This window comes from Ignavibacteriota bacterium, assembly GCA_019637995.1.
Taxonomy (GTDB): Bacteria; Bacteroidota; Ignavibacteria; order Kapaibacteriales; family UBA2268; genus JANJTB01.
Window position 1 is genome coordinate 1 of sequence record JAHBUQ010000006.1, and the last position, 57,671, is coordinate 57,671.

Consider the following 57,671-nt stretch of genomic DNA (forward strand, 5'->3'; position numbering starts at 1 on the left):
CGAAATCAAAGGCGGTTATGTAGATATTCAGTTTGTAGGTGATTATCATAGTGTCGGAAAGTATATAATTAGTTAACAGAATTAAATAAACTTTTTTTTTATTTTTTATAGAGGTAGAATATGTCGTCAACAATTAATAAAGTCATTCTGCATGGAGCACCATTCGCGTGGGTACATAGAATATCAGCTGGTGTAATTACAGAATTATGGAAATTTGACAATCTTCAGGATTGCTCATATAGCTTGCCGAAGGTAGGAGCGGATTCAGGCGGAGAGAACTTGGATATACCAAGAAATGACGGTCTGATTTGGAGATTCACAAAAGAAAGTAGAATTCTTGAAGGTATTAGCGGAGATGATATAACCCCAGCAGATGCTTCCAGTGATGCAACAGGTAAAGGTTCAATAACACTTGTAATCAATGAAGCACCAATCGAAATGAATTCTATGTCAGCATTCAGAGAAGATTTAAAAGCCAAGCAGAGCGATTTATTCCTTGTAACAATTGCTACAGGTGTATCTTATACTGCTAAGATGACAAACAAGAAGCCGGAAGGATATATTCACATGGTTGGTAAAATCAATAATGATTTATCTGAAACATTTAACGCCAATCATAATACAGTTACACTTGAATTTGTATCTTATACTAATTCTGGACTTGAGGAAGATGATTTGTCAACAGCGGTTGATTTATTCACAGGCATAGTTTGGAAACTTGGTGGTGTCGGAAAAGACATTGCTAATATTAAACCACCAAATATAACATCTCAGAAAGAAGCTGAAATCTTAGCCGGTGAATTGGCAATGGTAACTGATATTACTTATAGCTAATGCGTTACTTTCAGAAATATAGCTACAGAGAGCATAATCACGGTACACAAACCGTGATTTTTGCCGTTTCTGATAGTTACGAAGAACTGTTTCAAAATATCGGAATAGAAACTGATATATTTATTCTTGAATCAGTAAGAAAAGATTTAAATACTGAAGAGGGTAGTTTTGCTATTGATGAGCTACCCTTTTCAATAAATCAGTTAGCTTGTCAAAGTGATGAAGACCACAATGCACTTTTCTTTTGTTTGAATGCAACAGATTTAAAATTCAATAGATATTGTGCATTGTTTTTCGGTTCATTACCAATTCTTGAAAATCTTGACTTCATAGGAAAAATTGATTCTAAAGTTTCCGGCGATGACAAAATATGGCAAAGTGGCAATTACGGATTTGAAATAAATCCACTTCGAGAATATAATTTTACTGCATATAGTTTTGATATTCGAGTTCTTGAAGAAGCAAAAATTACTTCAAATATTTATAAGACTGTTGATAATGACAACATCCAAATATCAAATATAATTGATAGATGGCGAGATAATAATTATCAAACATTCTCAGAATTATTCAATCATGAAATTTTCTTCTGGAGAAATACAGCTTCATTGCAATACTGCTATTTTTCACCATTAGGTAATTTGTATAAAATCATTCAAAAGTATTTAGACTTTACGGCTGAAATACTTCAAGAAAAGTTAGGCATAAGTTTAAATTTGCAACTACTTGAATCTGATTTAGGAATTGGAGTACAACTGGCTGTATATAAATTTATTCAAACTTTAATTAATGGTTTTCCTGTATCACGTTGGGAAGTTGAATCCGGAGAAGAAATTAGAGGGCTTAGATTAAGAGATAATTGGGTCCCAGATTCTACAACAAGTGCTGCACATATTTGTATAAAGATGATAGATCCTTATTATTCAGCAGATTCTGAAGAAGATGAAACTATAGCAAGTAATGAAAAAGAATTTTCTTTCTTAATGTTAGATAATACTGCTGAATTACTATTTAGTATTGCAAGGTCACTTGCATGTTATATCTTACCAAGTTATGTTGCAGGAAATCAAATTAATTTTGAGTTTAAGTCCAGAAAAGGTATTGTTGAAAATGATTATACTTATATAATCGGATCTCAGGAAGCAGGCTTTGATACATCATCAATATTGACAAGTAATAAAAACTCATATTATTCAAATGCCAATAACAATGCAAATGATGGATTTGATAGTTATGTTCAAGGTGATAGTTCAAAAGATTTTACGACTAAGAATAACGAAAGAAAATTAACCGAGCAACGTAAAAACATTAAATATGATAGGCTTCTTTTCTCAAGTTCTCCTACTATGATAGGATTAAAAAACGAACAAGGAATTGTAAGGAATTATCAACCTTTGAATGCCGTATACAGAAATTCATATTTAAGGACTTATGACGAATCTAATTATGATTATGGAATCAAGTACAAAGGAGAAAAGTCATCTTATCTTCATACTTCAATTTATATCCATACAGTACCTGCACCAGAAAGTGAAGTTGCAACAAATCTCGGAAGCATTATCCCTGTAGCCAGACCTGTTGCAGGTGTTGTAGCAAAAGTCAATAATGAGAATATGCATTTCAATACCCTGACGGACTATGTTAATTACATCATGTCACGTGATGTTCAGTATTACGAAACAGAGTATAATCTAACTGTGCCATACTGGAATGGCTTTTCAAAGAATACTGATGGCTCTAATCCATCTTGGAAAAATATCAAGCTTGGAAGTAAAATTAAACTATATGAAAGTATCAAAAGATATGAAGATGAAGAATGGATTGATGTAGATGTTCAAAGGGAGTATGTTGTTGTTGGTATAGAACGTAATCTTCAAAAACCTGAAACAACATTGAAATTACATTCATTGGACCGCTTTGCATTTGGTACATGGGATTCTCCGGTATCTCCACCAGTATTTATATTTCAACCCGGTACTCAAAGTAATTTGTATGATGAAAGTATGGATGTTGAAAGTTTTGAAAGTGATACTGAAATTGAAAGTGGCGATGTGGTAATGATAAAACCAAATCAAAAGATTATGAAAGCAGAAAATAAATCAATATACTATCATTATCCGATAGGAATTGCTTTATCTTCCGGAGGTGTTGGAGATACTATAGTAGTTCAACTTTCAGGTTTAGTCAAAAGTAGCAGATATGATTTTCTCCAAGCTGGAAAAATGATACAACTTCGGTATAATCCGGCAGACTTGAATCTTTCAACTTCCTTGCTCGAAGATAAGACCGCCGATGAAGATATGATTGTGAACCTTGGTTTATCAGTTTCTCCGGATAGTTTATTTATGAATATTCAAAGAATGGAGCTTCCATGAAAAGAATAACACTCAGATTCAGTAATGAAAAATTATCTACATTAGTATATGATAGTGAAGCTGTGAATCAATTATCTTTTGAAACTATAAGACTAACAGATCCAATGCCTGTTGGCATTAATGAGGAAGGTATTTTGCTAAACGGTAGAAAATATAGTCATAAATTATATGCACATAATGAAATAGAATTTACAATCACAACCGATGAGCTATCTACTAATGCTATAGAGTTTCTGAAATCATATTATTTATCAAATTATCAATATATATCTCTTTACAGTTCATCATGGGGCAACTATATAAAAGTGATAACTGAAGGTGGGAAATTTCCATTGGATTACCAGAATGATATTAAATATTTACCTGAAATTAAAATGAAATTAATCTATGAGGACTCGCTATGACAGAAGTAATTTTTAAGGAATTTTTGGGCAATGTAAAATTATTACCCTTTACAGGAATAGCATTTTATAAAAGAGAAGAATGGGGCGATAATGCCGACGCTAATGTAGTATTTCATCAGTTAGAAGGAGAATCAAGCTGGTCAATTAAAGGAATAATGAAAGATACTTTTTGGGGTGGAAAGAAGAAAATAGGTTATAATGTTGATGTGAATGTATATTTACCTTTTAATTCTGATTATGAAAGTATAAAGTTGACCATGGATGTTGTTTTAAAAGGCAGATTTTCTTATTCATTATTATTAGGAAGTGCCAAAGCCTCAAATATAGATTATGTTCCACCGGCAGTAATTAACAGCACAGGAGCATGTTGGATTGATATATCTCCAGCAGATGTAAATCATTCAATAGAAATTGAGCAAGTAGAACTCAGACCAAGAACAATTATTAGAATACAACATTTTATAAAATCATTAAGTGATGTTACAATTACAAATACATAAAAGGAGTTAAAATTATGGACGAGAATTATTCAGAACCAATTGTTATCGAGTATGAGGGTAGAAAATTTATTTACAAATATAAAAATTTATCTATTCTTCAGGCAGAGCTTGCCCGCGAGGCGGGAGAGTTCAAACGTGACCAACTTGAAGCACAGCCGGAGAGTTTTAAGCAGGTACTCAAATCACGTGGAGCACATTGGTTACCGCAAATATGCTCATATTTATTTAGAGAGTTCAAAGATGAATCTCTACTCAAATTCAATTTAGATAAAGTAGAAACCGATATTGAGCAATATTTTCAGAATCTACCAAATGAAGAACGTCCAAAGCTTGAGGAAAGCATAAAGGATTTTTTTACAAATATCGGCTTTCCACAGACAGCGTTGCTCTTACTGCAAAGAGAAAGGAAGCCGAACTTAACGAAAACATTGTTACCGCTCTTGCAGACAGTCTTGCAGAAGAACGTAGAAAACAACAATTCATAGACCGACAATACAGAGTACAGAATATTTATAATATTAATGAATTTCGAAGAAGAATTGAAGAAGCAGAAACAAATATTTGGTATATTCCGGTACTTGCACAAAATGACATTACAAAGTTTGAAGAGATAAAAAATTCAAATTTCATTGATGGAATGAAAACTCTCGAAATACTAATTAATGCAATACCAAGCCGGAAATGACAGTACGGCTTTTTTTATACAGGTGAAAAAATGAAAAGTTCAAAAGTGACTGATTTTGGAATAGGAACTGCTGAAAGAACCTTAGCAGAATACTTAGAGCATTGGCATAATAAGAACTGGGCAGGAATGACTAAAAATTCTCAATTGACATGGTTGAAGAATGAAGAAAATCCACTCAAATGGATTGAAGATTGGCATATTCATAAACATCTTAAAAACTACAAAGTAATTAAATCTCAGAAAAATTCTGAAGTATTTGTAACTGTTGTAGTTAAATGTGAAATTGAAAATAATAACAAAAAATTGTTAGCCAATATTCAGTTCAATTTAATTCGGGAAAAAGCACCTTACAAACCTGATATTGAAGGAGTATGGGGTGTAAATCCAATTTCAGGATTGAAAGTAACAGCGAGGTCATGATGTCAAAGAATCTTGAAATGGTGCTTGACTTTATGGTCGATCTCAAAACTGATAAGTCAAAAGTCAAACGGCTTGCCGATGAAACTGAAAAACTACTAAGTTCAATTCATCCGGAGATTGATACAAGCAGTCTTAAAAAAGGTGTTCAGGAGATAATGAATTATCTCCAAAGTACTGGGGGAAGTGTTGAAAATCTCAAGCAAGCTATGTCCACGATGGAAATAAATCTTGACGCAGAAGACTTAGTAAGTACCTTTAATGAAATTGAAAATGCATTACTTGAAATAGAAAAAATTGATGTTAGTGAAGCTCTTAAAAAAATTGACCTAAGTGAAGTAGAAAAAACACTTGAAAACCTTGAAATATCATTGAGTGGATTAAGTGAGGAAGACTTTTTTAAAGAGATAGAAAAGTTAGCAGATAGTTTTGTAAAGTCCGAAATGGAATCAAAAAAGTTGCTTGAAACTCAGAAACAAGCATTACAGGCTTTGAAAGCATCTGGCAAAGAAGGTTCTGAAGCTTATAAGAAACTTGAAAAGGATATTGCTGAGGCAGAAAAACGGCTTGGTTCACTTTCCGGAACTGCTGAAAAAACTACTAAGACATTTTCAGAAAGAATGGCAACATTTGGGCTTGCCACTCAGGGTGTACAGCAAGTCACTGCTGCTTTTAATCAGTTTTTAGGACCATATCAGGAATTTGACAAACAGCTCAAAAATATCGGAACTCTGGGCGTAAAGAATTTTGAGGAGTTTAGAAATTCTGCTATTAACCTGGCGAGTGATGTCCCCGATACAGTAGCAGGAGTTACAGAAGCAATATACAATGCTATATCAGCCGAAGCGATAAACGTAGTAGATGGACAGGCAGATATAGCACAAGGAATGAAATTTATTGAGCAATCAAGCAAGCTCGCTGTTGCTGGTCTTTCAACAACTAATGATGCAGTAAAAGCATTGTCATCAGTTACAAATGCTTACGGAACAGATGTATTGGACGCAGGTAAAGCCGCAGATATACTTTTTGCAACAGTAAAAAACGGTGTTACAACTGTGCCCGAATTAAATGCTTCTTTATCTCAGGTTGTACCTATTGCAGCTGCCGCAGGGGTTAGTTTTGAAGAAGTTGGTGCAGCAATAGCAACTTTAACAAAGCAAGGTGTCCCCACAGCACAAGCAACTACTCAGATTCGGTCTGCTATAGCTGAACTTATGAAGCCCGGAAAAGATTTAAAGGAAGTAATGGAAGCCGCAGGTGTAAGCATAGAATCACTTCAAAAAGACGGCTTTCAAGTTACTATGCAGAAGTTAGGGGAAGGTATGGCAAAAACCGGCAGAGATGCAGCCAACACATTTTCAAGCATAGAATCTATTGGTTTTGCATTAGCAAGTACTGGTGATAACGCAGAAAAATTTGCTAATGATTTAGCATCAATACAAGACGGAGCCGGAAGTGTTGATGAAGCTTTTGCTATAGCAAATGAGGGTATAGCAGTCAAAGTCCAGGGCGTTTTGAATAAAATTGAAGCAGGATTCTTTAAGTTCTTTGGTGCTGTTGGTGACGGTTTTATAGGATTGCTAACATTATCAAATCAATTAGCACCAATGATAGCATCATTTTCCGGCATAGCAAACCTATTACCTATTGATAAATTTAAGCAGTTAGGAACTGTAGTACTTGGTTTAATTCCAGGGTTTACTTCAGTTGGAGCTGTTGGTACTGCTACTGGAACGGCTGTATCAGCGGCGTGGATTTCAATTATAGCACCTATAGCTGCAATAGTAGCTGCTCTTGCCGGACTTTATTTATTTTTCACTAAAACAGAAAAAGGCACTTCGATAATCAAAAAACTTGGTGATGGATTTAAGCAATTATGGGATATGGCTCAACCGGCATTTGATGGTTTTATGACTTTTGGTGAATCTGTAGTCAATGCACTTACAACAATTGGTGAAGCCGTTTGGGAATACTTAATAACACCCTTTGAATTAGGTGCTGAAATAATTGATATGATTCTCGGTGTTATTGGTGACCTGATAGGAGAAACCCTGGACTTAAATAAAGTATTTGAAATCATGGGACAAGTATATAATGAGGCAGCTAAGAAAGTTGATGCAGTTGCTCAGGTATTTGCTAATATTGTCAAATGGATTAAACAAACAAAAGATAACATCACTGCATTCATCAGAAACGCACCGGAATTATTTGGAATTTTATTTGACTATGCAAAATATTATCTTAATCCGGTAAATTGGATATCCGGAGATGATGAGTTTGAAAAACAACTTTCTCTGAGGATGCAAAATGCTGTAAAGAAAGTTCGTGAAACTGCTCAGGATATAAATGCTCAAAGAGATACAAAGAAAACTGAAGAAGCCTTAGAAAAAGTTAATCAAAAGCAGAAAGAACTAAATAAAACCAACAAGGAAGCTAAAGATGTAAACGAAAGCAAAAACAGAAGCACTAAAACGGCTCTTGAAATTGCTAAGGAAGAAGCAGGTTTTAAAAGTAAACTGTTAGATCTTGAATATCAGAAAACTGAGTATCTGACAAAACAAAATCAACTTAACGAAAATCGTAATGCAACTACAGAAGAAGAGCTATATTTACTTAAAGAACAAATCAGTTCAATTGATAAGCAACGCCTTGCATGGATTGAAGCTCTAAAAGCAAAAAAATTAGTTAAAGAGATTACACCAGAAGGTGATATAATTTTTCAACCTAAAGTCAAAGAAGCTGATAAAGCAGAAATTGAATCTATAATCAGAAACTTTGATAAAGAAATTCAAAATAATCAATCGAAAGTACAAGGTATAAAACTAAAAATTGATACTGATAACAAAGAATTGGATAAACAGATTAAGGAGCTTCAGCAACAAAAGATAGAATGGGAAGTATCTGTTGGAATCAAAGATGAAGGAGCATTGGAGATATTTGCACAAGAATATCAAACTGAACTCGCATTGATAATAAATCAAATAGAAGATTACGAATCCGGAAGAGTAAAATTATCAAAAGAGAAATATGCAGAGCTCCTTAAATCAGAATTAGACTTTTCACAAAAACTTAGTGATATTCAAGGAAGAATAAATAACCGGAAACAAGAACAAATAGAGAAGAATTATGAAAAGGAATTAAATCTACTTGAACAAAAGTATGCAAAGGAAGAAAGTTTTTTGAAGAAGGTATCAGATAAAGTTCTGATAAGTAATTACAGCCAAATTGAAAATGACAGAATTTCTTCAATTGATAGAATTAAGCAGAAAGAAGCCGACAAATTAAAAGAGCTCGAACGTATGCGTGAAAATGATTCGATAAGTGAAATCAATTATGAAAGAAGGAAAACTGATATTCAAAATCAATTTGCAAAAGAAAGAGAGCAGGTAGAATCAGAAAATAGGCGGTTAAAACTTCAATCAGAGCAATTGCTCAACGGTGCACTAATCGAACAACAACGCAGAAAAGATGAAGAAATACTCAATCTTGAAAAGAATAAGATTACAAAAGAACTTACACTTCTTGAAGAAAGAGCTTTGCTATATGATGAGCTTGGTAAACCAATATTTGAAACCGACAAAGATAGAGAAGCTTATGAAAATCTAAAAACCAAATTAGATGAAACCGAAAATTTGCTTAAAACAAAAGCTGATTCTATGGGATTAATATTAATAGGTTTACAAGAAACCGTTTCTGATACAATGCTTAATTTGTTTTCCGGCAACTTAGATGCCGTTGTAGACTCATGGCGAGATTACTTTAATCAGTTAGCTGGTATGCTCCAAGCAAAAGTATCAGCATTTGTACTTGATATGATTCTTACACCAGGAACAATTCAATATCTATCGGCACTTCCATTTCCATTAAATATTGGTGCACTTCCGGCAATAACTCAAGCGGTGAGTGTAGCAGTAAAGAAATTCTCCGATCCTTTCATTAAGCAAATATTATCATTTCCAACAGGAGGTAAATTTGATTCACCAACCCTTGCTATAGTTGGTGATGGTGCAAAGCTTGGAATGCCGAACCGTGAGTGGCTGTTGAATGATCCGCAATTAATATCAATTGTTCAAATGGCAAGTCTTGCAAGTAATTCTATGATTGTATCAAAACTGGACAATTTAGATAAAACTATGTCAAGTATGAAATTATCTACGAAGTTGCGAGGTAAAGACATTGAAGTATCCTACCGACGAACCCACCAATACACAATAGCAAGAGCCAGGTAAAATGGTCCAACATTTAAACTCCTGATATAGCACTCTGAAAAGGGTGCTTTTTTTTGAAATATTTTTCAGCTATGATTTTTCCTTGAATATGATAAACCATATTGCGACAGATATTCAGTTATTTTTTTGCTGTCGGTCGTGTTCAGGGGGGAATTGCTTAAGAGCTTTTTCCCGAGTCCCTGTCGTGTCATACCGATTGCCTCTGAAATTTTAGTAGAAGGTATCAATTTTACTAATAATTTCAAGTCTTCTGTTTCAATCATGTTATAATTCCTTAGTAGTTAAATTAAAAGTTTTGATTGCTTTAGTGCTTAGCAATGCCGCTATATAGTCATAGCAGTCAGTATTTAAAGCCATAATGCCAAAAGTTGCATATTTGTCATTTGCACCATAAAGGCAAAACCCAGCCTCATTAGAGCCATGAATAATATTTTGCGTTGCTTTTTTGTCAGCAACTTCGACATCGAAAGTAATAATCATTGACTTTCTCATATTATACCTCTATATACCATCTTTTAGCTGATGAATCCCACTCAGCTCCGACGGCAAGAAAATCGTTATCATAATTCAGATTATAATAATAATCAACGACGTTGCCGTTACTATCTACAAAAGCATCTTTAGCGATGTCATTACTGACTAAGCCGTCTGCAGTAAAAACCTCTTGAACCACGTGATAAGCTCTCATTTCTAATCTCCAAAAATTATTTAACAAAAAATATATGTATATCATCAACACTTTCAATCAATTCAACTTCGTCAGCACTAAAACAAACACCGTCACCAGCGAAGTAAGCACTTTCAATTTCAACTCTTGCATCATCTAAATTGTCAGAACTAAGCTCTACAAAAGACAAACCATGACCTGCGTTCACATTATCAACTAAAACATAATAACCTTCATAAAGTTCACGAATATCCGCACTTCTTAACTCGTCGCCCCACAACTCCATACCTGAAATATACAAAGGCATATCATTTTCTAAACAATTCTGGATACCTGCTTCAAGTTCGTCCGCTGTACAAAACAAACCTTCTTGACCAAAATTCCAGCTTGACCAATTCCGTGCTAAGTCATTTTGTATGTGTCCGCTTTTTCTTGCTAACAGTTTCATTTCATTCTCCAAAAGTTATAAAAAAATTAAATTGTAAATTAATTACAATACAAAAGTAAATAAAAGTTTGCATATATGCAAATTATTTTTTACTTTTTTCACTTTTTTTTAAAATATTTTTAAAATTATTTTATTTCTATTGAATGTGAAGTAAGGTATTTTTGTAATATGTTTTTTAATCATTATCGGAGAACTAAAATGAATTATGAAGATTTAAGAATTTTGACCGGAATAATTCCTATTGACAATATGGAAAAATTATTTGATATCAGGAAAGAAGAAATTGAAACTAACACAGGAGAATTATCGTCAAAAGAAAAAGTTGAGAGTACTTTGAAATCATTTGGGCTATTTTTTAATCGGACAGGATACGAAGATTATCATCTCGAAAAAAAGTATAAATTTGGGAAAAAATAAAACTTTTTGCTTACATTTTGCTTAAATTGAAAACCGGTCATTTCTATAAAAAACACAAGCCCTTGATTTCTCAAGGGCTTGTTAAGGGTTTATGTTGGAGTTTCAGTGATCTCGGCGGGGCTCGAACCCACGACCCTTTGATTAAAAGTCAAATGCTCTACCAACTGAGCTACGAGATCATCACATTGTTTGTAAAAGCAAAGAATACAAAAGTAATACTTTCTTTCTAAATAAACAAAATTTATTTTGTTTAAGTTGATTTTTGTTTAAAATTTAATGCTTCAATGATTTTATTTTTTAATCCTGCGACATCAATTCCAAGCTCTGCATGAAGTTGTTCTTGAGTTCCGTGATGAATGAATTTATCAGGAATTCCAAGCAAATGGAAGTTTGTTTTATGATGAAAAATTTCAGCCGCATACTCTACTACAGCAGAACCAAATCCGCCCTGAATCTGTCCATCTTCAATAGTAATAATATGCTCGAATCTTGCAAACAAATCTTTTAGTAATTCAGTATCAAGCGGTTTTATAAAGCGTGGATTTACAACCTCGACTGAAATATTCTGACTTTGAAGCTGGTTGGCGGCTTCTAAAGCATAAGAAGTCATTGTTCCGAGAGCAATTACTGCGATGTCTTTACCATTTTTCAATATTTCACCTTTACCAAGCGGCACTGAGGTCATAGGCTTCAAAGGTACACCAAATCCATTTCCACGGGGGAATCTAATCGCAACAGGTCCCGAAGTATATGAAAATACTGCAGAATAAAGCATATCACGAAGTTCCTGTTCGTCCTTTGGCGCCATAAAAACTATTTGCTGTACAGACCTTAAATATGCGACGTCAAGCACACCATGGTGTGTGGCTCCATCAGCTCCAACAAGTCCTGCTCTATCCAAAGCAAATATCACATGTAAACCCTGAATAGCACAATCATGCACCAGATGGTCAAATGCTCTTTGTAAGAATGATGAATAAATCGCGCACACCGGTATTATCCCTTCACAGGCAAGACCGGCAGCAAAAGTCACGGCATGCCCTTCTGCAATTCCGACATCAAAAAGTCTGTCAGGGAAATGTTTTTCCATTTTAATAAGACCGGTACCATCTGCCATTGCGGCTGTTATGCCAACGACCTTACTGTTCATTTTGCATATTTCGACCATTGCATCGCCAAAAAATGCTGAGTAAGTGGGCACAGCAGGCTTATCGGGAACTTTTGCAAGGGATTTGCCTGTTACCTTATCTACTTTGCCGATTGCATGCAGATTCATAGCATCTTTTTCAGCAGGAGCATATCCTTTGCCCTTTTGGGTTATTATATGCAAAAATATCGGACCTTTTATATCTTTAATCAGGCTTAGTAGTCTGACTAATTTTTGAACATTATTGCCATTTATCGGACCGAAATATTGAAAACCTAAAGTTTCAAAAAGAGCTCCCGGAGTAATGATAGCCTTTACACCATCCTCAAGTCTTGAAGCAAATTTTCTTAATCTGTCTCCAAGTGAATCCATTTTCCCTGCCATATCCCAAATACCTCTTCTTAGAGAATTTACGGCTGAAGATGCGAAAAACTCATTGAAATAATTTGAAAAAGCAGACACATTTGGCTCAATTGAGATATTATTATCATTTAAAATTACAATCATATCCCGTTTCTGGACGCCAATATTATTCATTGCTTCGTATGCAAGACCACCTGTCATAGCACCATCGCCTATAACAGATACAACTTTAAAATCTTTATTTTGAAGGTCTCTGGCTGTTGCCATACCCAGACCTGCAGAAATACTCGTGCTGGCGTGGCCTGCTCCAAATGCATCATAAGGACTTTCAGTTCTTTTAAGAAATCCGGAAATTCCGCCATACTGCCTGATTGTTTGGAGTAATTCACGTCTGCCGGTCAATATTTTATGGGGATAACCCTGATGTCCGGTATCAAAAATTATTTTATCTGTTGGTGTATTAAATACATAATGCAATGCAACCGTTAACTCTACGACACCTAATCCTGCCCCGAAATGTCCGCCAACACGTGTAATTGTGTCTATCATAAATTCACGTACTTCATCACATACCACCGGAAGTGTATCCTTTGGTAATTTGCGTAAATCTTTTGGACTGTCAATATCTAATAAGTACTTGTATTCGTAATCTGATGTCATTATCTATATTTTTACTCGTCAAAAAATGTACTGACGTATATGTTCGTTAATATTTAGAATTTTGGTGAAAATACGGAAATTGTTCGGAAGAAAAATTTTGCAAGCAAGAATATTAATATTATCTTCTTTCGTTAGAGTTCAATATAGATGGCTCATACGAACCGTCCTTCATTCTGGAAGCCATCATTTCCTGAGCTTCATCTTTGTATATTTTCGGAATAATAATAGTTTTTTGTTCAGAAAGGGGTAAAGCTGAAACAAGTTTGGCATGAATTACAAGCGGTATTTCACCTTTTTGCATTGATTTAATGCCGTTTATAATAATATTCAGGACTTTCATCTCCTCATCGTGCAGAAAACGTAACTTATCAGCGACAGGCAGCCAAACTATATTAGCCATAAAAATACCCCAAAGGGTAGCTATAAATGCTGAAGCAATATTGGCAATCAGAACTTCCGGTTCAGAACCAACTGATGCAAGAGTGGCTATAAGACCCATAACCGTACCAATGATACCCATAGTAGGTGAATATCCGCCTAATTTATTGAAGAAGCCAATATAAACAAGATGTCGTTCTGTCATTGCGTGGAGTTCGTTATCAACAAGCTGGTCTAAAGCCTCAGGATCAGCACCGTCAATTACATTCTCAAGTAATTTTCCCAAGTACGGGTGTTTTACATTCTTAAGTTGATTTTCGAGTGAAAGGAGACCTTCACGCCTTGCCATAGCAGCAAGATTCACAATTTGCAGAATAATTCCTTTGATGTCATATTCAGGTGGTTTCATTGTGATTTTTATGAGTAGCGGAATTTTTCTGAAGACCTCAAAAGAGTGTCCTGCCAATCCGGCGGCAAGGGTACCCACAATAACAATTACCATTGGCGGCAATAAAAACAGATATGCTGTTTTCCCGCCCTCCCAGAGGAAAGACCCAAGGATTGCAATCGTTCCAATAATAATTCCGGTTAATGTGCTGCCTTTCATAATAGCAATATAACTCTTTTATCTGAGAAAATCAAATAATGAATTCTGCATTATCCTAGCACCTACCTGAAGGCTGTACAGCAGCGAGGTTTCCTCCATCTTAAGTGCAATTGTAGTACGGGCAATATCAGCATCAGCTTTGAGAGATTTAATTTCGCTCATCCTAATATTTTCGTTAGTTAATTGTTGGAACATTGAGTCAACCCGATTATATCTTGAGCCAAAAAGTGCAATTGTATTAGTCATTTTTTGGTCATGGTCAAGTAATGTTTTTTGAAGAGAATCTATTGTATTTCTGTCAGTAGAAGTCATTTCATCTGTATCGCTGCGTAAAGTGCCATCGGCATTATATCTGACTGTATTATAAATATTTATGATATCGTTGAATAATTCCATATTACTGCCAAATAAATCCTGAGATTTGACATTAGTTACTTCAGTTGTAGCAGAATCTTTATTTACTATACGGTCATTATTATTTCCTTTGAAAATAACTTTTAATCCCGAAGGGTTTGCCGTAGTTGGTGGTACTTCAATTAATTCAAATGGTAATTCTGTAGATGAATAGGGAGCATCAAGCGGGTCAACAACTAAAGAGCCGGGATTTGTGGCTGTACCTGAGTAAAGAGTTCTGCCGTTAAAATCTGCATTTGCCTGACCTACTAAGTCCTGAAGCATTGATTTAATCTGATTAGCGTAAGTTGAAAGGCTTGATGACGACCCGGGCTGAGTTGCATCAATAGCAGTCTGACGGATTTGCTTAACTGTTGCAGACATATATTCCATGCTTTCCATAGCTACTCGCATTTCGGATAATGTTTGCTCAATTATATCAAGGAATCCATTGTTTTTACTGATTTTGGATTGCAATATTTTTATTTCGGAAAGTCTTTCGGGCTGCTCTTCAATACCTGTAATTTGTTTACCTGTAGTAAGTCTGGTTTCTTCACGAAGCTTATTATTCTGAATATTTTCGAGATGTCCCAGGTATCTTGTATATACTGACTTATTGGTAATACGCATGTCATTTACTTCCCAAGATTAATTAATGTTGTAAGAAGTTCATTCGTTACGCTGATAATTCTTGAAGAAGCTTCAAATGCTTTTTGAAATTTTATGAGGTTTACAGCTTCTTCATCAAGATTAACACCCATCAGACTTTCTCTTTGAGTATTGAGTTGCTCGTCAATCAGCTTGCTGTTTGAATAGCCATTCACTGCCTGACGCGCTTCACTTCCTACTCGTGCAATAAAAGAAGAATAATACTCGATTGGGTTCTGGTTATTAAGAAAGCTTTTATCTTCAGACATTCTGGCTAATTGTCTTGCTATGTCGGTATTGCCGGGCTCACCTGCTACTGCTGAAAGTGGTAAGTCGTAAGGATTATTGATTAAATCCGGATTAACTTGTATAGAGAAAGCATTAATGCCGGCAGATGGAGTTGCAGATAAGGCATTGTAAGGAACAAAAAATGGTCTTTCAGGAGGGCTGAGAGGGTCCGTATCGTTCGCTCCAAAGCCATTTATAATTATTTCATTGAATTTTGTTGCAAATGTATTTACAAATTCATTAAATTGTGAAGCTATTGAGAAATTATTACTTGAATCAACGGGGTCTAACAGCTCATTATAAAGTCTCATATTAGCAAAAATTTCACCTGATTGAGGCTGCAAATTTGTTTCTGTACCGGTGTCTATATCTCTGCGGAAAAGTTCGATAGTTGATTCTGTGGTCAATGGGTCTGTTACAACCCGATAATTTACTTCTGAATAGTAAACACCTGAAACGAGATTTATACCATTCAAAAATACATTAACTGTTGTATCATCATTCTGGGAAACTTTAATATCAAAAAATTTTGATAGTTCCTGAAGTTTCAATTCTCTTTGGTCAATGAACTGCATAGAGCTGTCATCGTTTTTATGACGATTGTATGCCGACAGTTTATTCAATTCGACAAGGTCTTTGAGTAGAGTATTTACTGCTTTGGTACTGTCGTTTATGGAATTTTGTGCTTCATAACGCAACTCATTTACCGAGTTTGCAATGCGATTCATACGCTCAGCAAGCGTAACTCCTGTATCTATTATATAACTTCGAAATGACAAATTATCAGGATTAAGAGCTGCCTGGTCGAAACTTTTGTAAAATTCAGTCATCAATGTATCAAGGTCGTCATTAGTTGGTTCGCCAAGTGCTGTTTCAATTCTTTTGAGGTATTGAGTATCTACATCAAATGCGGCTTTGCGTGATGTTATAGCACGAATTTCACGGTCATAGTAATCGCTGCGAAATGATTGTATCTTTTGAACAATAACACCATTGCCCATAAAGAAGCCATTTCTGCGAATCGAAATATCTTCCGATAATACCGCTGCTCTTCTTGAATATCCCGGAGTATTAACATTGGCAATATTATTGGATGTAACTTCAAGACCAAATCTTTGGGCAAGAAGAGCTTTTTTCCCTATTTCCAGTGTGCTGAAACCTGACATAATTAGTTAAGTGTTCCACTATTTACAAGTAAAAGATTCGATAATTCATCAATACCTTTAAAAACATTATCTACATTAACCTGTGAAGTTTTGTTGGCATATTCGAGATAATCCTTGCATTCCATAAGTCTGCCGACAACAGTAACGAATGCTCTGACTCGCTCTATTTTATTACGCAAGGAGAAGCCGCCCATCACATCATTTTCAAGGTCGGTAACAGTATCGAGCATTCTTCTTCTAACCTGATACAACTCATTTTCAGGTAGTAAGGTAGCAATGTTGTTAACCTGAGATTTTATTATATTCGCCTGCATCATTGCAGAATCCGCAATTGAACGTGAAGTACTCATACTATTTTCTATTAATTAATTCATACATATATTATTATACTTTAACATTACAAACATTATTTGTGCCATTTGTTAGCACACTTATAAGCTCAGTTACTGAATGTTTGGCTCTGTTAGATAAAATTCTGTTAGAAAGATTTAAGTTAAATAATTGATTTGTCAGGGAGTTCATAGAATCCTGCATTAAAGCTAAAACGCTATAATTCTCACTATCAGAGAAGTTCAATATCTGTGTCATAGTCATTTTTGCAGCAGAAGTCCTGGTTATATTTAACCACTCCATCATAAACTTTATGCGTGCATCTTCCGCTCTCTTCAAGTTGGAGAGCAGTTCTTCCTGCCTTTGGCTAATATCATCCAGGTCACCCAAATTAAGGGTAACAAGAGCTCTTTGTTGCTCTTTTGCAATGTCCACCAGCTCTTGAAGCAATTGTTCTTCGTATCTGAGATAGATCATTAATCTTTCAATCATGCCTAAATTCCTTGATTTTCAATATTTTCCGTAAGGAACTGTTGAAGATATTTGTTTACTTTTTTAATATAACCCTGTGTTTCTTTAAATGGCGGAATTCCACCATATTTTTGCACATTACCTGGTCCAGCATTATAAGCTGCAAGTGCCAGCTCCTGATTATTTCCGAATTTATCCAACATTTGTTTTAAATATCTGGCGCCTCCGAAAATATTTTGTGCAGGGTCGAATGAGTCTGTGACCCCCAAATCCCGTGCTGTACCATCCATAAGCTGCATCAATCCTTTTGCTCCTGCTTTAGATTTAGCATAATTATGTCCTGCAGATTCAGCAGTAATTACTGCTTTAATCATTTCAGGTTTAATTCCAAATCTTTCAGATGCTGCATTGATTATATTATCGTACACTTCGATACGATTCTTAACCCTGTCAAGAAAATTTCCTTTGTTTAATTCTCTCGTAGGTGCGACTTTTTCTAAGTTCTGAGCCACTTCAGCAGTTTTTCTCTCAGGTCTTTGCTTTGGCTGAATTTCAACTACCGGCTTTGGTTGTGATATAATTCTGGCTATAGGTAAATCTTCACCTGTCAAAAACTGATAGACTTTTTCTGCTATGCCAATACCTTTTCCCTGATCTGAAATTTGTTCAGCAAAAAGCATATCTGAATATTCCTGCAGAGGGGCACTATACTCACTGTCTTTGTTTTCAAGCAATGCAGATTTCATTTCCTTTAGCATCATATTAACAAACATTGCCTCAAAGCCTCTCGATACCTCAGCAAATTTTCGTTTTTCAATATCAGAAAGATTATTAGAGTTAGTAGTTTCAGCTTTACGGTTGAGCTCCTCTGTTCGCTTAGTGAGCAGAGTGTTCATAGCATTTAGTTCAATATGGTTACCGAAATCATTCATATTTATTATTGTACTATTAATTCACCTTGAAGTGAGCCGGATTCTTTTAGTGCCTGGAAAATTGAAATCAAATCTCTTGGGCTGACTTTCAATAAATTCAGAGCATTTGCCAAATCCTGTACTGTCGGACCCTGAACAACAAGGGGTACTGACTCTCTAAGCTCTTCTCTTGCATTAACTGAAGCCACTTCTGCTTGTTGAGGAGGTGGCCTGATTGTGAATGGTGCCTGATCAGGAAATAAAACATCTCTCTGAATAGATATTTCCAATCCGCCTTGCGCTACAACCGATGGCAATAACTGAACATTGCCACCTACAACAACCGTACCTGTTCTTTCATTGATTACGATTCGTGCTACAGGATCACTTATAACATTCAGAAGTTCAATTTGAGAAATTAACTGCATTAATTGAGTTTGTGTCTGATTATCAGGCATTTTAATTTCTACTATTCCTGAATTTACAGGTACTGCTGAATTAGCTAAACCTGATACTGAATTTACTGCATCTGCTATTCTTGCCGATGTTGTAAAATCCGGGTCCCGAAGACTAATTCTTAGAATATTTTCCTGAATAAAATTTGATTCAATATTTCTTTCAAGTATGAGCCCATTCGGAACTCTCCCTGTTGTTGTAAAGTTTCTGCTGACTTGTGAACCCAGCGATGAAAAGTCATAACCACCAACAGTAAGTGGTCCTTGTGCCATTCCCATTATAGTTCCATCGGCAGTTGATAGCGGAGTCATAATCAGTACACCACCCTGAAGCGACATTGCATCACCCATTGATGATACATTTACGTCAACTTTCGTGCCTGCCCTCATAAAACTTGGTATAGTTGCTGTAACCATAACGGCAGCAACATTTCGAACTCTGGGGTTTCTGTCAGGAACTGTCAAACCAAAACGTTTAAGCATATTCATTACAGATTGTACTGTATAAGTTGTCTGCTGATTATCGCCGGTCTGATTCAAACCTGTCACCAAGCCATATCCTACAACCTGAACCCCAGAAACTCCTTCAATTACAGCAATATCTTTAATTCTTGCTGATTCTGCGGATGTCAGAAAAATCAGCGTAAGTGAAAGATAAATCAATATGTTGAGTTGTATTTTCATTAAAACAATATTCTAATAAATTTGGTTAATAATCCGGGTTCCTGAATTTTGGATACTGTTCCATCACCTTCAATAATTAATGTCAGATCTAAAATAGAATAAGAAAAAATAGAGTTGTCAGTACCAATATCAACCGGTCTAACAATTCCTTTGAGAACTATGGTCTGAGTTTCACCATTAATTTTGGTAGTACGGGTTCCTTCTATTTGCAGATTTCCATTTTCAACTACTTCCATCACTTTCACACTTAATCTTGAGCGTATTTTTTCATTTCTTGCAGTACCTCCACGACTTTGGTGTCCTGTGCCGGTATTAATACCACCACTACCACTAACTTCTGATGAACCTGCTTTGAAATTAATCCCACCATTTACATCAGATGACCTGGTTGTGTTTGTATTGGCAGAATTATCGGCTTGAGTATCCTCCAGAATGAGTACCGTGATTGCATCACCCGGCTTGAATGCCCTGACATCCGAAAATATTGAACGTGAGTTATTCTGAATGAATTGCCCCAACGCAGTTTGCGAGACTAAAAATGTTATTATGACAAGAAGATATTTCATTACTTTTTTAAATCCTTATTTAATAGACAGGTTACCTGAATATACTAAAATCATACCATCGTCTGTTACTTTTCCTGTAAGTACTGCAGGAGAATTATCACGTTTTACGCGAACCTGTTGTCCCGGAGCGCCGTCCTGAACTGCTGTACCGGCACATCTGATTCTTACACCGCCTGACTGAACAATTATCGTTACTTTGTCGCCACGTTTTATTAGGACTTCACTGGCTAACATCTCAGGAGTTATGTAATCATCCTGCATAACTGACCTTGAAAGCTCCCTTCCAATGAATTCATTCAAGTCCAATGGTGCAGGACCTGAACTAATATTTTTTAATTTTAAAATAAAGTCTTTTTCGTTCAGTTTTGTATTTGATGGAATTGACCTTGAAGCAACCCATACTTTACTCAGAAATTTTACTCTGATATTAATTTCTATATATTTCAATAATCTTCCATTATGTGAAAATTTTAGAGCAACAGTATTAAATCCCGGGTTAATTATTTCGTCAAAAATAATTTCTGCTGATATATTATCTTCAGGAAATTCTATAGTTTTAATTCTATTTAGAAATTCAATTTCAGCTTCAGCATTGATTCTTTCTTCAGCAAGAGCAATTATTGCTTTCTCAATTCTATCTGATGAAAAAGTCGAAGCAGCATAAATATATCCATGGCTAATAAGAGCCATAAAACATATTGCAATATAATGCCAAACTACATTATAATTTCTGCTTGTCGTATTTTCTTTAAAAATTTTCATATTAGATTACTAATTATCTTTTCAATTGAACAGCTGTTGCAAGAATTTCATCAGCAGTTCTAACTGATTTTGAATTAAGTTCATAGGCACGCTGCGCATTAATCATATTAACCATTTCTTCAACGATATCAACATTAGAAGACTCAAGATGCGCCTGAATGATTTCACCTGTATTAACCGCACCCGGAATTTCAAGAAGAGGAACACCGGAAGCTGGAGTTTCGGTGAATAGATTACCACCCAATGATCGCAAACCGCCGGGATTGATAAATCTTGCCAGCTCAATCTGTCCAAGTGTCTGCTCATCGGTAGAACCATCAACTACGACGCTTACAATGCCATCTCTTGACATGTTTATCTGAACTGCATCGTTAGGAATATTTATTCCCGGCTCAAGGAAATGCCCCTGAGAATTGACTACCTGACCATTTCTGTTGAGTAGGAATGAGCCGTCTCTGGTATATACAAACGAATTATCAGGACGTCTTAAAACAAAAAATCCCTCACCATTTATTGCGATATCCAGTGGATTTTCGGTGCTTTTAATATCACCCTGCATGAACAACTTTTTTGTAGCAACAAGCTCTGTACCTGAACCAATCTGTACTTCGTTCAGAGGCTCGGCACCGGAATTAGTAGAATTGCCGGCAGGCTTTAGAGTTTCATACAGCAAATCCTGAAATTCAGGACGTGATTTCTTATAACCTGTTGTATTAATATTTGACAAGTTATTAGAAATAATTTCAACATATCTCTGTTGAGCGGCTAAGCCGGTTGATGCTGTTCTTAAAGTTTTATCCATAATATCATCCTGATATATTTTTTTCTAAATAAAGACTGCTTTCGGTACTTATACTGATTTTTTACAATTACTCTTACACAGGGAGATGTCTTTACAAAGTTTTTAAGCAGAAAATCAGTTGTTTCAAAGTACTTATCAGCAGTCTATAATTTCTCCCTCATACAACAAATTAATAGAATCTACCCAGACCGATTGATTTTTCAAGAGTATTGTCGTTGGTCTGGATAATTTTGCTTCCTACATCATAGTATCTCTGAATTTCAATCATTTGTACCATTTCCTGTACAATATTGACATTCGAGCCTTCGAGCCATCCTTGTCTGATGCTTGTTAATGCGGATTCTACTTCCTGTAGCTCCACATCATCAATGGGTTTGAATAGTGAGTTCTCCATTCTTTCAAGCTTTGCCATGTCCTCGGGGATAACCACAGCAATTCTTCCTATTTCAAAATCATTTACAAAAACTTCCCCGGTTTGAGCTATCCTTATGCTCCTGGAAGTATTGTCACCGGTTACGGCATGACGGGAGAAAAATTCCCTTTGTAAGCTGATAGGACCATCGGCACCCATAAGCTTTTTACCATCCATGGATGTTATTATCCCGTCACCCGATAACCTGAAATTTCCTGCACGAGTCAGGTATTTATTATCACCCTCATCCGTAAGAGTGAAAAATCCATCGCCTTCTATTGCCAGATCAAATGGGTTTTCAGTAAAACGCATATCGCCCTGAGAAAAGTCATAATACTGAGTCGCAGGTATGTCACGCTGTTCTACATCGCCCTCAATGTTTTGAAAATTATTTCCGGCTTCAATGAGATTCCTTTCAAATACAGTTGCTCTCTTATATCCAGGGGTTGAAGCATTGGCAATATTATTTGCCGTTACCTCAAGTCTGGTCATTTGAGATTGCATTCCAAGTGCTGCCGTGAATATTTCTTTTACCATCTGTATTTCAATCTAATAATAATAATTCAAAATTTTATCAACAAGCATTATGCCATCGAAAAATTGTTTAATTAATTATGTTATTGTAGTAGAATGGTAAACAGTTGATAAAATTGGACTTAATAGTAGAATAATGTTATTAATCTATAAGATTTGTTTCTCATCAGATTCATCATAAAATAGTATATTTTTAGCCATTGGCGAATATTGACAATTTGAGTTTTATTTAGTAGTTTGTTTCAGTCAGTGTATTCTGAATTTCAATTCTATGAGGGTAAACTAAAATAAAAAGTACTGCCTTTTCCAATTTCACTCTCCACCCAAATTTTTCCACCAAGAACATCTGCAAGTCCTTTTGCTATTGCAAGACCAAGTCCGGATCCTTCATATCCACGACTAATTGATAAATCTGCCTGATAGAAACGCTCGAATATTTTTTTAATGGAAGTTTCGGGAATCCCAATTCCTGTATCTCTTACAAAAAATTCAATTTCCTTATCCTTTTGGTAAAAACCAATTTCACAATACCCTGAAGATGTAAATTTTAGAGCATTATTGACAAAAGAATTAATAATTTGATAAATAATTTTTTCATCACTTATAATTACCATTTCCTCGTATTTTTTTTCAATAACAATTCTTAGTTCAACATTTCTACCATTAAAATAGTGATAATAATAATCATATATATTATTAATTATATTCAGAGGCATACATTCATATTTAATTATTTCTGTTAATCCTGAATCAATTTTAGAAATCCTTATAATGTCATCAACAGTATTAAGTAGTCTTGTAGTACTTTGATTTAACAATTGAATGTATTCCTCCTTGCTTTCATTATTGACTTCCATTGTTATTAGTTTGGAAAGTCCTATAATCTCATTGATTGGAGTGCGGATCTCATGAGAAACATTCTGTAAGAATGCAGTTTTTAATCTGTCACTTTCTTCTGCTTTCTCTTTAGCTAATTCAAGGTCATAATTTGTTTGACGCAACACCTCATTGAGCTGCATATACTCTTCGTATTGTCTTTCTAATTGCGAATTGGTTTCAACAAGTTCTTCAACAGCTTTTTTTCTTTCAGTAATGTCATCAGTGATTGTGGCGAATCTGTTTTTACCAATTGGTACTACAGATATTCTGAAGTATTTACTCATTGCCTCATAATATGTTTCAAAACGAAGTGGATTATTTGAAAGCGCCACATCAGTAAAATCTTTCAAAAAAGGTGGCTCAGATGAGTTATAAACAACATCCGCAGTTTTATTGATTGCATCTTCCTTGGCTATTCCCGTTACTCTTGTAAATGCTTTATTGCAGTCTGTAATTACATAATTAATTGCCTCTCCTTTCTCATTGAAAACTACTTCATGCAAAACTACCATATCAGTCATTTCTTCAAATAATGCTGTTATTTTAGTTTGATGTTCTTCCAAATCTCTGCTTTTTATTTTAATTTGCTCGTCTAACAATAAATTCAAATGGCTGAGTTTTTCTGAATTAGTCTGTAAATTAATATTAAGCCAGTAATTCCTTCTGTTTATTAATTCCAAATAATAAGCACCAAACATACCAATAATATTTGCAGATATGAAAAAGAAATTATATTTTAGCATTAATTCAAAAAAATTATCCATTAAATAAAAGAAAGTAGCATTAAATATTACTAAAAGAGTAATTCCACCAATAGCAGCCATTATAAATCTGATTTTGATAAAGAAATATCCGGCAAAGAAAACAAGCATCAGCCCACCATAATATGAAATATCATCAGGCACAAAAAGAAGCATAATTATTATACCCGCACCTCCAAGCAGGAATGACATTAATATCAAATATTGCCAAATCTTTATGAAATGCTTTGTATAAGACAAAAACAAAACAAATAGTAAGAATGGAATTACTACTAAATATCTAATATATAAGAAATAGTTCAAATTCTCACCTGCTACAATCCAGTCTAAAAAACCAAATATTCCGTATAGAAAAACAAGCACAACGAATGCTATTCTGAAAATTTTAATTGAATCATTCAGAAAGTACTCCTGATATTTCTCTTCAATTTCTTTTGGAAATGATAAAGTTAATAAACTAAGTTTCATTTGTTTATAAATTTCTTTCATTTTGTATTCTCTTTAACTATCGGTAAACTAAAATAAAACGTACTGCCTTTTCCGACTTCGCTTTCCACCCAAATTTTTCCACCGTGTATTTCTACAAATTCTTTGCATAGAATGAGTCCTAAGCCGGTGCCTCTCTCACCGTAAGTTCCTACGGTACTGAAGCTGCTATCAATTTTGAAGAGCTCGCTAATTATTTCAGGAATGATTCCGATGCCTGAGTCTCGAACGTAGATTATAGGTTCTTTATCAGCGGATTGTTTTACACCTATAGCAATTTCACCTTCAAATGGGGTAAACTTGATGGCATTTGACAGTAAGTTCCTCAAAATAGTAGTGAACATATTTACATCAGCATATATAATTATTCCTGATGGAATATCATTTATCATACTGATTTTTTTTTGCTCAGCTATTGTTTTAAAAATTTCTGAAGTATAAATATAAATATCTTTTAAATCAACTTCAACAGGATTAAATGATATTGTTTTGTTTTGACTCCGGCTCCAGGAAAGCAAATCTTGGGTTAGAGCCAAAATATTTGTGGAGGTTTCTTTCAATACATTCAGATTATCGCCCAATTCAGAAACAGGGATTTTCTTATATTTTTCGCTGATTATTTCAAGTAAGTTTTTTAAACTGCCTATAGGATTTATTAAATCGTGTGCAATAATAGAGAAGAACTTATCTTTTGTACTATTTAAAAGTTTTAGTTCTTCTGCTTGTTTTATAAGCTCCTGATTAATTTCTTCAAGTTTCTTTTGTTGAGCAAAAATTGTTTCGCGGCTTAATTGCTCATCGCCATTCTTCTTCCATAGAATAGCAGAGATTATGAAGCTTATAACAAAAATACCCAGACCATTTACACGATTAGAAAGTAAAATATTCAAATCGCTTTGTGTAAACTGAATTGAAAAGAAAAATACTATATATGATATAATGAAAATTATCAGCATTGGTACCGGAGGTAGAAGCAGAGCTATTGAAACTATCAATGGAATAATTATCAAGGGATTAATTGCAGGTGTAACAATCTGATCAAAAACTGTTAAAGACACCGCCAACAGCATTGATAGGCAGACTGCAAAATAAATTAAGTACCAAACCTGCTGAATTGGCTCTAAATCCTTTTTTAGTAGCACTTTTGAATACAACCCAAAAGCAAGTGCCAGAATACCAAAAATTCCATGGCTTATTATTATTCCAAGACGCCATATATATTCATCGCCTGTTGAATATGGCAGATTTAAATAAAACAAAATTATATGTACAATATTTATTGGAAGTATGACAAAAGGCAAATATGATAATCTTTTCAGATTTTCATTTAAAAAAATATTCGTTATTTTACTATTATAGTTTGTATTTATCATAATAATTTTTACTAAAATGATAATTTAATCCAACGGTAACTTAAAATAAAATGTTGAGCCTAAATCAACTTTACTTTCAACATACACTTCTCCGCCCATAAGTTCAGCTAAGCCTTTTGCCAGCGAGAGCCCCAATCCTGAGCCTTCATAACCCCGAGAAATTGATAAATCAGTCTGATAAAAACGCTCGAACACTTTTTCAAAATGCTCTTCAGAAATTCCTATCCCTGTATCTCGCACGTAGAATGTTACAGATTTTTCAACTGCGAATACTCCTAATTCAATTTCACCCTCTTTTGTAAATTTTTCGGCATTGCTGAGATAGCAGTCAATTATTTGAATAAAACAGTACTCATCACCCGAAATTACTAAATCGCTATTTATTTTTTCAGTATTTGCAATAAATTTCAAGCCCAAACTATTAATTCTGTTTCGATACTTATTATCAAGAGTTTGAATAATGTCATGCGGTGATAGATTATTTCTATTTATTTCAATCTGATTTGAATCTAATCTTGATAAATTAATAATGTCATCAATTGTATTCAACAATCTGGTGCAGCTTTTAACCAACATATCAGCATATTCAAGTCGTTCATCTGCGGATAAATCAAATTCAGATAAAAATTTTGCAAAACCAACGATTCCATTTATCGGAGTGCGAATTTCGTGAGATATATTTTGAAGAAATGCAGCTTTCAATCTGTCACTTTCTTCTACTTTTTCTTTAGAGGTAATTAAATCTTGCTGAATTTTCCAAATATCTGTTAAATCTTGTAAATTTATCCAAACACCTGTTACTTTATCATTTTTAATTAATGGAATTATGTAATATTTGATGTAAGCTGTTTTACCCCATTTGCTTGTATAAATGTCTTCATCCGTTATAATGACTTGATTATCAATAGATTTTTGAAGATTTGGAGAAAAACCTACATTAACCAATGGTTCAAAATTTAGCAAATTGATTGTTTTGGTGTCCTCTAATGATGGCGAACCTAACATTTTTAATGCTGCAGGGTTTGCTTCAATCAAAACACCGGAGTCATTGCAATATAAAAATCCGACTAAAGAATTTTCAAACATACTTCTTACTTTTCTCTCATTTTCTTCTGCTGTATCTCTTGCACTGATGAGTTCTCTATCCAGATTTTCTCTAAGTATAATATTTACTATCATCTGAGCAAATACTTTGAGTAGTTTTTGTTCATTTTGAGTATAAATATGATGATTAATTACTGAATCAAAACCAACAAAACCTATGCAATTGTTGCCATCCATCATAGGCACTGTAATTACTGTTTTAATTCCTTGTGGCTCCAAAATCTCACGTACCGCTCCACGAGGAAGTTGGGAAACATCAGGAACATACATTGCTTCTCCTTTTTTATGAGCATCTACCCAATCAAGCATCATTCCCAAAGGTACATTTTGTAGGTTATTAATTTCAGCCGTTATACCGTTTTCACACCATTCATAAGTATTATTGCAGACGAATTTTTCCCAATCATAATCAAAAATGTAAACTCTGTCCGCTTGTGCAAATTTTCCAAGTTCCTCAAGAGATTTCTGCATAGTCATATCAACTCTGTCAAGAGAAATATTAATATATTTTGATGCAATATTCATAAGAATTGACTGCATTCTATTCAAATGTTGAAGCTCTTTTTCAGCAATTTTTCTTTCCGTAACATTGCTTGCAAAACACGAACCGCCAACAACTTCACCATTTTTTGTGATTGGGTTCATTGAAACTTCAATGTAAATGATACCAAATCCAGTATCAACAGCATCTATAAATGTAAATTGTTCGCCTTGAAGAACTCTGTCGTATCGAGGTTTCCAAATTGGTTGTAAAATATCCGGAAGTGCTTCAAGCAAGTTAGAGCCGGGAACTAACTCAACTCCAAATGCGGCATTAAATTCATCATGAAAAACTTTGTTGATGTAAATAATTTCATAATGAGCATCAAAAGCCCATATACTACTGGTGGTATTTTCAATTATTGCAGTAACATTAGCGGAATTAAGCACAGCCGCTTCTTTTGCCTGCATAAATTCTTTTTCATACTCCTTTCTTTCACTAATATTCCTGAAAATACCCATTATTGCCTTTCTACCTTGATAATTAACAGTAGAAGCCAATACCTCTACAACAGATAAAGTACCATCTGATGCAACAACATTAGTTTCAATCAGATTTGATAAATTATTAGCTTCAATATCTGCAATATGTTGAATAAAAGACTCTTTGCTTCTATTCTCCTCTTCTTTCGGGTGCAAGTCTGTTTGATGTAATCCAATTATTTCTTCAATTGGTATTTTTACTAATTTTGAAGCTGCGTTATTGGCGTCTAAAATAATCCCCGTATTTATATCTGCAATAAAAATTGCATCAGCGGCATTTTCAAAAAGACTGCGGAATTGTGCTTCACTTTCTTTTAAAGCGAGTTCAGCATTTTTTATGTCAGTAATATCATGTAAAACGCCCTCAATTTTTTCAGGATTGCCTTCCTGATCGTAAATGAGCTGCGCATTTACAGACGCAATAACAACTCTATTGTCTTTAGCTTTTAGTTCAACCTCAAAATTTGATACTGAACTATTTCTAATAAGTTCATTTACAAAATTTTTCCGGTCGTTTGGCTTTACATAAAATTCAAGAATTTGTTTACCAATCAATTCCTCTCTTTTATATCCTGAATGTCTTTCAATTGATGGGGAAATATCTATGATATTTCCGGACATATCAGTCTGATAAATAATATCCTGAATATTTTCAAATATTTTTCTATATTTTTCTTCACTTTCAATTAATAACTTTTCAAAAAACTTCCTTTCTGTGATGTTTTCTTTAATTGCAAGATAATTTGTTGTTTCCCCATTTGAATTGGTAATTGGATTAATTGAAACAAGCTCCCAGAAAAGCTCACCATTTTTTTTCTTATTATGTAATTCTCCTCGCCAAGTTTCACCTCTGCTTATAGTAGTCCATAAATCTTTATAGACCTCTTCACTTTGCAGTCCGGATTTCAAAATCCTAGGATTTTTTCCTAAAACTTCTTCAGATTTATATCCACTTGATTCTTCAAATTTTGGATTAACATATTCAATATTTCCATTTGTATCCGTAATTACAATACTCGCCGGACTTTGCTCAACAGCAAGTCTTAAAATTTCAAATCTTTCATCAAGTTTTTTTCGTTCATTTATATCTCTTGAAATTATATATGTTCGCTTTACAGTACCATCAGGATTATAAATGTATTTTGTATGGTCTTCACGCCAGTAATAATGTCCGGCTTTATGTAAAATTCTGACTTCGTACTTAATACTTTCTTTTTGCAGGGCTTGTGCTGAAAAGATTTTATCAAGAACTTCGGCAGCATCATCGGGATGTATTAAATCAACTATATCCTGAGCTGTTCTTCCTAATTCTTCTTCTTCAGTGTAGCCATTTATAGCTAAATATGATGGTGATACATAAGTTATTCTATTATCCTCAAAAACAATTATACCATCCGAAGTATTCTCCGCAATTAACCGAAATTTTTCTTCACTTTGTTTTATCTTGTTCTCTCTTTCAATTCTGTCACTTATTTCTCTTGCAGTGGCAATCAAACATACCTTACCATTATAGGTTCCACGATTTACAATAACTTCCTTTGGAAATATATCGCCATTTTGCCGGATAGCCCAAAAATCAAATCTGGTCGGCTTGCCTGTATCTAGTACTTCCAAACTAACTCTTGTAATTTCATCAAGATTGTTCATTCCGGGAGCTGCAACATCAGCAGGGGTTTTCCCAATGATATAATCTCGGTCACATCCGTAAATATTTTCGACTCCTTTATTGATGTCTATAAACACACCGTTTTCTTCCTGAATATAAATTGCTTCAGAGATGGTGTTGAAAATATTGGAATAAGTTTCTTTTGTCAGTATAAGGTCTCTTTCAATTTGCTTTCTTTTTTCAATATTTCTGGTTACACCCTTAATTCCTGTTGGATTGCCATTATTATCCCTTAAAAAGCTTATATTAATTTCAGTCCAGATTTTAGAGCCATCTTTATGATAATATTGAATTTCAATCAGCCTGCTTCTGTTCGGGTCTGAATCCGGCGACTTTTCAAGTTGCATTTCCTGCTGATAGACTTGCTTTACAAGCTTAATTGATTCGGGTGGGTGCTTTTCTTCAAGTGTAAGTAATAAGTGTTCCTCAGGAGTAAATCCGGTCAATTTGGAAATTGAAGGGCTGATAAATTGAGTAACTAAATTCATATCAGTCATCAAAATCACATCACTTACTTCTTCGGCAATTTTTTGAATATTTATTTGAGATAAATTATTCTCGCTAATTGCCTGACGCAACTCCTCATTTTGCTGCTTCAGCTTCAAGTTCTCAGTTAAAAGCTCTTCTATAGTGTAATCATTAAATTGCATAATTATCCTGAAAAAACTACTTAAATATTTGTAAATATAATTAATAACAAACAGATTTGCAAGGAATCGAAAAATAAAATGTTGAACCTTCTCCAATCCTGCTTTCAGCCCATATCTCTCCACCATGCATAGAAATAAATTCTTTGCAAAGAATTAGCCCTAATCCACTTCCTTTCTCACCGGCTGTACCGTCGGAAGAAGTGCTTCTATCAATTCTGAATATACCATCAATCACTTCTTCGATCATTCCTACACCTGAATCTTTTACATAAACAGTACAGTAATGATTTTTTGGACTATTTTCTATCAAACCAATTTCGATATTGCCACCGGAATTTGAAAATTTGACGGCATTGTTAATAAGATTTCTTAATACAGTCTCTATCATTAAAACATCAGCATTAACTACAAAATCATCAGGAACATTGATTCTTAAATTTATAGATTTTTGATCAAATATTACTTGAGCAATACCAGCTGCATTATTTGCAAGTTGTTTGAGATTTAATTCATTCGGTTCGAATAAGATGTTGCCTCTCTGGACCTTTGACCATTGCAACAGATTTTCAAGCAAATTATAAATATTCTCTGCTGCCTGACGCATACTTTCGCTCAAGTCCTGCATTTCTTTAAGTGTCAGATTAAATTGATTTTCTGCCATTATTTTTGTAAGATTCAGAAAACCATTAAACGGACTTCTCAAATCATGAGAAATAATTGAGAAAAATTTATCTTTTGAAGCATTAAGTTCTTCAAGTTCAACATTCTTCATCTGTATTTCGACTTCAATTCTTTTTCGCTCTGTAATATCATAAAAGCTTACAAGACTTGCCCAAATATTATTCTCTTTATCCTTAATCGGAGTACCAAAAACTTCCAGTAAAATTTCAGTGCCATCGGGCTTTTCAACAACCATATCCTCAATATGAGCAGATTCGCCAATCATCCCCAAAACTATCGGCATTTCATCAACTGGATAGGGACTGTCTGTATTTAATCTTTTCACCTTGTAAACCTCTGCCAGATTCTCTTTATTGGCATCGGGCATGACTCCTCTACCTAAAATATTCAGAGCTGCTTTGTTTGCTATAATTGGTTTACCTGTTGGTGCCTCAACCATGAAAATACCAACCTTAATATTTTCAAGTAAAGTTTCAAAGATTTCGTTTTGTTTGATAATTGCTTCTTCTTTTTGCCTGATAATTTGCTCAGACCTTTTCCTTTCAGTCATTTCCCACGCCAGATCAGCGATATCACGTGCAATAATTACATCTGTTTCATTATAATCAGATTCCTTATTTCCAACACCAAGAATAGATACAATTTTATCCCCTCTGAAAATAGGAACTACAAGTTCCCTAAAAACCTTTGCATGCCCTTCAGGAAGCCCTTTTCGGTTCGGCATGGACATATAATCATTGTGAATTACAGGTTTGCCTTCAACAACACATTCCACCCACACTCCAGCCTGGTCAATCGGATAATGCATTCCTGCACCTGTAGCTTTACACATGTGATTGGTCGTATTGGTTGACCACGCTTGAAGTGAAAGAGTATTCTGATCAGACTCAACAAAATGATAAAAACCCACTTTACTTTTTGTAATTAATTCTACTTCATCAAGAGTTGCAGTCAGCAATTCTGACAATGTATGATTTTCAGAGTACTTCAATAATTTTAATCTGGCTTCTTTAACCGAATCAAATATTTTTTGATCTGTAACATCAACCATAACACCGATTATACCAATTATATTATCATTTGCATCCGTAATTGAAGCTTTGTGAAAAACTACATCTCTGATCCCTTTTGCTGTTTTAACAGGCGCTTCGTATATTTGAACTTTTTTACTTTCCAAGAGTTCAAGGTCTTTTTTATGGAATTCATCTGAATATTCTTTAGGGTTTAAGTCTTTAACTGTTTTATTAAGGATTTCATTCTCAGTTTTTCCAAAAAAATCAACGAATGCTTTATTAAACTGTTTGTACTGTCCTTCATTATTTTTAAAAAAGAAAGGAATTGGCAGTGTTTGTAGAATTGATGATAAGAATTCCCTACTTTCAAGAACTTGAATTTCAAATTTCTTCTGTTCTGTAATATCCTCATACACACCTAAAACACCAATACAATTGCCATCATAGTCAATCATCGGAACTTTTGAAGTATCAATCCACTTCCGGCTTCCATCATTTGACTGAAGCTGCTCTATGATATGCATTTTGCGGGTTTTACTTTGTATAACATAATTGTCATCAGCTATATATTTTTCTCTGTCTTTCTGATTCCATGGCATATCATAATCAGTTTTGCCAATCACATCTTCTGTTTTTTTGAGACCTACTTCAATTGCAAAATTTTTGTTGCAACCCAGATATTTTCCGTCTTTACCCTTCCAAAAAATATTCTGGGGAACAATGTTTATTACATGGTCTAACATTGACCTGCTTTCAGCAAGTGCCTCTTCATAAACTTTCCAGTCCGTAACATCCATAGCCGAAAAAGTAACACCTTTAGATAAATCGCTTTGATCTATAGGAGTAGAGCTTAAAAAAACATTTATTATTTCTCCATTTTTCCGTTTCCATTTTGTAAACACAGAGCCGGTTCCGAGTTTTGATATTTGCTCATATTTTTCTTTGCCTACATACTCATAGTCGTTATCATCAATATAGAGAAATCTTGCATTTCTCTCGAGCATTTCCTCTGATAAATATCCGGTAATTGTACACAACCTGTCATTAGCAAATTTAATAACCCTGTCAATAACAACACCTATTCCTACAGGCACACTTTTAAATACACTGTTTAAAAATTGCTCTCTTATTAGAAGCTCTAATTGGATATTGTTTTGTATTGCAATGTCATTCTGAACTCTCTTTTCCATTTTGAAATATTCGCTCTTCAGCGTTTTCAGCTCTCGAATTAAATCCTCTCTTGTCATCTCGTCATAATTCATAGCTCACCTGTCATAGGATAAAATAATATAAATTGCAATTATAGTAGGTATTATTAAGGGGTAAAAGCAAGATGCTTTCAAGCAAAAATATTACTATCGTAAACATTTTCACTAATGATTCAAAATTCGTTTTATGAACATATCTTTTCTCTCTCATAGCATCTAACACTTTTATATACAAATGCCTTTTTTTAGCAAATCACATAATAACAAATATACATATAATTATTTAAATATCATCAAAATAAAGCTTATGATTATTTTTTTTTATTGTTTTTTAATTAATACTTAAAGATTATATTGCCAGGCTATTAAACTAAAAAACCCCAATGAGTTATCATCGGGGTTTGGGAACAAAAAAAAACAATCATATGATTAGTTTAACGGTTCTGCAACTTCCATTAACCAGTTAATCATAGTAGTTAAATCTTCATCGCTACCTCTGAAAGGAACCGGGTGCTTCTTATTGTTAAGATTTTCATCTTTTTTCAAGTATTTTGTCCAGAAATCAACAGTATAATCATCACCTTTGTGTATTTTGGATAAATCAGGATTTTTGTCTGATTTTTTCTTTGGAACAACACCTTGTGATTCGATGCCATGACAAGTTGTACATTTAGCATCTTCAAAAATAGTTTTACCGTCTTTACCTTCAGCATGTGACATCTGAACGAGCGATAGTCCTAAGACTCCGAGTGTTACTAAAAAAGCAACAGTTAATTTAAGTGTTTTCATTTGAAAAGCTCCTAATAATTAATTAAAAAAACTTACGCTAAAATAATGGTCAATATTTTATTGCCTGAATTATATTCGGTTTCAAATACCTGCATATCGGGTACATTGAAGCCTTTGTTGTCAATAACCTTCCCATCAGTAAATGAGAAAGTTGCCTGATGACATATACACGTCATTACTCCATCAGACGAATTAGGTAGCTCAACGTTACATGCCTGATGACGACATATTGCATCCATTACCAACCATGTACTATCAGGATTATGTTTCACGATAACAGGGTCGTCACCGTTAACCTTATCAATCTTGACAATTTTGTGACTTCCCGGTGATGAAAGTTGAGGATGAAGATTTGTATCAAAATCAACTCTTTCGCCACTTATAGGTTTTGGTGGAAGTTCGTCCTGCTCACAAGAAGTAATCATGCTTCCAAATGCACCGGCAAAAAGTCCAAAACCGGCAACCTTTCCGGTGTTTTTTAAGAATTCTCTTCTTTTATTAATATCATTCATTTCAGTTTTAACTCCTTATACTCTTAATAAAATACGTGAATTTGGAAAGCCCATTGAGAAGCATAGCCGGGCAAATGTGCCTTGTCATTTATACGATATTCAGGCAGAAATGCAATGTACGGCAACACGTATGCTTTTGCTCCAACCACATAATGACTTGTATTAAAATCAGCATTGTCCGCAAGGTAGTTTGTATTACCATTTTCATATCTTACGTATGGAATGAGTGCTTCATGAAGTTGATAATTAAGTTCCAGACTCACATTATTTACTTCAAGCTGGCCTTGCTTTACAGTTCTCATATATTCAGTCATGAGTGCGAGTTTATCAACTAAACCGATATTGAAAAACACATTGCCGATGTAGTAGTGCTCATTACCGAAATAAATCCCGTCATCGGTTTTGAGAGGAGAGTTAAAGAATAATGTTCCGCCGGCAAACATATTTACACCCGGCATCAGCTCAGGTGGAAAGAATACAAGTCTGAAAACAGAAGACATGTGATTTCCGTTTACAGGAGCTCCTGCTGCTGTAGTTCCTAATGGAATTCTTGTTTCAGCTAAGTTCTGGCTGCTGAACATACCAAAACTGACACCTAACCAGGAAATTGCTTCATAGTCTATCTGAAAACCGAGTTCTGCATAATCAGCAGGAACAACAGGTACTCCTCTGCCACCAGATGCAAACTGACGATTGAGCATTGTATGGTCTTCAAATCTTGTGCCAATAGTAGGCTGGAAATAACCAACTCTTAATGATGGTAAATCATGTGATGGCTGAATTATAACACTTCCTGCTGCAGGTTGCTGTCCGGGATAACGCATTGTTTCGTGAATATCATATCCAAAATTATATAATCCTTCGAAAGTCAGCCAGTCAGTTGGTGTGTAAACAAGATAATTTGACCACTGCATCACCATGTGTTTTCTTTCTGATACACCGGATTGAGAACCCCATCGGGCAGTTTGATAACGGAAGTCAAAGCCGTAGGTTAATTTATCTTCAATGATTTGATTGGATTCCTGGGTTAAATCAAAAAGTCCTTGAAGTCCAATGTCAGCAGGGTCAACAAGTGAGCTCATATTTCTTGACATCCAGCCACCAAAGTTTCTCACACCGGCACCCTGATTGATTGTATGACAACCGGTGCACTTTGTACCGTAGGACTGAAGAAGGGAATATTGAGCACGAGAGTAGCCCTCATAACTTGCCAACATTGATATTATTATTATCAGTACAATTTTTTTCATTTTTATCTCTTTGTTTATTTCTAAATAATTAACGAATTAATATTGAATACGTTAAATTTGAATTGAGAATATTTTACTTCAATACATAAGAGGGCTTAATAAAAAGCCCTCTAAATTTGAATCAATAACTCATCACAGATTAATCAAAAGCTGCAATGGAATTTTTCAGAACAGCAGTGATATATTTAGGATTATGAATACCATAGCTTTGGTCAAAATAAACATATCTGTAGTTATAAAGAGCAGCTGCATGCATTGATGGATAAGTGCCGGCAACAGGATAGCCACCAGCATCAACCATATTCTTTTCAAGTAGTTTTTCTTTAAGTTCAGCCATCAATGCTTTAACCTCTGTTTGGGTTCCACGGAAGTCAAACTTTGTTTCTCCGGCATGGCAACTTGTACAAACAGCTATATTGTCAGTTGTACCTTCGTTGTAAGTCATTTTCATAGTGTGACCACCTGCCTGAGCGCCAAATGCTTTACCCATGTGACAATCTACACAGGAGTTTTTAAGCAAGTTAACGTGTACCGTAGTACTTGTGTATGGTTCAGGACCATCAATTTCAACTGCGCCCATACCTATGAAAGAATTTGCTGCAGTTGCATAATGAGGACCATATCTGTTGTTTGCAACTCTGTAAGTTTCGCCGGCAAAATCTGCCATTGAAGGTACTGAGCGTGATTGGTGGCAAGTAGCACAAGTAGCACCAGTTCCAAAATCATGAATTTTGGTTGGATCTATGCGGAATTTAACTTCACCTACTTTTGTTAATTCCCAATCAGTTTCATCGCTGTTTCTGTGAACAAAGTGGCAGGTACGGCAATTTTGTCCTGTTGGGTCAAGTACTTCAGCGGCTGTGTTAAATTCGCCTGTTCCTAATACTTCATGGAAGCCGTCATTTGTATGGCATGGAGCGCAGCTTGTTCCTGATCTCTCAAAAGTAGTGCCTTTACCGTGTTGAGAATTCTCATACTGTAATTGCTTAGCAAAAAGCACGTTTGAAGAATTGTGGCAAACGCCGCACTGCTCTTGTCCGTCTTTACCGTCTTTTCCATCGGTACCGGCTAAGCCGTCTTTTCCGGCAGGTCCTTCGCAGCTGATTATAAGCAGTGAGAAACTTACCATTATTGCCAGAAACATCATTGTTAGTGATCGTGTCATTAGTAACTCCTTAAATAGTTTATAAAATTACAAAAATTTACAAAGAAAATTTATTTTCTGCATATTGCATAAGGTAAATTTAAATAATATTACTTAATTTTCAAAATTAAAAAATATTTAATATTTAGCTATACATAAAGAATTTTGTTCAATAATTTCAACTTCTCTCAAAAGTTGATTTTAAAATGATAATTCTAATTCAATAATTGACGTAAGTGACTGATAATAATAAATTAATCAGCTTATTTGAATCATTGAAAAATATATTCTTATAATTCAATTTATTGTATAATAATTTTTTAATCAAGAATCTTAACAAATGTAATCATTGTCATACTAACAAAAATAGATATTTCAATTTGATAAATTAAGTTAATAAAAATTAGTTTTATCTAAATACTTATATAGTTACATTCAATGATTTAAATATTCGCAAACTAATATTCTAACGATGAAAACTATAAATGCCCGAATAAATAATATGATATATACAAAGCCGTTAATTAAAAATTATTTATAACATTATGTTAATTTTTATAGAATATTTGTTAAATTATGGTACAAAAAGTAAATAGTAAAAGAAAGAAGAAATCTTATGTTCCTCTTTATTTTTTGCTGATAATGATATTAATAGCAGGATTATTAGTTGCTATTTACTTTAAAAACGAGTATAGTGAAATAATTGAAATTAAGTCTGATATTACAAAAGTAAATAACCTAACCGATAAAGACGAAACAATTGATACTACTTTTCTTAAGGCAATTCTACCGGATGCTGATTCAGGAGTACAGGTAATAAATATAAGCCGCTCAACAAATCTTCCGGAATTTGAATATGATGAAGACGCCGGAAAATATATCCGAAGGGTATATTCAGGCAGGCGAATTAATATTGCAGTGACCGGAGTTGATGCACGTCTGGGTGACAGATATCGCCATGCTGATGCTAATCATATAATTTCTATACTACCTGATAACGGAAAAATCGAAATTATATCAATCCCTCGGGATACACCTGCTGATGCCGGCTATGACGATACAACCGGGCAGAATAAGCTGACTATTGTTCGTGCTGCTAAAGGCAGAAGAGCATATTTTGAAGAATTATGCAGAATTGGCGAAGTGGACAAAATACATTATTTCGCTGAACTTGGTTTTTCGCAGGCAATGGGAATAATTGAATGGCTGGGTTACGAAAAACCAAGCCAAACTCTGCAAATTTTGCGTTCACGCTCTGCTCTCGGTGGAGACGATTTTCAAAGAGTTTACAATCAGGGGCAATTCATACGTCAAATGCTTTTCAGAAATTTTTCAAGGCTGGATGGTATGATGGGTGATATCTTCATTGGAAGCGGATTAATGCTTGTAGAATCTGACCTGACTTCATCAAAAATTAAGGAGATTATCCAACTTCTCAAAGCAAACGGATTTGATTCAAGTCCGGATAATATTACTGTTAAGATTAGACCTTCATTTCCTGCTAAATTCAAACTTTATGATTTCACCGATGAAGGCACAGTCAAATCCCTTTCAATTGTGGTAAAGAATTATTATACCGAAAAATCAGACAATGATGATGACGGAAATGTTGAAAGTAGCTCTGATAACTCTGAAAAAGTATTTAGCAGACTAACTAATGTTCTTAGCAAAGCCGAAACGGATTCTTCATCTTCACCTCAGAAAGTTATCAATAATCTGAGTACCTTCTTCGAGCAAAGAGCTTGGCTGCAAATTGAGGATAAGGAGAAAAGGCTGGAAGTCCGCGACCGGTTTGTTGAACTTATGACTAAAGCCTATGAGAAAAGAAAAGATACACTATCGGCAAACAAGGTAAGAGGTGTTGCCATTGCTGAGGACAATCTGTTATATCAAAAAAAAATGCAAACAAATAATAACCAATAAATTAATATGAAAACAATAATATTTGTCAGGCACGCTAAATCAAGCTGGGATAATCAGGAGTGGACTGATTTTGACAGACCTCTGAACAAAAGAGGATTTCATGATGCTCCCAAAATGGCTGATATTTTCTCAAATAAAATTGGACTTAAGCCAGTTATTTACTCAAGTACTGCCAAAAGAGCTATTACTACTGCTGAATATTTTGCCGATGCTCTCCAAATTGACAAAAATGATATAAATATGGAAGAGGCAATCTATCATCAAGGAATGAAATTTATAAACAAAACAATTAAGCATTTAGATAATAATATAATTGCCGCTATGTTTTTTGGTCATAATCCGGATATTACTTCACTCGCAACATTTTTTACAGGAAATTATTTTGAAAATGTACCGACCTGCGGTATTATTTGCATAGATTTTGAAGTAAATTCTTGGGAAGAAGTATTGAATCACAACGGTAATTTAAGATTTTTTGACTACCCAAAAAAGTACTTTACTTCTTAATTATTAAAAAAAATGGGGCATTCGAAATTATATCGGCTGCCCCATAAAATTATAATATTTCTTCGAATCAGCCTTTAAGTACTGCTATTACTTTTCCTGCGATTTCCTCGCCAACTCTGTCCTGAGCTTCCATAGTGGAGGCGCCGATATGAGGAGTAACAGACACATTTGGATGGTTTATAAGTGCTGATTGTGCTTCTGTTGGTGGCTCAACTTCGAATACATCAAGAGCTGCTTTAGCTACTTTTCCGCTATTGAGTGCTTCAAGTAAGTCTTTTTCTACAACAACTTTACCGCGGGCGCAGTCAATCAAGATTACACCATCTTTCATTTTAGCAAATTCTGCGGATGTAATTGTAGGTCCGTTTTCTTTGATAAATGGAATGTGCAATGTAATAAAATCTGATTGTGCAAGAAGTTCGTCCATAGTAACAAGTTTCACATTCATGTCAGTTTCATTCACATAAGGGTCATAAGAAACTACATCCATACATAGCCCAAGACATCTTTTAGCAACTTCTTTTCCGATATTGCCAAAACCAATGATACCGACGGTTTTACCTGTAAGTTCGATGCCTTTGCTGTACTCTTTTTTGGGCCACTTACCCTGACGCATTTCAGTATTGCTCAAATGTAAAAATCTGCTTAGTGCAAACATGTGTGCAATTGCAAGCTCAGCAACTGAAATCGAAGATGCTCCGGGTGTATTAAGTACGGGAATTCCTTTTTCCTTAGCATAAGCAACATCAATATTATCAAGCCCGACGCCTCCACGTGCAATACATTTAAGATTGCCGGCATCAATTACTTCTTTAGTAACTTTTGTTGCTGAGCGAACTATGATTGCATCATAATTTTTGATTTCCGCTAATAACTGCTCAGGAGTGAGCTTTGTTTCGATTACTTCAAAACCTGCTTCTTTGAGCATATCTGAACCAATTTTCTCGATTCCGTCTGATACTAATATTTTCATTTTGAACTCCATTTTTATTTTAGTTTACAAATTTATTTGAGAAAATTGTAACATCAAAAATCATTTTGAAATATGCAATTTCCCAAAAATAAAAATAATCAAAATTTTTGTGAAAAAAAAATAATATTTGTGAAAAGTAATTTTAAACTCAATATTAATCAAATGTTATTTCATAAGCCCCTGCATTTGTATGTCGCCATGGAAAAACATCAGATGATTTGGGAATTGAAATGTAGGGTTAGGGCTTGACCTGTCCTTATATTTTTTAGGGGCAGGGTTAATAATCAGTTAGAAACCTTATCTTTTTTTAAAACCTTAGCAGAAAATATCAAATAAAACACCTGTCCAAACTTATTACCCTATTAAATTAAATTTAATAAGGTAATTAAGGCATTTTTTTGAGAGTCCTGCAGATGTTTAGTTATTTATCATTTCTATGCAAACTCATATCTGAAATTATCAAGAACAACAGGAGGAATTTTTCCTTTACCCATATTCTCTTTTGCATCCAAAATCTCTATTCCGACAAGTATTTCACCTTTAGCAAAGTCAAGCGCAATATCTTCAGAAAGCTGAACTGTTCTAACGTGTTCAACATCTTCAATTAATTCAATATACATAGCATCAGCTTGTTTGTCATAACTTATTTTCACTTTTTTCTCCTAAAAATAAAATGTATAAACTGTAATAACTATTATTTCATTACCCTCATCAACAATAATTGGGGCAACTTGTTTTATTGGATAAGAAGTATCGAGCCAGATTTTATTATAAGGAAGATTTAACCGACACATTATTTTATTACCATTTGCTGATTCACGATTTCCAAATTCTATTGCTTCAATTACTTATTCTTTTGTGGTTCCACGTTTTGATATCCGCTCCAAAGAATGTTGTGTAAAAATTATTTTCTTTTCCATAATGGTATCCGATAATCTACAATAATTTCAATTATTTACTCAATTTTACATTTATTACATTTGAATTTCACTTAAAAAAATAGCATTTTAACATAAAATACCAGATAATCCACAAAGTTTATTGAGCTGTTCTTATCAAAATATTTCTTTAAATATTAATGTAATCGAATTATAATGCACCAAATATTTTCAAAAATCAGCAAACATTTTAATTTTCAAAAGTAAGAAATTCTCACCTTACTTCCATAATTATCTCTGAATAATTTCCAAACCTAAAGAAATTCAAACATTTTGGCAAATGCTAAACATTGATTTTCAGTAAAACTTTCGCCCCGTATGAACTATGTTATCGTTAAAATGTCTGACAATCGCCTTTTTACTAATCCACGACTGCAATGTAAAACAACAGATGTTTTAGGAATTGAAATGTAAGGTTAGGGCTTGACCTGCCCTTATATTTTTTAGGGGCAGGGTTAATAATCAGATAGAAACCTTATCTTTTTTAAAAACCTTAGCAGAAAGAGTAAAGCGACTTAATCGTAATAACCTTATTACCTTATTAAAACGAAATCAATAAGGAAAAAGGTTTGGGTGGCTTTAACTTTGATACCTTTACATTTTATCATTAGTATTTTTCAAAAATACGTTATAATAATATATACCTGCTAATTTCGTTAAAAAGTATTAGTTTGTAAGTTATTGAAAAATTAAAATGCTTGTTATTTTACGGATGTAGATTTCATGGTCGTTGATAAAAGTAGAGAAACAGAGCCGGTTGCAATGAATGTATGGGTCAAGGATAGGATGATTTACCTTAAATTGACGGATTTCAGAATCATCGCTTTTCCAGCTGACTGGTTCAAAATTTTAAGTAAAGCTAATGATGCGGAATTACAAAAAGTCGAACTTCGGCTTAATAGTATTGCCCTCCGCTGGGAAGAATTAGATGAAGATATTACTGTAAAAGGTATTTTGGAAGGCAAATTCCAACTGTGATATGCTTGATAACGATATACCCTAATAAGCAACTTTAGCAAAAAGTAATAATTTCATAGATTGATTTAATGAGGTTCTTAAAAATATCATTTCCATTGAAAAAAATTGGAGAAATTGATTCTGAATTATTTTCAAAAATCAAATTAGCTATTAACCTTTTTATCGAAGAATAATTTTTCAGTTTATTCCCATTCCGCCAGTTGTAACAACTGACGGTACAGAAATTATTATTCAAATCTAAGGTACTGAATTTTCAGGAATTGATTTTTACTGCTAATATCCTTTGCAATTAGACCACAAAATTCATCAATTGATGTGTAACCTTTTTCATCCATCCATTTGGAAATACCATTGTTAATTATGCCGATATAGTCAAAACCATTCATCATAATTGCAGATGTTACCTGAACCGCTCTTGCACCAGCAAGCAGGTATTTAATAGCACCCTCACTATCGTGAACTCCTCCCGAGCCGGCTATATCGGCTTTCAGAGAATCAGAGAGTAGAGAAATCCATCTCAGTGAAGTATTCATATCGCTTGTCGAACTTAAATTGGACTCGCCTGTTACAGAAATTGATTCAATATCAATATTTGGTGTAAAGAGTCTGTTGAATAGCACAAGACCTTCAATTCCGGTTTCATCAATCTGCTTAAGTGCAGTATTGAAATTTGTGAAGAATGGAGATAATTTAACCGATACCGGAATCGTGCAATGGTCTCTGACAGCTGAAATAATTTTTGCAATATTCAGCAAAATTTCGTCTCCGCTTGATGAGTCGGCAGGAGATACTGAAATATTTAATTCTATAGCATTGGCACCCGCTTCCTCAAAACTTGAGGCAAACTGTGGCCATTCATAATCTGAAATACAGTTAATACTTGCTAATATGGGAATATTTAAACTTGTTTTACCAAATTCAATCAACTTAAGATAATGGTCAATAAGTTGATTTTCGGAATAATTGCTTATGCCTTTAACAGCTTCAGGATACCAGGAATGCAGTTTTCTGGATGAAATATCCCTTCCCGAATCCGTGAGTATCTGCTCTTCAAAAAGTGATTTTATAACAATAGCACCGGCACCGGCATCTTCAGCTTTTTTCATATTGTCTATGCTGTTTGTTAGCGAGGAACTTCCTACAATAACAGGTCCGGGCAAATTCAAGCCCATATATTTAGTCTTAATATTCATTGCTGCCTCACTTTAGGATTTTTGATTTTCTTTCTGCTTATTTACTACATAAATCAGATTTTCCAGCTCATGAACAATATTAATGTTATTGATAGTGAGTTCTGATGTACTCTGGAATTTTATAGGAGTAAAATTAAGAATGCCACCGATTCCTGAAGCTGCAAGCAGGTCAACTGTATGCTTTGCGACCATTTGCGGCACTGTCAAAATGCAAATTCTAATTTTGTTATCCATCACATAATCAGTAAGCTTATCTATATGCAAGATAGGAACTCCGGAATCACTTCTGATTTTGTCAGGCTCAGTATCAAAACCAGCGATTATCTGAATGCCTTCTTTCAGAAATCCCTGATAATTCATAAGTGCTTCACCAACCCTTCCAACACCGACAATAATGACTTTCTGAATTTCATCTTTACCAAGAATTTCGTCAATTTTAACAATTATAGAATCAATATCATAGCCGCCTTTGCGGTTACCGGTGATACCAAAATTTCCAAAATCTTTTCGCACAAGAGATGATGATATTTCAAGTGTATCTGAAATATTATCAGAAAATACTTTCTTAAATCCTAAACTCTGTAAATGTTTTAGAAGATTCTTGTAGTTAAGTAATCTTAAAATTTGTCCCTTATTTGTCATTTAAGTAAGTCTCTTCATATATTGAACAATAGTAGTTATCATAATTATTTTAAATTAATGTTCCAATTTTCACATAAATATTTTGATTTGGTACACTTAACAAAATATAAAATAACTTATTGTTATTAAATATACAAGAAATATTTTAAAAAATACAAAATAATTGAATATTTTTTAAATATTTTATTAAATATGAGTCAAGAATGAGTGAATATTTGGATAATTTATATTAAGGATTTACTTTTGAATTAAATCAATTGTTGAAATACTAAAAAAATATTTTCCATAAAAGAATGGCACTATCATTAATTTTTCAAAATAATCAACTGTAACTTGATAAAGTCGTATTAGTAATTTTGTTATTTGAAAATAATTGCTTAATTTTGCGTTATGAATTTAGTACCTTTGAAAATAAAGCGTGAGAATGACGGATTACTGGCAGCTGAATGGGCTGACGGCTTCAAATCTGTTATAAAAATAGAAAAACTTCGTTTGGAGTGCCCTTGTGCTGATTGCCGTGAAAAAAACGAACAATCCGGGAAAACAAATAAATTTTCGATGCCTACATTTACTCCTGGAAAGAATGAATTAAAATCTCTGACACCTGTTGGCAATTATGCAATTAATCCTGTTTGGGGCGATGGACACGATACCGGAATATATCCATGGGAGTTTTTCAGAGTAATATTTGAAAATTATAAATTAAGCGAAGATGAAGTTCAGGAATATTTGGATAAATTGAAGTCAAAGCCAAAACTTCCTGATTTGAATGTAAGGAGTAATTAATAATGAGAATGGTTGAAGTTCCAAGAGGGACTGAGCTAACTTGTAAAAACTGGCAAATTGAAGCCGCTTACAGGATGATACACCATAATCTTGACCCTGAGAATGCAGAGAAGCCCTCAGAACTCATAGTTTATGGTGGACTTGGAAAAGCAGCCCGCAATTGGGAGTGCTTCGATGCTATTGTTGATACACTCAAAAATATGGATGAAGACGAGACCTTGCTTGTTCAGTCAGGTAAACCTGTTGGTGTAGCCAAAACTTATACAGCCGCACCGAGAGTCATTATTGCAAACTCAAATCTTGTTCCTAAATGGGCAACCTGGGATGAATTCAGGCGCCTTGACAGTCTGGGTCTTATGATGTATGGACAGATGACAGCAGGCAGCTGGATTTATATCGGTACTCAAGGAATAGTCCAAGGGACCTACGAAACATTTGCAGAATGTGCAAGGCAGCATTTCGGGGGTGACCTTTACGGCAGATTCTTACTCACTGCCGGAATGGGCGGAATGGGTGGAGCTCAGCCTCTTGCCGCTAAATTTACAGGTGCAGTATCAATAACAATAGAAATTGATGAGACAAGAATTGATAAGCGTATTCATGATGGTTATTGCGACATTAAAATAGATAGTCTTGATTTAGCTCTCAACGTGATGAGAGATTATTGCTCAAGAAAAGAAGCTCTTTCAATCGGATTAATAGGCAACGCTTCAGAAATTCTTCCTGAGCTTATCAGAAGAAATATTATTCCGGATGTGGTAACTGACCAAACTTCGGCTCACGACCCGCTGAACGGGTATTATCCTGCAGGTCTCAGCAAATCTGAAGCAGACACTTTGAGGAAGGAAAATCCTGAGAAGTACCTTGAAGAGTCTTATAAGTCAATAGCCTCACACGTCAGAGCAATGCTTGATTTCCAGAAAGCTGGAGCAGTAGTTTTTGATTATGGAAACAATATCAGAGGAATAGCCAGAGATTACGGCGGAGTCAAAAATGCTTTTGACTTCAATGGATTTGTACCTGACTATGTCCGTCCTTTATTCTGTGACGGCAAAGGACCATTCAGATGGGTCGCTTTGTCAGGAAATCCTGCCGATATAGCAGTAACAGATAAAGCAGTCTTAGAATTATTCCCAAATGACGAGCCTCTTCACAGATGGATTAAAAATGCACAGAATCATATAGGGTATCAGGCATTGCCTTCAAGAATATGCTGGTTGGGTTACGGCGACCGAATGAAAGCGGGTCTTATGTTCAATGATTTGGTGAAAACCGGTAAAGTCTCAGCACCGATTGTAATCGGGCGCGATCATCTTGACTGTGGTTCGGTTGCATCGCCTCACCGCGAAACCGAATCTATGCTTGATGGCTCTGATGCTATATCAGACTGGGTGTTTTTGAATTTCGCTCTTAACGCTATTGGTGGTGCTTCATGGGTCTCATTGCACCATGGCGGAGGAGTAGGAATGGGATTATCTCAGCATGCAGGTATGGTGGTTGTCGCTGACGGAACTGAAGAAGCCGCCGGCAGATTGTCAAGAGTTCTTACTTATGATCCTCTGATGGGTATTCTCCGACATTCAGATGCAGGTTATAGCAGAGCGAAAGAAAATGCAGATAAGTTTGGCATAAATATTCCTATGTTATAATAGTTATTATTTATGTTAATTAGTATGACATTTTGTCATATTTAAAATATTATTTATGTTTTTTTAAAAAAGTTTAAATTTATTTGAAACCTTTTTGATTTTGATGTGTCATTATAATATAATTAATGTCGCATTTAGAAAAAACTTTTTTGAAATGATATAACGGAGGATGATGATAGTTTATTTTTACGAATTATTTTTTAGGTGATTGTTATTACAAAGGTTATTAAATATAAAAAACCGGAACACAAAAGTGATTCTAAAAATTATTATTATACATCTTCAAATAGGAGTGGCGATATGGATTTAGCATTGCAGATTGAGAACTTATTCCGTACTGACCGCAAGAAGTTTCTTGGGTTCATAAGACAGAGAGTTCGCAGTCAGGAAGAGGCAGAAGATATCTTGCAAGATGTTTTTACAAATGTTCTTGCAGCATCTGCTAATGTACAGAAACCTATTGAGAACATTGCATCATGGGTATTTACAGCCGTTAGAAACAGAATTATTGATTCTTACAGAAAAAAACGTGCTGAAACTTTTTCTGATATGCAGACACCCGGTCAGGCAGAAGACGGCGTTGATACATTCGAGAATTTCCTCGGTGATTTTACTACAAGCCCTGAAACTGATTTGATTCGCAAAACTATATGGGAATCAGTTCAGGAAGGTCTTGCTGAACTTCCACCTGAGCAACGAGAGGTGTTTGTTAAAAATGAATTTGAAGGTATTTCATTTAGAGAAATGTCAGAAGTTACAGGTGTTAACATTAACACTTTACTTGCTCGTAAACGCTATGCAGTTTTACATCTTAGAAAAAAATTGAAAGATCTCTACAGGTCAATAAACGAAAATTAATTTTGAAAAATACATCTCAAATTGAAAAAGGTTCAATTTAGCAAAGCTAAATTGAACCTTTTTGATAAGTGTCTTTGCAATTATTATTAACTGAAATCAATTATCTGGTTAAAGCATGTCTCAGAGACATATAGCCGACTGTTCCGAATCCCATCAAAAAGAGTAATTGGAATGGCATAGCAGCTATTTCAAGGTAAAAAGCTGAAATTATAATGCCTGCAACGAAATATAATGTCAAAAGTAACTCTAAAACAACTACTGCAGAAATCCTCTTCATTTTGTAACTGACTTTACGATTTATAGTTTGCTTTCCAATCATACCGTCTTTGGGCGTACGTGCAAATCCGCTTTTTTTACCAATTAATGCCTCAATTACTGCTTTAGTATTATTTACAGCAAACCCCATACTACCAGCAAGGAAAACAGGGAACAAAAGCAGTCTCTTTCTCCAGTCAAGATGAATTGCTTTCTGAGCGTAGGTATAGAACAGGAATGTTGAAACTGATGCCAGTACAAATATGGACATTAACGAATAAAACTGGTCAAAACCTCCAACAGTATTTTTAATAATAACTAGTGGAACATTAAGTAAAGCAACTATAATGATAAATGGAAAAACAATATTGCTTGTCAGATGTATGAATGATTCCAGTTTCATCTTAATTGGCAGGTTTGATTTCAAAACCATTGGCAAAATTTTCTTGGCAGTTTCTACAGCACCTTTCGTCCAGCGGAACTGCTGGGTTTTGAGTGCATTAATATCAGCAGGAAGCTCTGCCGGTGATGTAACATCATTCAGGTAGCGGAATTTCCATCCTCTGAGCTGAGCTCGATAACTGAGGTCTAAGTCTTCAGTGAGAGTATCAGCCTGCCAGTTTCCGGCATCAAATATAGTTGACTTACGCCATATTCCGGCAGTACCATTGAAATTGATGAAGAATCCGGCTTTGTTTCTAACTTGTTGTTCGAGAACAAAGTGACCGTCGAGAGCAAGAGCCTGTGCTTTTGTCAAATATGAGTATTCCTCATTTAAATGTTCCCATCTTGTCTGAACCATCCCAATTTCAGGATTGTTGAAGTGAGGTATTGTTTTCATCAGGAAATCGGGTTTTGGAACGAAATCAGCATCAAATATTGCAACAAATTCTCCTTCGGCACATTCCAAGCCATATTTCAAAGCTCCGGCTTTATACCCTATCCGATTTTCTCTGTGAATATATTTTATATTAACACCATTAGACTTATAAGCATTTACAATTTCTTTAGTCATTTTAACTGTGTCATCAGTTGAATCATCAAGCACTTGTATTTCTAGTTTATCTTTAGGATATTCAATTTCGCAAACAGATTTAATAAGTCTTTCAACTACAAACATTTCGTTATAAAGTGGAAGCTGAACAGTAACCATCGGAACAGCATCCGGCATAATTTCATAAGGAAGATGATGATTGAATGTTTTGCGGTAATAATATAGTAATACTAAACCGTGGATACCAAAACCAAACAGTACCGACAAAGACAAAAAATACACAATCATTATAATATTTTCAACAGGGAACATTATTTGCCCTTCTCCAATAATTTACACATTCGTTAATTTAAAAAATCACCAACCTGAAATCACCGCAAGCAGAACATCATCAGCAAGCTGGCTGAGTGCTGTTCTTATAGCATCCTCGCGACCTTGTTGTGCTTCTGATACGGCGTAGATATCGTAACTTGATATTGTTCGTTTTGTAATGACGACCTTTTTAATATTATCAAAAAATTCAACTTCACAAGCTATTTCTATTTTTCTTTCAGTCTCGAGTTCGCCCGGGCTTACAGACACGGGTGTCTCTCTGATTGAACTTATTGTCACAGATAATCTGGCATCTCCAGCCAAATCAACTATTTCGTATGTATTGTCATTAAGGAATAAATCTATAATATTATCTGTAAGTAATTCTCTGTATTGCGGATTACCAAATCCACTATTATCAATTACATTCTGAATTTGCATAGTTTTTAGGTGGGGTTGAGCTGAACCACCTGTAAAAGAATAGCAACCTTTCGCATATATGGTAATAAGCAATATCAAAAAAACAATATATAATCTGCTGATATACATATTTTTATTATTAATTGCAAATATTTCAGTTAAGAAAGGGATTATGTTTTCTTTCCCAGCCAATTGAAGTAGCCGGTCCGTGACCGGAATATACGTTGTAATTGTCCGGTAGCGACAAAAGTTCAGATTTAATTGATTCCAGAAGTAATGACATTGAGCCTCCCGGTAAATCAACTCTGCCTATACTTTCATTGAAAAGAGTATCACCTGCAAATATTACACCTTTACTATGTTCTACATAACAAACTCCACCCTCTGTATGTCCGGGTGTATGAAGCACTTCAAAGACTAAATTACCAATATTAATTTTGTCTTTATTTTTTGTAATTACATATTCATTTACTGATTCTATCTTGAACGGTAAGGGTATTATTGTGTGATTCATCGGTTCAGTCAGTCTGTGCAAATCATCCTCATGAACGTAAACGGGTGCTTTTGTAAGTCTGGCTAATTTAGCACAATCAGCAATATGATCCCAATGTGTATGCGTAAGAAAAATCGCTTCAATTTTCAGTCGCCGTTCTTCAATTAGTGAATTGAAATATGTCGTACTTTCTAATGGTGCATCAACTATTGCTGCGCTTCTGGATTTCTTGTCTATGACAAGATATCCTATTGTTGCAACCGGTCCAGCTTCTATTTGTATAATTTCCATTTAAATTTATTTATTTGCTAATACACCAAACACAAAAATAACTTATTTTTATCTAAAAAAAACAAGAAATATTTTATTAAATCACTATTGACTAATAAAAAAAAACAATATTTGATTTAATTATCAAATAATTGTAGAATTATAACATAATTAACGTAAAAAGGGCTGAATCCATTAAGATTCAACCCTGTTTAAAAAATGACTAAAAACTGCAATTAATATCTGTAAGTTACACCAAAGCTAATATTAAGTGGCATTCTGTTAACTATATAATTGCCATAACTGCTTATATTTTCTTGAGTAGGAAAATTTACTCTTTGCTCAGAGAAATCAATCCATCTGAATACACCGTCAACACGAATGTTCTTGCCTACATAAACCCCACCACCAAGAGAAAGATTCGTGATATTGGCATTTGCAATATCCATATGATAAGGCGATGTTGTTCTTTCGTAGCTTGCACGAGCGACAACCGGCATCATAGGAATATCGTATTCAAGTCCGAATCCCCATGTAGTCTGACCAACAAGCTCAAGAATTATTCTATTATTCAGAGCCATCAATTCCGGTACGGCATCGCTAAATTTCAACTGGGTCGCATCAGAATAAGATACTCCGGCAGCAAATGTAAGTCCCTCGCCATGAATGGACAAGCCGGCACTATAAACAAACGGCGTTCTGAGATTATAAGAATTTTTACCGCTATATTGATAAAACTCCGGCTGATGTCCTGATTTATATGAAGCATCAAATCTTGCATCAAAATTTTCATCCACCTGATACCATGTAGGGGTTTTAACAGCAACACCAAATCTCATAAAATTGCTTAATCTTGCCTGAATGCCAAGTGTAGCATTTATACCCGAAACATTCTGATTTAGATTCTGAACGGCATCAAGCCTGTTGAAAACACGTCCTTCGATAGATGTTCCCGAGTGAATACTGTTATTGTCAAATTCAGAATATTCCTTTCTGTAAGCATAATTGCCCCATTTGCCGGTAATGCCGAAACCAAATGCAACATATTCGCTTACATCAAATGATACGCCACCACTTACGTTCTGAAGACCGCCCGTTTCGGATATCATTGATGTTTGCTGCAAACTATCACCGAATGGTGTAACAAACCCGTTATCCGTGGCATCAGCAAGATATAGTAAATATGCCCAGTTATCGTTAGTATTTCTTGGTCCGAATGACGTTTCACTGCCTATCAATGTAGCTCTGGGATTGAATCCGGAAAATGAAAATATGCTGTTAAAATCATCCTCCAAAAAATATCCAATTGCAATAGCTGCTTTGGTATCGTCAAATGAAACCGGAATAGCTATACCAGCATGAGTAATATATTCATTGTTTGAACTGAGAATATTCTTTGATGAAACAAAATCGGTTTCATTATTAGTATTCGTAAAGCCTAATCCAAAAGACAATTCAGATTTGCCGATAAGGCTCAATCCTGCTGGATTATAGTACAAAGCACTGATGTCATCGGAAATTCCGTGAAAAGATACATTCATAGCCGCCGCTCTTGGAGTTATGATTCCGTTTGGCATAGTGTATCTTAAAGCATCTTCAATGAACTGAGCCCTGACCTGAGTAACAGATATTATTATAAATAAAAATATATATATGATTATCTTTGTCATAAACTACCTCGTTCTTCCACTGCTTGAACCTGAACTCGAACCGCGCCCGGAAGAAGAGCTTCCGCTTGATGTTCTGCCACTACTTGATGAGCCGCTTGAAGATGAACCTTGCTGAACAGTACCTGATGAAGACCCGCTGCTTCGTGAAGAGCCTGATGAAGGAGCTGTGGAAGTTGACGATGAACGTGTACTTCCGCTACTATTGCTGCTACTGCCACGAAATGTGCCGCTATTTGATGAAGACTCTGAACCTGATCTGTAAATATTAGTCGAGCCGGCTGTGCGTCCCTGATTTGAAGGAGTGCTTACTGTTCTTGAACTTGTAGTTCCGGTATTGTAAGGTTTGAATGTCTTATTTTCAACTCTTGAACTGGTAGTTGCATTTGTAGAAGTTGCTCTTGAAGAGCTTCCCGATGAGGATACTTCTCTAAATGTATTGCCTGAAGTTCCGACTGTGTTGCTTCTCACTGATGAAGATTCTACTCTTCCGCTTGAAGTTGCCGCCGAACCTGTCCTGTATCTGTTTGAGGAAGTACTTGTAGTCGCATTTCGACCCTGATTGTGTGAATAGCTGCCGCGATTTGCACCAAAACTTCTGTATGTGCTGTTGTCAATAGCTCTGCTGCTACGTGAGTAAACAGGCTGGTTGTACCAGTTATGGTAACCACCTACAAAATGACCACCCCAGTAACCTCCGTAATACGGATGATATGTGTACCATGGCGAATACCAGTTATAACCCCAGAAATTTGAATAATATAAAGAGAAATGACTGCCCGGAAACGGGTAAGATACCCATCCATGATAGCGATGCCACCAGGGAACCATTACCGGTACAAACACATGTGGATTATAATGATATGAATAATCAGCATGAACATAATCCAATCTTCTCATAGCTGCAGCATCATTCTGCGACATTGGATTTACCCAACCTGAATTAGTGCCGCCTGTTGCGACTGCTTCTTGTCCCTGATTAGATGAACGTGTTTCGGGATAATCAGGACTATTGTTATAACCAAAATATCCACCGGAACCGCCGGTCGAACTGCAACCTATCATTAGTGCAGCGGATGTTGCCAATATTAAAAATAACCTTTTCATTGCGTCCTCCTTAGTTTATCGTTTACTTAGATAACGAATAGCAATGAATAATGTTACATTATAATAATACTAATAATCAATTTTTTTTGGTTATTTTTTCAAAAATTGCTTAAAAAGTAAACAATTTATAAAACATTGAGGTAATTATAGAGATTTTGATAGGAATCCAGACCAAATTTTTTTCTGATATTATATTTATGATTTTCAATGCTTCGCACTGAAACTCTCAAAATAGTGGCTATATCTTTGGAATTTAATCCGGTTTTTGTCAAAGAGCAAACTTTTATTTCTGTAGGTGTGAGATTCGGGAAATTTGATGATAGAAAAGTGACGAAATTTGGATTGATTTCATGAAATCTTTGGGTAAACTCTTCCCAAACATTTGTGTCGGGTTTATTTTTGGATAAGTAATTAAGAATATTTCTTGATAGTTCTTTTTCTTTTTGACCTTCATTTTTTGAAATATTTGTTATAAATTTACTGATGCCCTCAACGAACTTAGTAAATTCAATAGATACTAAAAGCTGAGTCTGAAGTTTTTCGTTCTGCATCTTAACCTTTTGCTTGAGCATAGATATCTCAAGTGCCATTCTTTTTTGTTTTTCCTGTTGAAGTTTGACACTATCGTTGATGTTGTTTAATATTGAAAGAAGCAGATGTGGAGAATTATCCGTTTTGCGTGAGAGAAGTGAAGTTCTGCGGTTAAACCATAGATAATAACCCTTGTAGTGCTTCAGTCTGAAACTATGCTCTAAATATAGTTTATCTCCTTTGTCAGGCTTCTCTTCTTGAAGATTGTAAATAAATTCTGATTGTTTAATACTTGCCTCATCAATATCTTCATTATGAATTATTGAGTCAAAAAATTCATTCCCGCCGTTTATTAATATGTTTGGTTTATAGCCAAGCTCAATTTCTGCAAACTTATTTACATAAATATAAGGAGCTGAAATGCTCAAACAGTCATGAATGATAACAATCACCGGAGCAAATTCATATAATTTTTCTATAATATTTTGGTATTTAGTAACAAGCTGCCCTTGAGCTACATGAAAAGCATCAATCTCTTGCTTGACTAACTCACTGTAATTTGTACCATTTGTAGATGTTGTGGCTATAATCGCCGGCTCTTGTAATTTGTATTTGTGCTTTGACATTGTAATAATTTAAGTGATTTAAAAGATATATACTCAATATTGTAATCCAATTACAAATCAAAAGAGACTGACTCAGATTAAAAACCAAGAGACAGCCTCATTTGAAAAATATTCAAGTTAAAATTACATCATACCAGGTCTGACAACATTTAGAATTTCATCAATTGCATCAAATGCTTTATCTAAATCCCTAAAAATGTTAGTAGCCTGATATTTAGGATGGGGTAATTTCAATTTGACATCATAAACAGCGGCTTTAATTAATATACTTCCTCCTTCAATGATGAAAGAGCCGCAAACAACTTTTTTCACATTCAGTTTTCCAATTGCTTTCCACATATCGGTAAAGTATTGTGGATTAGCAGGGTCAAGATTAAGGTCAGCCAAAGCCGCCTCAACTGAATCAGCCGGAACTATACGGTAGCTCAATTCTTCAGGGTCAGCGCCAATGAGTGCATTGGTAAGACTATCCTGAAGTGTGAAGCACCATTCATTATAATCAAATTTCCCGTCCATATTTTGGAATGGGAGAACTGCAATTCGGTTTTGTGCACTAGATGTGTAAACAAATGCAAATGAAACCAAAATAATTGCAATAAGGGTGGAACTTTTTTTCATATCAGCACCTGTATATTTATGTTACATTGTTACTATTTAAATAGTCGTTAATTTCATTAAATCTACTTTTAATTTTCTCATACAAGGGTTTGGAACGTGTCCAGTCATTTGCTTTGGCATATCCCATCAGCTCAATACCCATGTCGCCAAGATCATTGAATCCAAACTGATAGCATGACCCTTTGATTGTATGTGCCATTCTGTATAACTCGTCTGTCTGATTATTAGCTTCGTATGTGTAATAATCATTTAAGTCATTTATCCAGGTTTCTACAAACTCCGGAATTAATTCTCTTATAAAAGGATCTTCAGGTAAATTCACAATTCAAATCCTAAATTTTTTAATATTCAAATTAAAGCAAAAAAAACATTAAAACCAAATTATTTTGTAAATATATAAAAATTAATGTTACTTTTTTCCCTTTATTAATTTTTTAGCTTGGTGTTAGAGGAATTTTATATAAAATTAGATAAATGAAAAATTTTGTATAATCCATACAAAATCGAATATTAGAAGAAAGCGATAAGCCGAATTCTGTCTTGAATGAAAATCACCCGAGGCAATCATTTATCTGGGACAGATGTCACCATCTGCCTCATGCAGCCTACCCAAGTTGCACGAAGTAAATCAACCCTTGGAACAAAGGGTAAATTCCGAAGAATTTCGCAACTCCTATTTGGCTTTGCTCCACGCGGGGTTTGCCGGGCTGCCAGATCACCCTGACACCGGTAGGCTCTTACCCTGCCCTTTCACCCTTACCTCCTGCGGCATAAATGCCCGGATAGGCGGTTTACTTTCTGTTGCACTTTCCGTCAGCTTCGATGGTAATTAAACTGTCGTTACTGCCTTCGGGTTACGAAGCGCGTTGTTCCTGTGGAGTTCGGACTTTCCTGAAAAGAATGACTCGTAAAAAGTCATTCTCCCCCGATTGCCTGCTTTCCCCTAAAATTCGCAATTATAAATCATATTTAGCGGAGAATTAAATTTTCAAAGAACTAAAATATTTCGCCTACTACAATATCATCTGGCAGTAATAATCTTCCGCAGTTTTCACAATAGTAAGTGTGGTTAGGATTATTACGTACTTCAACTATAATTTGAGCAGGTATTGCACTAAAACAACCTGTACAACTGTTCTTTTTGATAATAACAGCAGCATCACGGTGCATCGTGCGAATCCTTTCATAATCCTTTATAAATTTGCTCTGAATTATCTTTACTATATCAAGACGTTTATTCTGCAAATAAGTTAACTCTTCGTTCTGGTCGCCGGAAAGTAGCTGGGCTTCTTCGTATTTGTCCTCTAATTCTTTCTTTGCTTCATCATATTCTTTTGTCTGTCCTTCGAGAATATTCATGAGGTTTTCCTGCTTAACACCTTCAGTGCGAAGTCTGTCGCTCAATTTTTCATGCTCGGATTTCAGATGAGCTACTTCGTTGGTTATAGCATCAAATTCCTTATTATTTCTTACCTTAAACTGCTGTTCGGTAAGTCTTTCCTCTTTATCTTTAAGGTCAACAAGCGTTGCTTTTGCTGAGCTTACAAATTTTTTGATTTCAGCAAGAATACCCTCTGTTTCCTCAACAAGAAGCTTTTTCTCGTTGACTTTCATCTCGATTTTGTTTATCTGGTCAGGTAAATCACCATAATCTTCAAGCATTTCATCGAGACGCAGGTCTATGTTTGCTAATATCGCTATACATTGGATTTGAGAGTCCATCAATAATCACCATTTATTAAATATTTAAAATCAGTTATTTCTATTTTGTATGTAAAAATAATTTACAGGATTAGTATTAATACTTGAAAGTGTAATTTTTAAATTCATTTTTTCAAAGAGATTTGATATAATTTCGAACATCTTAGCCGAGTTAAACTGCTCCATTTCGTAATGACCTATATCAAATAACGCCATTTTTCCTTTTACTGCATGAAATAAATGATAAGTCAAATCTGCAGTTATGTATGCATCAGCTCCTGAGTTCAAAGCATTATCCAAAAAAGATGAACCGCTTCCGCCAACAATTGCTACACTATTTATAATATCACTTTTGCCATTTGTAAATTTCAAAGATGCTGAGAAAATTTCACTTAATAATTTTGCCAATTCATCAGTTGTCAAGCTTTCAGGCAGATTTCCAACAATACCGATTGCATTATTTTTACCTTGATCAGATTTAGCGAGCATCCTTCTGTCAGAAAGATTTAATTTATCTGCAATTATGTTGTTTGTTCCAAGCCTGTGTGTATCAAAATTTGTATGAATAACATAAAGTGCTATATCACTTAAAATTAACTTTCTCAGAATTTTTCCAACTCTTTCTTCATCCTGAATACTTCTTAAGGGAAAATAAATAAGAGGATGAAAAGAAATTATTAATTCAACACCTGCATTTTTTGCTTCATCTGCAACTTCATCGGTAAGCTCATAAGCTGTCAAAATTTTGCTCACTTGAGGCAAAGAACGTCCCAACTGCAGACCTGTACGGTCTCCATCAAGAATTGTATCTCCGGGAAATTCTCTTTCAAGTGTTTCTATGATTTCACTTAACAGCATTTTTTAAAAAACTTTTTTCAAAATTGTACTTATCCAATATGTAAAATTACGAAAGTTTCTGATGTCATACAATTCTTATGAATAATAAAACGTTATATTGGTGAAATATAACTAATAAATTTTAAAAAAATGAAAAAAACAGCACATTTTATCTTTTTTGCAATTTTTTTTATTTCAGGATTCAATCAGCTTTTTTCACAAACACCGGGGGGTGAAAAAGAGCCTGAATTCAATCCTGATAGCGTATTTGTATTCGAGTCACCCAGACCTTTGATTTCTA

The 57,671-nt window shown here is 34.7% G+C and carries 53 protein-coding genes, 1 tRNA gene and 1 other RNA gene (1 of these 55 running past the window's edge); 15 read left to right on the forward strand and 40 right to left on the reverse strand.

Going from position 1 to position 57,671, the window contains the following annotated elements; all coding sequences use genetic code 11:
- Positions 1 to 120: 120 nt before the first annotated feature.
- From KF896_16350 to KF896_16380, 7 genes are all read left to right on the forward strand, one after another.
- Positions 121 to 834, forward strand: coding sequence for a hypothetical protein (locus KF896_16350; protein MBX3045286.1), 714 nt, complete (start codon positions 121 to 123; stop codon positions 832 to 834).
- Positions 834 to 3,209: a hypothetical protein gene (locus KF896_16355; protein MBX3045287.1), complete on the forward strand. Its 2,376-nt coding sequence runs from the start codon at positions 834 to 836 to the stop codon at positions 3,207 to 3,209. The genes KF896_16350 and KF896_16355 overlap by 1 nt, the downstream gene beginning before the upstream one ends.
- Positions 3,206 to 3,613, forward strand: a complete 408-nt coding sequence (locus tag KF896_16360) for a hypothetical protein (GenBank protein MBX3045288.1) — start codon at positions 3,206 to 3,208, stop codon at positions 3,611 to 3,613. The genes KF896_16355 and KF896_16360 overlap by 4 nt, the downstream gene beginning before the upstream one ends.
- Complete coding sequence (locus KF896_16365; protein MBX3045289.1) at positions 3,610 to 4,113, forward strand: hypothetical protein; 504 nt, start codon at positions 3,610 to 3,612, stop codon at positions 4,111 to 4,113. The genes KF896_16360 and KF896_16365 overlap by 4 nt, the downstream gene beginning before the upstream one ends.
- 14 nt (positions 4,114 to 4,127) lie before the next feature.
- The gene (locus tag KF896_16370; GenBank protein MBX3045290.1) at positions 4,128 to 4,598 is read left to right on the forward strand and encodes a hypothetical protein; all 471 of its coding nucleotides are present in this window, start codon (positions 4,128 to 4,130) and stop codon (positions 4,596 to 4,598) included.
- A gap of 230 nt (positions 4,599 to 4,828) precedes the next feature.
- Positions 4,829 to 5,218, forward strand: coding sequence for a hypothetical protein (locus KF896_16375; GenBank protein ID MBX3045291.1), 390 nt, complete (start codon positions 4,829 to 4,831; stop codon positions 5,216 to 5,218).
- Positions 5,218 to 9,444, forward strand: a complete 4,227-nt coding sequence (locus tag KF896_16380) for a phage tail tape measure protein (protein MBX3045292.1) — start codon at positions 5,218 to 5,220, stop codon at positions 9,442 to 9,444. The genes KF896_16375 and KF896_16380 overlap by 1 nt, the downstream gene beginning before the upstream one ends.
- 65 nt (positions 9,445 to 9,509) lie before the next feature.
- On the opposite strand, the gene KF896_16385 is transcribed toward KF896_16380, so the two are convergent.
- From KF896_16385 to KF896_16400, 4 genes are read right to left on the reverse strand one after another with little or no spacing between them, the layout of a single operon-like run.
- Positions 9,510 to 9,707, reverse strand: a complete 198-nt coding sequence (locus KF896_16385) for a hypothetical protein (GenBank protein MBX3045293.1) — start codon at positions 9,705 to 9,707, stop codon at positions 9,510 to 9,512.
- Position 9,708: 1 nt separating this feature from the next.
- Positions 9,709 to 9,936 carry a hypothetical protein gene (locus KF896_16390; protein ID MBX3045294.1) on the reverse strand — a complete coding sequence of 76 codons (228 nt, stop codon included), beginning with the start codon at positions 9,934 to 9,936 and terminating at the stop codon, positions 9,709 to 9,711.
- 1 nt (position 9,937) lies between these two features.
- On the reverse strand, positions 9,938 to 10,132 hold the full coding sequence (locus KF896_16395) for a hypothetical protein (GenBank protein MBX3045295.1): 195 nt from the start codon (positions 10,130 to 10,132) through the stop codon (positions 9,938 to 9,940).
- Positions 10,133 to 10,148: 16 nt separating this feature from the next.
- Positions 10,149 to 10,559: a hypothetical protein gene (locus KF896_16400; protein ID MBX3045296.1), complete on the reverse strand. Its 411-nt coding sequence runs from the start codon at positions 10,557 to 10,559 to the stop codon at positions 10,149 to 10,151.
- A gap of 198 nt (positions 10,560 to 10,757) precedes the next feature.
- On the opposite strand from KF896_16400, the gene KF896_16405 reads away from it, so the two are divergent.
- Positions 10,758 to 10,976, forward strand: a complete 219-nt coding sequence (locus KF896_16405) for a hypothetical protein (GenBank protein MBX3045297.1) — start codon at positions 10,758 to 10,760, stop codon at positions 10,974 to 10,976.
- A gap of 106 nt (positions 10,977 to 11,082) precedes the next feature.
- Here the strand turns inward: KF896_16405 and KF896_16410 are convergent.
- The 21 genes from KF896_16410 to KF896_16510 form a co-directional block, all read right to left on the reverse strand.
- A tRNA-Lys gene (locus KF896_16410) sits at positions 11,083 to 11,155 on the reverse strand.
- A gap of 71 nt (positions 11,156 to 11,226) precedes the next feature.
- Positions 11,227 to 13,146 carry a 1-deoxy-D-xylulose-5-phosphate synthase gene (gene dxs / locus KF896_16415; protein MBX3045298.1) on the reverse strand — a complete coding sequence of 640 codons (1,920 nt, stop codon included), beginning with the start codon at positions 13,144 to 13,146 and terminating at the stop codon, positions 11,227 to 11,229.
- A gap of 118 nt (positions 13,147 to 13,264) precedes the next feature.
- A complete protein-coding gene (locus tag KF896_16420; GenBank protein MBX3045299.1) occupies positions 13,265 to 14,131 on the reverse strand; it encodes a MotA/TolQ/ExbB proton channel family protein in 867 nt (288 codons plus the stop codon).
- An 18-nt stretch (positions 14,132 to 14,149) separates the two neighbouring features.
- Positions 14,150 to 15,154 (reverse strand): hypothetical protein, encoded by a 1,005-nt coding sequence (locus KF896_16425; protein ID MBX3045300.1) that lies wholly within the window; start codon positions 15,152 to 15,154, stop codon positions 14,150 to 14,152.
- A gap of 5 nt (positions 15,155 to 15,159) precedes the next feature.
- Positions 15,160 to 16,626 carry a flagellar hook-associated protein FlgK gene (gene flgK, locus KF896_16430; protein MBX3045301.1) on the reverse strand — a complete coding sequence of 489 codons (1,467 nt, stop codon included), beginning with the start codon at positions 16,624 to 16,626 and terminating at the stop codon, positions 15,160 to 15,162.
- A 2-nt stretch (positions 16,627 to 16,628) separates the two neighbouring features.
- Positions 16,629 to 16,976 (reverse strand): hypothetical protein, encoded by a 348-nt coding sequence (locus tag KF896_16435; protein MBX3045302.1) that lies wholly within the window; start codon positions 16,974 to 16,976, stop codon positions 16,629 to 16,631.
- Positions 16,977 to 17,010: 34 nt separating this feature from the next.
- Complete coding sequence (locus KF896_16440) at positions 17,011 to 17,448, reverse strand: flagellar protein FlgN (protein ID MBX3045303.1); 438 nt, start codon at positions 17,446 to 17,448, stop codon at positions 17,011 to 17,013.
- Between the two features lie 2 nt (positions 17,449 to 17,450).
- On the reverse strand, positions 17,451 to 18,107 hold the full coding sequence (locus tag KF896_16445) for a lytic transglycosylase domain-containing protein (GenBank protein ID MBX3045304.1): 657 nt from the start codon (positions 18,105 to 18,107) through the stop codon (positions 17,451 to 17,453).
- Between the two features lie 257 nt (positions 18,108 to 18,364).
- Positions 18,365 to 19,477, reverse strand: coding sequence for a flagellar basal body P-ring protein FlgI (locus tag KF896_16450; protein ID MBX3045305.1), 1,113 nt, complete (start codon positions 19,475 to 19,477; stop codon positions 18,365 to 18,367).
- A complete protein-coding gene (locus tag KF896_16455; GenBank protein ID MBX3045306.1) occupies positions 19,477 to 20,043 on the reverse strand; it encodes a flagellar basal body L-ring protein FlgH in 567 nt (188 codons plus the stop codon). Before KF896_16455 ends, KF896_16450 begins: the two co-directional genes overlap by 1 nt.
- Before the next feature lie 15 nt (positions 20,044 to 20,058).
- Positions 20,059 to 20,805, reverse strand: a complete 747-nt coding sequence (gene flgA / locus KF896_16460; protein MBX3045307.1) for a flagellar basal body P-ring formation protein FlgA — start codon at positions 20,803 to 20,805, stop codon at positions 20,059 to 20,061.
- A 13-nt stretch (positions 20,806 to 20,818) separates the two neighbouring features.
- Positions 20,819 to 21,607: a flagellar basal-body rod protein FlgG gene (flgG, locus tag KF896_16465; GenBank protein ID MBX3045308.1), complete on the reverse strand. Its 789-nt coding sequence runs from the start codon at positions 21,605 to 21,607 to the stop codon at positions 20,819 to 20,821.
- Positions 21,608 to 21,776: 169 nt separating this feature from the next.
- Entirely contained in the window at positions 21,777 to 22,556 is a 780-nt protein-coding gene (gene flgF, locus KF896_16470; GenBank protein ID MBX3045309.1) for a flagellar basal-body rod protein FlgF, read from the reverse strand.
- 266 nt (positions 22,557 to 22,822) lie between these two features.
- Positions 22,823 to 24,682 carry a hypothetical protein gene (locus KF896_16475; protein ID MBX3045310.1) on the reverse strand — a complete coding sequence of 620 codons (1,860 nt, stop codon included), beginning with the start codon at positions 24,680 to 24,682 and terminating at the stop codon, positions 22,823 to 22,825.
- Positions 24,679 to 25,938 (reverse strand): HAMP domain-containing histidine kinase, encoded by a 1,260-nt coding sequence (locus tag KF896_16480; protein ID MBX3045311.1) that lies wholly within the window; start codon positions 25,936 to 25,938, stop codon positions 24,679 to 24,681. The genes KF896_16475 and KF896_16480 overlap by 4 nt, the downstream gene beginning before the upstream one ends.
- 138 nt (positions 25,939 to 26,076) lie before the next feature.
- The gene (locus KF896_16485) at positions 26,077 to 30,495 is read right to left on the reverse strand and encodes a PAS domain S-box protein (GenBank protein ID MBX3045312.1); all 4,419 of its coding nucleotides are present in this window, start codon (positions 30,493 to 30,495) and stop codon (positions 26,077 to 26,079) included.
- Positions 30,496 to 30,535: 40 nt separating this feature from the next.
- On the reverse strand, positions 30,536 to 33,451 hold the full coding sequence (locus KF896_16490; GenBank protein MBX3045313.1) for a PAS domain S-box protein: 2,916 nt from the start codon (positions 33,449 to 33,451) through the stop codon (positions 30,536 to 30,538).
- 375 nt (positions 33,452 to 33,826) lie between these two features.
- Positions 33,827 to 34,186 carry a cytochrome c gene (locus tag KF896_16495; GenBank protein ID MBX3045314.1) on the reverse strand — a complete coding sequence of 120 codons (360 nt, stop codon included), beginning with the start codon at positions 34,184 to 34,186 and terminating at the stop codon, positions 33,827 to 33,829.
- A 32-nt stretch (positions 34,187 to 34,218) separates the two neighbouring features.
- Positions 34,219 to 34,698, reverse strand: a complete 480-nt coding sequence (locus tag KF896_16500; GenBank protein ID MBX3045315.1) for a Rieske 2Fe-2S domain-containing protein — start codon at positions 34,696 to 34,698, stop codon at positions 34,219 to 34,221.
- A 23-nt stretch (positions 34,699 to 34,721) separates the two neighbouring features.
- On the reverse strand, positions 34,722 to 35,948 hold the full coding sequence (locus tag KF896_16505) for a hypothetical protein (protein ID MBX3045316.1): 1,227 nt from the start codon (positions 35,946 to 35,948) through the stop codon (positions 34,722 to 34,724).
- 139 nt (positions 35,949 to 36,087) lie between these two features.
- On the reverse strand, positions 36,088 to 37,113 hold the full coding sequence (locus KF896_16510) for a hypothetical protein (protein ID MBX3045317.1): 1,026 nt from the start codon (positions 37,111 to 37,113) through the stop codon (positions 36,088 to 36,090).
- 555 nt (positions 37,114 to 37,668) lie between these two features.
- Here KF896_16510 and KF896_16515 point away from each other — a divergent pair.
- On the forward strand, positions 37,669 to 39,015 hold the full coding sequence (locus KF896_16515) for a hypothetical protein (GenBank protein MBX3045318.1): 1,347 nt from the start codon (positions 37,669 to 37,671) through the stop codon (positions 39,013 to 39,015).
- 6 nt (positions 39,016 to 39,021) lie between these two features.
- A complete protein-coding gene (locus KF896_16520) occupies positions 39,022 to 39,522 on the forward strand; it encodes a histidine phosphatase family protein (GenBank protein MBX3045319.1) in 501 nt (166 codons plus the stop codon).
- 67 nt (positions 39,523 to 39,589) lie between these two features.
- Here KF896_16520 and KF896_16525 read toward each other — a convergent pair whose 3' ends face one another.
- Together KF896_16525 and KF896_16530 are read right to left on the reverse strand one after the other, a co-directional pair.
- Positions 39,590 to 40,495: a D-2-hydroxyacid dehydrogenase gene (locus tag KF896_16525; protein MBX3045320.1), complete on the reverse strand. Its 906-nt coding sequence runs from the start codon at positions 40,493 to 40,495 to the stop codon at positions 39,590 to 39,592.
- Positions 40,496 to 40,929: 434 nt separating this feature from the next.
- The gene (locus KF896_16530; protein ID MBX3045321.1) at positions 40,930 to 41,148 is read right to left on the reverse strand and encodes a DUF2283 domain-containing protein; all 219 of its coding nucleotides are present in this window, start codon (positions 41,146 to 41,148) and stop codon (positions 40,930 to 40,932) included.
- Between the two features lie 1,008 nt (positions 41,149 to 42,156).
- Between KF896_16530 and KF896_16535 the strand changes: the two genes are divergently transcribed.
- Complete coding sequence (locus tag KF896_16535; protein ID MBX3045322.1) at positions 42,157 to 42,411, forward strand: DUF2442 domain-containing protein; 255 nt, start codon at positions 42,157 to 42,159, stop codon at positions 42,409 to 42,411.
- A 227-nt stretch (positions 42,412 to 42,638) separates the two neighbouring features.
- On the opposite strand, the gene KF896_16540 is transcribed toward KF896_16535, so the two are convergent.
- Together KF896_16540 and KF896_16545 are read right to left on the reverse strand one after the other, a co-directional pair.
- Positions 42,639 to 43,604, reverse strand: coding sequence for a dihydroorotate dehydrogenase-like protein (locus tag KF896_16540; protein MBX3045323.1), 966 nt, complete (start codon positions 43,602 to 43,604; stop codon positions 42,639 to 42,641).
- Positions 43,605 to 43,616: 12 nt separating this feature from the next.
- Positions 43,617 to 44,246 carry a redox-sensing transcriptional repressor Rex gene (locus tag KF896_16545; protein ID MBX3045324.1) on the reverse strand — a complete coding sequence of 210 codons (630 nt, stop codon included), beginning with the start codon at positions 44,244 to 44,246 and terminating at the stop codon, positions 43,617 to 43,619.
- A 390-nt stretch (positions 44,247 to 44,636) separates the two neighbouring features.
- On the opposite strand from KF896_16545, the gene KF896_16550 reads away from it, so the two are divergent.
- The 3 genes from KF896_16550 to KF896_16560 all read left to right on the forward strand — a co-directional run bounded on the left by KF896_16550 (position 44,637) and on the right by KF896_16560 (position 47,539).
- Positions 44,637 to 45,032 (forward strand): DUF971 domain-containing protein, encoded by a 396-nt coding sequence (locus tag KF896_16550; GenBank protein ID MBX3045325.1) that lies wholly within the window; start codon positions 44,637 to 44,639, stop codon positions 45,030 to 45,032.
- Positions 45,033 to 45,034: 2 nt separating this feature from the next.
- Positions 45,035 to 46,681, forward strand: coding sequence for a urocanate hydratase (hutU, locus tag KF896_16555; GenBank protein MBX3045326.1), 1,647 nt, complete (start codon positions 45,035 to 45,037; stop codon positions 46,679 to 46,681).
- 300 nt (positions 46,682 to 46,981) lie between these two features.
- Complete coding sequence (locus tag KF896_16560) at positions 46,982 to 47,539, forward strand: RNA polymerase sigma factor (protein MBX3045327.1); 558 nt, start codon at positions 46,982 to 46,984, stop codon at positions 47,537 to 47,539.
- A gap of 100 nt (positions 47,540 to 47,639) precedes the next feature.
- On the opposite strand, the gene KF896_16565 is transcribed toward KF896_16560, so the two are convergent.
- The 11 genes from KF896_16565 to KF896_16615 form a co-directional block, all read right to left on the reverse strand.
- Entirely contained in the window at positions 47,640 to 49,100 is a 1,461-nt protein-coding gene (locus tag KF896_16565) for a glycosyltransferase family 2 protein (protein ID MBX3045328.1), read from the reverse strand.
- A gap of 45 nt (positions 49,101 to 49,145) precedes the next feature.
- Positions 49,146 to 49,619, reverse strand: coding sequence for a hypothetical protein (locus tag KF896_16570; protein MBX3045329.1), 474 nt, complete (start codon positions 49,617 to 49,619; stop codon positions 49,146 to 49,148).
- A 55-nt stretch (positions 49,620 to 49,674) separates the two neighbouring features.
- Positions 49,675 to 50,304 carry an MBL fold metallo-hydrolase gene (locus tag KF896_16575; protein ID MBX3045330.1) on the reverse strand — a complete coding sequence of 210 codons (630 nt, stop codon included), beginning with the start codon at positions 50,302 to 50,304 and terminating at the stop codon, positions 49,675 to 49,677.
- Between the two features lie 215 nt (positions 50,305 to 50,519).
- On the reverse strand, positions 50,520 to 51,953 hold the full coding sequence (locus KF896_16580; protein ID MBX3045331.1) for a hypothetical protein: 1,434 nt from the start codon (positions 51,951 to 51,953) through the stop codon (positions 50,520 to 50,522).
- Positions 51,954 to 51,956: 3 nt separating this feature from the next.
- Entirely contained in the window at positions 51,957 to 53,057 is a 1,101-nt protein-coding gene (locus KF896_16585; GenBank protein MBX3045332.1) for a hypothetical protein, read from the reverse strand.
- A gap of 125 nt (positions 53,058 to 53,182) precedes the next feature.
- Positions 53,183 to 54,214, reverse strand: a complete 1,032-nt coding sequence (locus KF896_16590) for a helix-turn-helix transcriptional regulator (GenBank protein MBX3045333.1) — start codon at positions 54,212 to 54,214, stop codon at positions 53,183 to 53,185.
- A 123-nt stretch (positions 54,215 to 54,337) separates the two neighbouring features.
- Positions 54,338 to 54,832: a hypothetical protein gene (locus KF896_16595; protein ID MBX3045334.1), complete on the reverse strand. Its 495-nt coding sequence runs from the start codon at positions 54,830 to 54,832 to the stop codon at positions 54,338 to 54,340.
- 16 nt (positions 54,833 to 54,848) lie between these two features.
- The gene (locus tag KF896_16600; protein ID MBX3045335.1) at positions 54,849 to 55,154 is read right to left on the reverse strand and encodes an Hpt domain-containing protein; all 306 of its coding nucleotides are present in this window, start codon (positions 55,152 to 55,154) and stop codon (positions 54,849 to 54,851) included.
- A 186-nt stretch (positions 55,155 to 55,340) separates the two neighbouring features.
- Positions 55,341 to 55,777: RNase P RNA component class A (gene rnpB / locus KF896_16605), an RNA gene on the reverse strand.
- Between the two features lie 51 nt (positions 55,778 to 55,828).
- Entirely contained in the window at positions 55,829 to 56,554 is a 726-nt protein-coding gene (locus KF896_16610; GenBank protein ID MBX3045336.1) for a hypothetical protein, read from the reverse strand.
- A 30-nt stretch (positions 56,555 to 56,584) separates the two neighbouring features.
- On the reverse strand, positions 56,585 to 57,391 hold the full coding sequence (locus KF896_16615; protein ID MBX3045337.1) for a Nif3-like dinuclear metal center hexameric protein: 807 nt from the start codon (positions 57,389 to 57,391) through the stop codon (positions 56,585 to 56,587).
- A 129-nt stretch (positions 57,392 to 57,520) separates the two neighbouring features.
- Between KF896_16615 and KF896_16620 the strand changes: the two genes are divergently transcribed.
- Positions 57,521 to 57,671, forward strand: partial view of a hypothetical protein gene (locus KF896_16620; protein ID MBX3045338.1) — the start only. Its footprint extends 590 nt past the window's final position; only the first 151 of its 741 coding nucleotides appear in the window; its start codon is at positions 57,521 to 57,523; its stop codon lies off the right edge, out of view.

Excerpts from the sequence above, each read along its gene's own strand:
- KF896_16355 (MBX3045287.1), top strand. The coding sequence starts at position 834 with ATGCGTTACTTTCAGAAATATAGCTACAGAGAGCATAATCACGGTACA.
- KF896_16380 (MBX3045292.1), top strand. The coding sequence starts at position 5,218 with ATGTCAAAGAATCTTGAAATGGTGCTTGACTTTATGGTCGATCTCAAA.
- KF896_16615 (MBX3045337.1), bottom strand. The coding sequence starts at position 57,391 with ATGCTGTTAAGTGAAATCATAGAAACACTTGAAAGAGAATTTCCCGGA.
- KF896_16495 (MBX3045314.1), bottom strand. The coding sequence starts at position 34,186 with ATGAAAACACTTAAATTAACTGTTGCTTTTTTAGTAACACTCGGAGTC.
- KF896_16350 (MBX3045286.1), top strand. The coding sequence starts at position 121 with ATGTCGTCAACAATTAATAAAGTCATTCTGCATGGAGCACCATTCGCG.
- KF896_16585 (MBX3045332.1), bottom strand. The coding sequence starts at position 53,057 with ATGAAAAGGTTATTTTTAATATTGGCAACATCCGCTGCACTAATGATA.
- KF896_16360 (MBX3045288.1), top strand. The coding sequence starts at position 3,206 with ATGAAAAGAATAACACTCAGATTCAGTAATGAAAAATTATCTACATTA.
- KF896_16385 (MBX3045293.1), bottom strand. The coding sequence starts at position 9,707 with ATGATTGAAACAGAAGACTTGAAATTATTAGTAAAATTGATACCTTCT.
- KF896_16510 (MBX3045317.1), bottom strand. The coding sequence starts at position 37,113 with ATGACACGATCACTAACAATGATGTTTCTGGCAATAATGGTAAGTTTC.
- KF896_16435 (MBX3045302.1), bottom strand. The coding sequence starts at position 16,976 with ATGAGTACTTCACGTTCAATTGCGGATTCTGCAATGATGCAGGCGAAT.
- flgF (MBX3045309.1), bottom strand. The coding sequence starts at position 22,556 with ATGGTAAAAGAAATATTCACGGCAGCACTTGGAATGCAATCTCAAATG.
- KF896_16550 (MBX3045325.1), top strand. The coding sequence starts at position 44,637 with ATGAATTTAGTACCTTTGAAAATAAAGCGTGAGAATGACGGATTACTG.
- KF896_16565 (MBX3045328.1), bottom strand. The coding sequence starts at position 49,100 with ATGTTCCCTGTTGAAAATATTATAATGATTGTGTATTTTTTGTCTTTG.
- flgK (MBX3045301.1), bottom strand. The coding sequence starts at position 16,626 with ATGTCAGGTTTCAGCACACTGGAAATAGGGAAAAAAGCTCTTCTTGCC.
- KF896_16485 (MBX3045312.1), bottom strand. The coding sequence starts at position 30,495 with ATGCAATTTAATGATTACACTATAGAAGAGCTTTTAACTGAGAACTTG.
- KF896_16525 (MBX3045320.1), bottom strand. The coding sequence starts at position 40,495 with ATGAAAATATTAGTATCAGACGGAATCGAGAAAATTGGTTCAGATATG.
- KF896_16595 (MBX3045334.1), bottom strand. The coding sequence starts at position 54,832 with ATGAAAAAAAGTTCCACCCTTATTGCAATTATTTTGGTTTCATTTGCA.
- KF896_16450 (MBX3045305.1), bottom strand. The coding sequence starts at position 19,477 with ATGAAAATACAACTCAACATATTGATTTATCTTTCACTTACGCTGATT.
- KF896_16575 (MBX3045330.1), bottom strand. The coding sequence starts at position 50,304 with ATGGAAATTATACAAATAGAAGCTGGACCGGTTGCAACAATAGGATAT.
- KF896_16490 (MBX3045313.1), bottom strand. The coding sequence starts at position 33,451 with ATGAATTATGACGAGATGACAAGAGAGGATTTAATTCGAGAGCTGAAA.
- KF896_16405 (MBX3045297.1), top strand. The coding sequence starts at position 10,758 with ATGAATTATGAAGATTTAAGAATTTTGACCGGAATAATTCCTATTGAC.
- KF896_16375 (MBX3045291.1), top strand. The coding sequence starts at position 4,829 with ATGAAAAGTTCAAAAGTGACTGATTTTGGAATAGGAACTGCTGAAAGA.
- KF896_16515 (MBX3045318.1), top strand. The coding sequence starts at position 37,669 with ATGGTACAAAAAGTAAATAGTAAAAGAAAGAAGAAATCTTATGTTCCT.
- dxs (MBX3045298.1), bottom strand. The coding sequence starts at position 13,146 with ATGACATCAGATTACGAATACAAGTACTTATTAGATATTGACAGTCCA.
- KF896_16365 (MBX3045289.1), top strand. The coding sequence starts at position 3,610 with ATGACAGAAGTAATTTTTAAGGAATTTTTGGGCAATGTAAAATTATTA.
- KF896_16520 (MBX3045319.1), top strand. The coding sequence starts at position 39,022 with ATGAAAACAATAATATTTGTCAGGCACGCTAAATCAAGCTGGGATAAT.
- KF896_16560 (MBX3045327.1), top strand. The coding sequence starts at position 46,982 with ATGGATTTAGCATTGCAGATTGAGAACTTATTCCGTACTGACCGCAAG.
- KF896_16500 (MBX3045315.1), bottom strand. The coding sequence starts at position 34,698 with ATGAATGATATTAATAAAAGAAGAGAATTCTTAAAAAACACCGGAAAG.
- KF896_16400 (MBX3045296.1), bottom strand. The coding sequence starts at position 10,559 with ATGAAACTGTTAGCAAGAAAAAGCGGACACATACAAAATGACTTAGCA.
- KF896_16445 (MBX3045304.1), bottom strand. The coding sequence starts at position 18,107 with ATGCTTTTTGCTGAACAAATTTCAGATCAGGGAAAAGGTATTGGCATA.
- KF896_16505 (MBX3045316.1), bottom strand. The coding sequence starts at position 35,948 with ATGAAAAAAATTGTACTGATAATAATAATATCAATGTTGGCAAGTTAT.
- KF896_16590 (MBX3045333.1), bottom strand. The coding sequence starts at position 54,214 with ATGTCAAAGCACAAATACAAATTACAAGAGCCGGCGATTATAGCCACA.
- KF896_16395 (MBX3045295.1), bottom strand. The coding sequence starts at position 10,132 with ATGAGAGCTTATCACGTGGTTCAAGAGGTTTTTACTGCAGACGGCTTA.
- KF896_16370 (MBX3045290.1), top strand. The coding sequence starts at position 4,128 with ATGGACGAGAATTATTCAGAACCAATTGTTATCGAGTATGAGGGTAGA.
- KF896_16455 (MBX3045306.1), bottom strand. The coding sequence starts at position 20,043 with ATGAAATATCTTCTTGTCATAATAACATTTTTAGTCTCGCAAACTGCG.
- KF896_16540 (MBX3045323.1), bottom strand. The coding sequence starts at position 43,604 with ATGAATATTAAGACTAAATATATGGGCTTGAATTTGCCCGGACCTGTT.
- KF896_16610 (MBX3045336.1), bottom strand. The coding sequence starts at position 56,554 with ATGGACTCTCAAATCCAATGTATAGCGATATTAGCAAACATAGACCTG.
- flgG (MBX3045308.1), bottom strand. The coding sequence starts at position 21,607 with ATGGATAAAACTTTAAGAACAGCATCAACCGGCTTAGCCGCTCAACAG.
- KF896_16580 (MBX3045331.1), bottom strand. The coding sequence starts at position 51,953 with ATGACAAAGATAATCATATATATATTTTTATTTATAATAATATCTGTT.
- KF896_16535 (MBX3045322.1), top strand. The coding sequence starts at position 42,157 with ATGGTCGTTGATAAAAGTAGAGAAACAGAGCCGGTTGCAATGAATGTA.
- KF896_16420 (MBX3045299.1), bottom strand. The coding sequence starts at position 14,131 with ATGAAAGGCAGCACATTAACCGGAATTATTATTGGAACGATTGCAATC.
- hutU (MBX3045326.1), top strand. The coding sequence starts at position 45,035 with ATGAGAATGGTTGAAGTTCCAAGAGGGACTGAGCTAACTTGTAAAAAC.
- KF896_16475 (MBX3045310.1), bottom strand. The coding sequence starts at position 24,682 with ATGAAAGAAATTTATAAACAAATGAAACTTAGTTTATTAACTTTATCA.
- KF896_16390 (MBX3045294.1), bottom strand. The coding sequence starts at position 9,936 with ATGAGAAAGTCAATGATTATTACTTTCGATGTCGAAGTTGCTGACAAA.
- KF896_16440 (MBX3045303.1), bottom strand. The coding sequence starts at position 17,448 with ATGATTGAAAGATTAATGATCTATCTCAGATACGAAGAACAATTGCTT.
- KF896_16425 (MBX3045300.1), bottom strand. The coding sequence starts at position 15,154 with ATGCGTATTACCAATAAGTCAGTATATACAAGATACCTGGGACATCTC.
- KF896_16545 (MBX3045324.1), bottom strand. The coding sequence starts at position 44,246 with ATGACAAATAAGGGACAAATTTTAAGATTACTTAACTACAAGAATCTT.
- flgA (MBX3045307.1), bottom strand. The coding sequence starts at position 20,805 with ATGAAAATTTTTAAAGAAAATACGACAAGCAGAAATTATAATGTAGTT.